This window comes from Streptomyces sp. NPDC055239, from assembly GCF_053606205.1.
In genome coordinates this window covers 1,290,315-1,345,670 of sequence record NZ_JBSGRD010000001.1, presented here as the reverse complement: position 1 = coordinate 1,345,670, position 55,356 = coordinate 1,290,315, and the positions used below count along the sequence as shown (strand labels likewise).

54 protein-coding genes and 1 pseudogene (2 of these 55 running past the window's edge) are annotated in these 55,356 nt (G+C 69.3%); 21 read left to right on the top strand and 34 right to left on the bottom strand.

Annotation, left to right across the window (positions count from 1 at the left end; genetic code table 11):
* The 3 genes from ACWFRJ_RS05620 to ACWFRJ_RS05610 form a co-directional block, all read right to left on the bottom strand.
* A protein-coding gene (locus ACWFRJ_RS05620; RefSeq protein WP_453524897.1) for a M20 family metallopeptidase crosses the window boundary here: on the bottom strand, positions 1-1,144 show its 5' portion. The gene continues 8 nt to the left of window position 1, outside the view; 1,144 of the gene's 1,152 nt are visible here — the first part of the coding sequence; the start codon lies at positions 1,142-1,144; its stop codon lies beyond the left edge, outside the window.
* The gene (locus ACWFRJ_RS05615) at positions 1,141-2,589 is read right to left on the bottom strand and encodes an aldehyde dehydrogenase family protein (protein ID WP_453524896.1); all 1,449 of its coding nucleotides are present in this window, start codon (positions 2,587-2,589) and stop codon (positions 1,141-1,143) included. The genes ACWFRJ_RS05620 and ACWFRJ_RS05615 overlap by 4 nt, the downstream gene beginning before the upstream one ends.
* Before the next feature lie 107 nt (positions 2,590-2,696).
* Complete coding sequence (locus tag ACWFRJ_RS05610; protein ID WP_453524895.1) at positions 2,697-4,262, bottom strand: GMC family oxidoreductase; 1,566 nt, start codon at positions 4,260-4,262, stop codon at positions 2,697-2,699.
* 196 nt (positions 4,263-4,458) lie between these two features.
* On the opposite strand from ACWFRJ_RS05610, the gene ACWFRJ_RS05605 reads away from it, so the two are divergent.
* The 4 genes from ACWFRJ_RS05605 (at position 4,459) to ACWFRJ_RS05590 (ending at position 8,161) form a co-directional block, all read left to right on the top strand.
* Positions 4,459-4,911 carry a GbsR/MarR family transcriptional regulator gene (locus tag ACWFRJ_RS05605; protein ID WP_453524894.1) on the top strand — a complete coding sequence of 151 codons (453 nt, stop codon included), beginning with the start codon at positions 4,459-4,461 and terminating at the stop codon, positions 4,909-4,911.
* 104 nt (positions 4,912-5,015) lie between these two features.
* Positions 5,016-5,669: a hypothetical protein gene (locus tag ACWFRJ_RS05600; protein ID WP_453524893.1), complete on the top strand. Its 654-nt coding sequence runs from the start codon at positions 5,016-5,018 to the stop codon at positions 5,667-5,669.
* 194 nt (positions 5,670-5,863) lie between these two features.
* Positions 5,864-6,499 (top strand): SUKH-4 family immunity protein, encoded by a 636-nt coding sequence (locus tag ACWFRJ_RS05595; protein WP_453524892.1) that lies wholly within the window; start codon positions 5,864-5,866, stop codon positions 6,497-6,499.
* A gap of 240 nt (positions 6,500-6,739) precedes the next feature.
* The gene (locus ACWFRJ_RS05590; RefSeq protein WP_453524891.1) at positions 6,740-8,161 is read left to right on the top strand and encodes an aldehyde dehydrogenase family protein; all 1,422 of its coding nucleotides are present in this window, start codon (positions 6,740-6,742) and stop codon (positions 8,159-8,161) included.
* 35 nt (positions 8,162-8,196) lie between these two features.
* Here ACWFRJ_RS05590 and ACWFRJ_RS05585 read toward each other — a convergent pair whose 3' ends face one another.
* Both ACWFRJ_RS05585 and ACWFRJ_RS05580 read right to left on the bottom strand, forming a co-directional pair.
* A complete protein-coding gene (locus ACWFRJ_RS05585; RefSeq protein ID WP_453524890.1) occupies positions 8,197-8,919 on the bottom strand; it encodes a DUF998 domain-containing protein in 723 nt (240 codons plus the stop codon).
* Positions 8,920-9,023: 104 nt separating this feature from the next.
* Positions 9,024-9,770: an IclR family transcriptional regulator gene (locus ACWFRJ_RS05580; RefSeq protein ID WP_453524889.1), complete on the bottom strand. Its 747-nt coding sequence runs from the start codon at positions 9,768-9,770 to the stop codon at positions 9,024-9,026.
* Between the two features lie 167 nt (positions 9,771-9,937).
* Between ACWFRJ_RS05580 and ACWFRJ_RS05575 the strand changes: the two genes are divergently transcribed.
* The 10 genes from ACWFRJ_RS05575 to ACWFRJ_RS05530 all read left to right on the top strand — a co-directional run bounded on the left by ACWFRJ_RS05575 (position 9,938) and on the right by ACWFRJ_RS05530 (position 17,081).
* Positions 9,938-11,098 carry an amidohydrolase/deacetylase family metallohydrolase gene (locus ACWFRJ_RS05575; RefSeq protein ID WP_453524888.1) on the top strand — a complete coding sequence of 387 codons (1,161 nt, stop codon included), beginning with the start codon at positions 9,938-9,940 and terminating at the stop codon, positions 11,096-11,098.
* Positions 11,099-11,181: 83 nt separating this feature from the next.
* Complete coding sequence (locus ACWFRJ_RS05570; protein WP_453524887.1) at positions 11,182-11,577, top strand: hypothetical protein; 396 nt, start codon at positions 11,182-11,184, stop codon at positions 11,575-11,577.
* Between the two features lie 38 nt (positions 11,578-11,615).
* Positions 11,616-11,981, top strand: coding sequence for an SFCGS family glycine-rich protein (locus tag ACWFRJ_RS05565; RefSeq protein WP_389906192.1), 366 nt, complete (start codon positions 11,616-11,618; stop codon positions 11,979-11,981).
* The gene (locus tag ACWFRJ_RS05560; RefSeq protein ID WP_453524886.1) at positions 11,978-12,313 is read left to right on the top strand and encodes a DUF4312 family protein; all 336 of its coding nucleotides are present in this window, start codon (positions 11,978-11,980) and stop codon (positions 12,311-12,313) included. Before ACWFRJ_RS05565 ends, ACWFRJ_RS05560 begins: the two co-directional genes overlap by 4 nt.
* Positions 12,314-12,317: 4 nt before the next feature.
* Positions 12,318-13,106 carry a DUF4311 domain-containing protein gene (locus ACWFRJ_RS05555; RefSeq protein WP_389906189.1) on the top strand — a complete coding sequence of 263 codons (789 nt, stop codon included), beginning with the start codon at positions 12,318-12,320 and terminating at the stop codon, positions 13,104-13,106.
* A gap of 13 nt (positions 13,107-13,119) precedes the next feature.
* Positions 13,120-13,866 (top strand): DUF4310 family protein, encoded by a 747-nt coding sequence (locus ACWFRJ_RS05550; RefSeq protein WP_453524885.1) that lies wholly within the window; start codon positions 13,120-13,122, stop codon positions 13,864-13,866.
* Between the two features lie 53 nt (positions 13,867-13,919).
* Entirely contained in the window at positions 13,920-15,047 is a 1,128-nt protein-coding gene (locus ACWFRJ_RS05545; RefSeq protein ID WP_453524884.1) for a DgaE family pyridoxal phosphate-dependent ammonia lyase, read from the top strand.
* Positions 15,044-15,307, top strand: a complete 264-nt coding sequence (locus ACWFRJ_RS05540) for an HPr family phosphocarrier protein (RefSeq protein ID WP_453524883.1) — start codon at positions 15,044-15,046, stop codon at positions 15,305-15,307. The genes ACWFRJ_RS05545 and ACWFRJ_RS05540 overlap by 4 nt, the downstream gene beginning before the upstream one ends.
* Complete coding sequence (locus tag ACWFRJ_RS05535; protein WP_453524882.1) at positions 15,304-15,939, top strand: bifunctional 4-hydroxy-2-oxoglutarate aldolase/2-dehydro-3-deoxy-phosphogluconate aldolase; 636 nt, start codon at positions 15,304-15,306, stop codon at positions 15,937-15,939. Before ACWFRJ_RS05540 ends, ACWFRJ_RS05535 begins: the two co-directional genes overlap by 4 nt.
* Before the next feature lie 131 nt (positions 15,940-16,070).
* Positions 16,071-17,081: a mechanosensitive ion channel family protein gene (locus ACWFRJ_RS05530; RefSeq protein WP_453524881.1), complete on the top strand. Its 1,011-nt coding sequence runs from the start codon at positions 16,071-16,073 to the stop codon at positions 17,079-17,081.
* A gap of 17 nt (positions 17,082-17,098) precedes the next feature.
* Here the strand turns inward: ACWFRJ_RS05530 and ACWFRJ_RS05525 are convergent, their stop codons facing one another.
* From ACWFRJ_RS05525 to ACWFRJ_RS05510, 4 genes are all read right to left on the bottom strand, one after another.
* Positions 17,099-17,653 (bottom strand): DUF4383 domain-containing protein, encoded by a 555-nt coding sequence (locus tag ACWFRJ_RS05525; protein WP_453524880.1) that lies wholly within the window; start codon positions 17,651-17,653, stop codon positions 17,099-17,101.
* 171 nt (positions 17,654-17,824) lie between these two features.
* Entirely contained in the window at positions 17,825-18,403 is a 579-nt protein-coding gene (gene sigK / locus ACWFRJ_RS05520) for an ECF RNA polymerase sigma factor SigK (protein WP_453524879.1), read from the bottom strand.
* A 101-nt stretch (positions 18,404-18,504) separates the two neighbouring features.
* A complete protein-coding gene (locus ACWFRJ_RS05515; protein WP_453524878.1) occupies positions 18,505-19,311 on the bottom strand; it encodes an AfsA-related hotdog domain-containing protein in 807 nt (268 codons plus the stop codon).
* 155 nt (positions 19,312-19,466) lie between these two features.
* Positions 19,467-20,090: a sigma-70 family RNA polymerase sigma factor gene (locus ACWFRJ_RS05510; RefSeq protein WP_453524877.1), complete on the bottom strand. Its 624-nt coding sequence runs from the start codon at positions 20,088-20,090 to the stop codon at positions 19,467-19,469.
* 159 nt (positions 20,091-20,249) lie between these two features.
* Here ACWFRJ_RS05510 and ACWFRJ_RS05505 point away from each other — a divergent pair, with 159 nt between their 5' ends.
* On the top strand, positions 20,250-21,257 hold the full coding sequence (locus tag ACWFRJ_RS05505) for a MerR family transcriptional regulator (protein WP_453524876.1): 1,008 nt from the start codon (positions 20,250-20,252) through the stop codon (positions 21,255-21,257).
* Between the two features lie 53 nt (positions 21,258-21,310).
* Positions 21,311-22,555: an NAD(P)/FAD-dependent oxidoreductase gene (locus ACWFRJ_RS05500; protein WP_453524875.1), complete on the top strand. Its 1,245-nt coding sequence runs from the start codon at positions 21,311-21,313 to the stop codon at positions 22,553-22,555.
* A gap of 2 nt (positions 22,556-22,557) precedes the next feature.
* Here the strand turns inward: ACWFRJ_RS05500 and ACWFRJ_RS05495 are convergent, their stop codons facing one another.
* On the bottom strand, positions 22,558-23,067 hold the full coding sequence (locus tag ACWFRJ_RS05495) for a hypothetical protein (protein WP_453524874.1): 510 nt from the start codon (positions 23,065-23,067) through the stop codon (positions 22,558-22,560).
* Positions 23,068-23,371: 304 nt separating this feature from the next.
* Between ACWFRJ_RS05495 and ACWFRJ_RS05490 the strand changes: the two genes are divergently transcribed.
* Positions 23,372-25,834 carry an NACHT domain-containing protein gene (locus ACWFRJ_RS05490; RefSeq protein WP_453524873.1) on the top strand — a complete coding sequence of 821 codons (2,463 nt, stop codon included), beginning with the start codon at positions 23,372-23,374 and terminating at the stop codon, positions 25,832-25,834.
* A gap of 186 nt (positions 25,835-26,020) precedes the next feature.
* On the opposite strand, the pseudogene ACWFRJ_RS05485 reads toward ACWFRJ_RS05490, so the two are convergent.
* The 12 genes and pseudogenes from ACWFRJ_RS05485 to ACWFRJ_RS05430 form a co-directional block, all read right to left on the bottom strand.
* A pseudogene (locus ACWFRJ_RS05485) lies at positions 26,021-26,116 on the bottom strand (IS5/IS1182 family transposase); the annotation flags it as partial.
* A 36-nt stretch (positions 26,117-26,152) separates the two neighbouring features.
* On the bottom strand, positions 26,153-27,760 hold the full coding sequence (locus ACWFRJ_RS05480) for an MDR family MFS transporter (protein ID WP_453524872.1): 1,608 nt from the start codon (positions 27,758-27,760) through the stop codon (positions 26,153-26,155).
* Between the two features lie 168 nt (positions 27,761-27,928).
* Positions 27,929-28,630, bottom strand: coding sequence for a TetR family transcriptional regulator (locus ACWFRJ_RS05475; RefSeq protein ID WP_453524871.1), 702 nt, complete (start codon positions 28,628-28,630; stop codon positions 27,929-27,931).
* 73 nt (positions 28,631-28,703) lie between these two features.
* Positions 28,704-29,873: an acyl-CoA dehydrogenase family protein gene (locus ACWFRJ_RS05470; protein ID WP_453524870.1), complete on the bottom strand. Its 1,170-nt coding sequence runs from the start codon at positions 29,871-29,873 to the stop codon at positions 28,704-28,706.
* Positions 29,874-29,883: 10 nt separating this feature from the next.
* Entirely contained in the window at positions 29,884-30,714 is an 831-nt protein-coding gene (locus tag ACWFRJ_RS05465) for an SDR family NAD(P)-dependent oxidoreductase (protein ID WP_453524869.1), read from the bottom strand.
* Between the two features lie 51 nt (positions 30,715-30,765).
* On the bottom strand, positions 30,766-31,170 hold the full coding sequence (locus tag ACWFRJ_RS05460; RefSeq protein WP_453524868.1) for a MaoC/PaaZ C-terminal domain-containing protein: 405 nt from the start codon (positions 31,168-31,170) through the stop codon (positions 30,766-30,768).
* Complete coding sequence (locus tag ACWFRJ_RS05455; protein ID WP_453524867.1) at positions 31,167-31,649, bottom strand: MaoC family dehydratase N-terminal domain-containing protein; 483 nt, start codon at positions 31,647-31,649, stop codon at positions 31,167-31,169. The genes ACWFRJ_RS05460 and ACWFRJ_RS05455 overlap by 4 nt, the downstream gene beginning before the upstream one ends.
* Positions 31,646-32,836 carry a lipid-transfer protein gene (locus ACWFRJ_RS05450; RefSeq protein WP_453524866.1) on the bottom strand — a complete coding sequence of 397 codons (1,191 nt, stop codon included), beginning with the start codon at positions 32,834-32,836 and terminating at the stop codon, positions 31,646-31,648. Before ACWFRJ_RS05450 ends, ACWFRJ_RS05455 begins: the two co-directional genes overlap by 4 nt.
* A gap of 97 nt (positions 32,837-32,933) precedes the next feature.
* Entirely contained in the window at positions 32,934-34,499 is a 1,566-nt protein-coding gene (locus tag ACWFRJ_RS05445) for an acyl-CoA synthetase (RefSeq protein ID WP_453524865.1), read from the bottom strand.
* Positions 34,496-35,773 (bottom strand): MFS transporter, encoded by a 1,278-nt coding sequence (locus ACWFRJ_RS05440; protein ID WP_453524864.1) that lies wholly within the window; start codon positions 35,771-35,773, stop codon positions 34,496-34,498. The genes ACWFRJ_RS05445 and ACWFRJ_RS05440 overlap by 4 nt, the downstream gene beginning before the upstream one ends.
* Positions 35,755-37,233 (bottom strand): carboxylesterase/lipase family protein, encoded by a 1,479-nt coding sequence (locus ACWFRJ_RS05435; RefSeq protein WP_453524863.1) that lies wholly within the window; start codon positions 37,231-37,233, stop codon positions 35,755-35,757. The genes ACWFRJ_RS05440 and ACWFRJ_RS05435 overlap by 19 nt, the downstream gene beginning before the upstream one ends.
* Positions 37,234-37,329: 96 nt before the next feature.
* Entirely contained in the window at positions 37,330-38,496 is a 1,167-nt protein-coding gene (locus ACWFRJ_RS05430; protein WP_453524862.1) for a TetR/AcrR family transcriptional regulator, read from the bottom strand.
* Positions 38,497-38,857: 361 nt separating this feature from the next.
* Between ACWFRJ_RS05430 and ACWFRJ_RS05425 the strand changes: the two genes are divergently transcribed.
* Entirely contained in the window at positions 38,858-40,954 is a 2,097-nt protein-coding gene (locus tag ACWFRJ_RS05425) for a DUF6351 family protein (RefSeq protein ID WP_453524861.1), read from the top strand.
* 55 nt (positions 40,955-41,009) lie between these two features.
* Here the strand turns inward: ACWFRJ_RS05425 and ACWFRJ_RS05420 are convergent, their stop codons facing one another.
* From ACWFRJ_RS05420 to ACWFRJ_RS05410, 3 genes are all read right to left on the bottom strand, one after another.
* The gene (locus ACWFRJ_RS05420) at positions 41,010-41,612 is read right to left on the bottom strand and encodes an HAAS signaling domain-containing protein (RefSeq protein WP_453524860.1); all 603 of its coding nucleotides are present in this window, start codon (positions 41,610-41,612) and stop codon (positions 41,010-41,012) included.
* Positions 41,609-41,983 carry a PadR family transcriptional regulator gene (locus tag ACWFRJ_RS05415; protein WP_453524859.1) on the bottom strand — a complete coding sequence of 125 codons (375 nt, stop codon included), beginning with the start codon at positions 41,981-41,983 and terminating at the stop codon, positions 41,609-41,611. The genes ACWFRJ_RS05420 and ACWFRJ_RS05415 overlap by 4 nt, the downstream gene beginning before the upstream one ends.
* 119 nt (positions 41,984-42,102) lie before the next feature.
* Complete coding sequence (locus tag ACWFRJ_RS05410; protein ID WP_453524858.1) at positions 42,103-42,879, bottom strand: alpha/beta fold hydrolase; 777 nt, start codon at positions 42,877-42,879, stop codon at positions 42,103-42,105.
* Positions 42,880-42,970: 91 nt separating this feature from the next.
* On the opposite strand from ACWFRJ_RS05410, the gene ACWFRJ_RS05405 reads away from it, so the two are divergent.
* A complete protein-coding gene (locus ACWFRJ_RS05405; protein WP_453524857.1) occupies positions 42,971-43,816 on the top strand; it encodes a helix-turn-helix domain-containing protein in 846 nt (281 codons plus the stop codon).
* 157 nt (positions 43,817-43,973) lie between these two features.
* On the opposite strand, the gene ACWFRJ_RS05400 is transcribed toward ACWFRJ_RS05405, so the two are convergent.
* A complete protein-coding gene (locus ACWFRJ_RS05400; protein WP_453524856.1) occupies positions 43,974-44,159 on the bottom strand; it encodes an antitoxin in 186 nt (61 codons plus the stop codon).
* Between the two features lie 212 nt (positions 44,160-44,371).
* Here ACWFRJ_RS05400 and ACWFRJ_RS05395 point away from each other — a divergent pair, with 212 nt between their 5' ends.
* Complete coding sequence (locus tag ACWFRJ_RS05395) at positions 44,372-45,937, top strand: oleate hydratase (RefSeq protein WP_453524855.1); 1,566 nt, start codon at positions 44,372-44,374, stop codon at positions 45,935-45,937.
* Positions 45,938-45,985: 48 nt separating this feature from the next.
* On the opposite strand, the gene ACWFRJ_RS05390 is transcribed toward ACWFRJ_RS05395, so the two are convergent.
* From ACWFRJ_RS05390 to ACWFRJ_RS05360, 7 genes are all read right to left on the bottom strand, one after another.
* On the bottom strand, positions 45,986-47,026 hold the full coding sequence (locus ACWFRJ_RS05390; RefSeq protein ID WP_453524854.1) for a LacI family DNA-binding transcriptional regulator: 1,041 nt from the start codon (positions 47,024-47,026) through the stop codon (positions 45,986-45,988).
* Positions 47,027-47,088: 62 nt separating this feature from the next.
* Positions 47,089-49,506, bottom strand: a complete 2,418-nt coding sequence (locus ACWFRJ_RS05385; RefSeq protein WP_453525073.1) for a glycoside hydrolase family 3 C-terminal domain-containing protein — start codon at positions 49,504-49,506, stop codon at positions 47,089-47,091.
* A 23-nt stretch (positions 49,507-49,529) separates the two neighbouring features.
* On the bottom strand, positions 49,530-51,284 hold the full coding sequence (locus tag ACWFRJ_RS05380) for a discoidin domain-containing protein (RefSeq protein ID WP_453524853.1): 1,755 nt from the start codon (positions 51,282-51,284) through the stop codon (positions 49,530-49,532).
* Between the two features lie 134 nt (positions 51,285-51,418).
* Positions 51,419-52,507: a DUF1996 domain-containing protein gene (locus ACWFRJ_RS05375; protein ID WP_453524852.1), complete on the bottom strand. Its 1,089-nt coding sequence runs from the start codon at positions 52,505-52,507 to the stop codon at positions 51,419-51,421.
* Between the two features lie 494 nt (positions 52,508-53,001).
* Entirely contained in the window at positions 53,002-53,355 is a 354-nt protein-coding gene (locus tag ACWFRJ_RS05370) for a hypothetical protein (RefSeq protein ID WP_453524851.1), read from the bottom strand.
* Positions 53,356-53,565: 210 nt separating this feature from the next.
* A complete protein-coding gene (locus ACWFRJ_RS05365) occupies positions 53,566-53,874 on the bottom strand; it encodes a hypothetical protein (protein ID WP_453524850.1) in 309 nt (102 codons plus the stop codon).
* A 56-nt stretch (positions 53,875-53,930) separates the two neighbouring features.
* A complete protein-coding gene (locus tag ACWFRJ_RS05360; protein ID WP_453524849.1) occupies positions 53,931-54,167 on the bottom strand; it encodes a hypothetical protein in 237 nt (78 codons plus the stop codon).
* A gap of 123 nt (positions 54,168-54,290) precedes the next feature.
* Here ACWFRJ_RS05360 and ACWFRJ_RS05355 point away from each other — a divergent pair, with 123 nt between their 5' ends.
* Entirely contained in the window at positions 54,291-55,310 is a 1,020-nt protein-coding gene (locus ACWFRJ_RS05355) for a YdcF family protein (RefSeq protein ID WP_453524848.1), read from the top strand.
* Positions 55,311-55,348: 38 nt separating this feature from the next.
* Here the strand turns inward: ACWFRJ_RS05355 and ACWFRJ_RS05350 are convergent, their stop codons facing one another.
* On the bottom strand, positions 55,349-55,356 hold the end of the coding sequence (locus ACWFRJ_RS05350; RefSeq protein ID WP_453524847.1) for a LysR family substrate-binding domain-containing protein. 820 nt of this gene lie beyond the right edge of the window; 8 of the gene's 828 nt are visible here — the last part of the coding sequence; its start codon lies beyond the right edge, outside the window; its stop codon occupies positions 55,349-55,351.

Here is a 55,356-nt window from a genome sequence, read left to right as displayed (position 1 = left end):
CCGGCTTGTCCGCGCCTCGTCCGGCCGCGAGGGCGACGTCGATGGCCGTCCAGGCCATGCCGGTCGCCCCGTCGAGTACGGCCCTGTCCGCTGTCTCTGTACGGCACGCGGCGGTGAATTCCGGTTGGTGGTTGACCGCAGGGAGGCAGTCAAGGCCGAGCATGGGGTGGATGGTGGGAACGACATGGGAGACGTTCCCCATGTCGGTGGCGGCGCCCGCGACGCTCTTCGGCAGTTCGGGGAAGCTGCGGCCGAGTGCCGTCGCGTTGGCGACCCACAGGTCGAGCAGGCCCTGGTCCGGCCTCAGGTCGGCGTAGTCGGGGCCGACCTTCGTGGTGGACAGGTCGCAGCCGGTGGCCAGCGCGCCCGCTTCGAAGCAGCGGTGCACCCGCCCGGCCAACGGCTCCAGGGCGTCCAGGGTGTCGCTGCGCACGATCCAGTGGCCGCGGCTGACGTCGGGGATGACATTGGCGGCGGAGCCTGCCTGGGTGACGATGCCGTGTATGCGATCCGAGGCCGTGGTCTGCTGGCGCAGCAGCCCGATGCCCACCTGGGCGAGGGTCATGGCGTCCGCCGCGTTGACGCCAAGATCGGGATAGGCACCGGCATGTGCCGCTTTGCCTTCGTAGGACACGTCGAACTGGGTGACGGCCAGGCCTGGCATGGCCGCCATCTCGACCGCCGCCGGGTGAACCATCATCGCCGCGTGTACGCCGTCGAAGGCACCCTGTTCCAACATGAGTACCTTGCCGCCGCCGCCTTCCTCGGCGGGAGTGCCGAGTATCCGCACCGTCAGGCCGAGTTCGTCCGCCAAGGGGGCCAGCGCGATACCGGCGCCGACGGCCGCGGCGGCGATGATGTTGTGGCCGCAGGCGTGCCCGATGTCGGGCAGCGCGTCGTACTCCGCGCAGATCGCGATGTGGGTCGGCCCGGTGCCGACCGTCGCTTCCACGGCGGTCGGCAGCCCGCAGTACCCGTGCTGGACCTCGAACCCCGCTTCGCTCAGGGCGTCGGCGACCCAGCGGCTCGCGAGATACTCCTCGAAGGCCAGTTCGGGATTGTCGTGGATCCGGTGGGACAGGGCGATCAGGTCGTCCGCCGCGGCTCGGACGTGCCGCGCCGCGGACTCCTTGGCGGCGGTCACAGGCCGGCCGCCGGAGCGGTGGCGGCGACGTGCACGGCGGCGGGCCGGGTCGCCGCGTCGTACGCGGCACGGGCTCCGGTGGCTCCCATGCCGCTGTCGCGGGCCGGTTCGTACAGCCGCTCGGGGCCGCCGCCCTGCCACTGGTTGACCCATACGACACCGACGGGCAGTCGCGCGGCTGCCGCGATGTGATCGGGGTCGTCGGTGTACACGGTGGCGGCGAGGCCGTAGCGGGAGGCAGCCGCGCGGGTGAGGCCCTCCTCGAAGCCGGCCACGACGGTGACGGGCGCTACGGGGCCGAACGTCTCCTCGGTCATCACGAGCATGGTGTCGTCGACTCCGGTGAGCACGGTCGCCGGGTAGAAGTAGCCGGGGCGTTCCGGTACGGCTCCGCCCGCGCGCACGGTGGCGCCCTTGTGGACGGCGTCCTCGACATGGCGTCGTACGGTGTCGCGTTGCCGCGCGTCCACGAGTGGCCCGATCACCGTGGCGGGGTCGAGACCGTCGCCGACGGTGAAGGTCAGCGCCGCGGCGACGAGCGCCTCGACGAACTCGTCCGCGATCCGCTCATGGACGTAGATCCGTTCCATGGAGGTGCAGATCTGGCCGGTGTTGATGAACGCGCCGAACGCGACGGCCTGCGCGGTGGCCACCGGATCGACTCCGGCGTCGATCACGACGGGGTCCTTTCCGCCGAGTTCGAGCACGGAGCGGCTCAGGCGGTGTCCGGTCGCCGCCCCCACGGCGCGGCCGGCCCCGACCGAGCCGGTGAAGTGGACAAGCCGTACGTCTTCGTGTTCCGTCAGCGCCGCGCCCGTGCGGCCGTCGCCGAGTACCAGGTTCAGTACGCCCGGGGGCAGTCCGACGGAGGCGGCAAGATCGCACAGCCGCACCGTCGAGACCGGGGATCGCTCCGAGGGCTTGACCACGACGGTGTTCCCGGCGGCGAGCAGCGGGCCGAGCGCGCCGAGGACCATGACGACGGGAAAGTTCCACGGAGTGATCACTGCGGTGACGCCGAGCGGGTGGCGCACGATGTCGGTCCGCTCTCCCGCCGGACCCGGACCGGTCACTGTTTCGCTGAACGGGTAGGTGAGCGCCTGGTCCGCGGCGGCCTTCAGCCCGGCCACGGCCCCCGCTATGAAAGAGACACCGATGCCGACCGGTTTACCCATCTCCCGGCATTCCAGTTCGGCCAGTTCGTCGGCGTGTGCGGCGATCGTGTCGGCCCAGGCGTGAATCACTTCCACGCGCCGCGCCACGGTGAGCGCGGCCCACTCGGGTTGCGCCGCGACCGCCACGGACACGGCGCGGTCGACGTCGTCGGCGCCGCCCGCGCGGAACTGCGCGAACGCTTCCTCCGTGGCGGGGTTGACCACGGCGAGGACATCGTCGCCGACCGGTTCTTCCCACCTGCCGCCGATGAAGTTCTGCAGGGTTTCCATGGTTGTCGCCGTTTCTGTTCGATACGGGGTCGGAGCAGGGGGCTCGGTACGAGGCGGGGGTTGGGGGCTCAGCACGAGCGGGATCAGAGGGCTCCGTACGAGCGGAGTCAGGCGTCGAGCCGGTCGGCCATGAGCTCGCCGGTCATGATGGCGGCGAGATTGGTGTTGGCCCGGGGGACGGAAGGGAAGATCGAGGCGTCCACGACCCGCAGACCCCGGACACCCTGGACCCGGCACGCCGGGTCGACGACCGTCTCGGCCGCCCCGGGAGCGCCCATCCGGCAGGTGCTCGTGCCGTGCTGGGCGTCGATGACCGTCGACAGCAGGTGGTCGTCGAGGTCGCTGTCGTTCGCCAGGGCCTCGAACAGCGGACGGTTCGCCTCTTCGATCGATCCGCCGAGGACGGCGGCCGTCTCGGGGCTGCCGCTCAACTCGACGAGGGCGCGCACGCCTTCCCTCATCGTGGCGAGATCACGCTCGTCGGAAAGCATCCGCTGGGCTACGTACGGGTGCGCCGAGGGGTCGGTGGAGACGAGGGCGAGTTCACCGCGCGAGTGGGCCCGGTTCAGCCAGACACCGAAGGCACCGGCGTGCGACTGCGTGTTGGCCGTGGCCATGGCAAGCACGTTCTGGTTGAGCGAGACGAACATGAGGTCGTCGGAGTGTGTGCACGTCCCGCTGGACCAGCGCACGCAGACGTTGGTGTGCCGGTCGTGCGGTGACTTGATGGCGGCTTCGGCCCGCAACGGCAGCGAGAGCACCGTCATCGCGTGGTCCTGCATACCGAGACCGACCGGCAGGTCCTGGCGGACCTCGATCCCCAGCGCCCGCAGCTGACCGGCGGGGCCGATGCCCGAGCGCAGCAGGATCGCCGGCGAGTGGATCACTCCCGCGCTGAGGATCACCTCGTCCGCGTACTCGGTGACGACGGATCCGTCGATCACCACACGGACACCGATCGCGCGGTCGTTCTCGAAGATGACGCTGTCCACCAGCGCGTCGCCGCGGATGGTGAGGCCGGCCAGTTCACGTGCGGGTTCGAGGTAGGCGTCGTTGACGCTGACGCGGCGGGCGTCACGGGAGTTGATCGGGTAGGGCGAGACTCCGGTGGCGCCGGGTGCGTTGACGTCGGGGGCCCAGCCGAACCCTGCCGCCAGGGCCGAGTCGGCCAGGGCCCGGTCGACGCCTCCCCAGGCTTCCTTCGGGGTCCGGTGGATCGGGGTCGGTCCGCCGCGACCGTGGTAGGTCTTGTCGCCGAACTCGTCGTCGTCCTCCAGCTTGGCGAAGTACGGCAGCACGTCCTCGGGCGCCCATCCGCTACAGCCGAGCCTGGCCCATTCCTCGAAGTCCTCCATCGGCGGCCGGATCGCGATCTGGCCGTTGACGGACGAACTGCCGCCCACTCCCCGGCCGCGCCAGTACGGGGCCTGCGGCTGCTTCTCGGTGCGCGAGGAGTTCAGGCCGGTCCACACGAGATGTTCCGAGGCTGCGGGGTCCATGAGGGCCACCACGGGATTGGGCGAGCGCCACGGCTCAGGCATCTGCGCCGAGCGGTAGTCGGGGCCCGCCTCCAGAAGGAGGACCCGTCGGCCGCGAGCGGCGGCGCGGGCGGCGATCGCCGCACCCGCGGAGCCCGCGCCGACAACGATCAGGTCGCGATCGTGCTTTGCCATCTCTACTCCTTGATACGGGAGCGTGCTCCGCGCCGGTGACTCCTGCACGGATGCTGGTAATCTGACGTACCAGGAATGTTCAGTCAAGAATGAATTTTCATTTTCTTCCGTACAGGGAGGATGAGTGTCGCCAGCCGCCGACAACAGGTCAGCCATGGGCGAAGGGAGTTCGGTCACGGGTGACGGAAGCTCGGCCATGACTGACGGGCCGCTGGTCGAGGACTTCGGTCAGCGGATCGGGCGCGCGATGGGCTGGCCGCCCATGGCCGGCCGTCTCGCGGGCGTCCTGATGCTCAGCCCGACCCCCATGACACTGTCGGAACTGCAGACGGCCCTGGGAGCCAGCAAGGGTTCGGCGTCGGAGATGACCCGCCTGCTCATCACGAACGGCACGGTCGAACGGGTCAAGGTACCCGGCGTGCGCCAGGCCGGTTACGTGTGGCGCGACGACGCATGGACCGGCTGCCTCCAGCACCAGCTCAACCAGACCGAGCAGTTGCTGGAACTCGCGCGGACCGCGCAGGAACGGGGACTTGGCCTGCCAGAGGCTCAGCAGGCGCGGTTGCGTGACATGCACGCCTACTACGACTTCATGGTGGGGCATCTGCGACGGCTGCTCGACGAGTACCAGCGACTGCACACCGGATAGCGGCACGACAACTCGTGCGCCGGTCACCGCGCCCGGTCCTTGACGCCGGCTCTCCTCGTGATGCCGGACGCGGGCCCGGCAGGTGGCCTGTCTATGCTGCCCTGATGACTGAGGTGGACACGAAGAAGTCGCAGGGTTCAACCGTGAGTCGGGGGAGATACTTCGTGTACACCCTCGTCGTGATGGGACTTGGCTGGGCCATCGCGGCGGCCAACACCGGGATCTCGTATCTCGCGGTGGGCACAGATGTGATTCCGATCATCACCGGCATCATCGGGTGCTTCGCCTTCGCGGCCCTCCTGGTCTTCCTCCACAACGCGGTGTGGCTCGCCCTCGTCTCCTTCCTTCCGGCGATATTCGTCCTCGTGGGCTCGGTGCAGATAGCCCCCGAGGCCGCTCTCGATGTCCGGGGGGTGCGTGAAAGCGTCCGCATCACAGCCGACAGCGCCGACGACGACGGCTCGAGCAGCCACCGCTTCACCCTCGTCGGACCGGACGGAAAACTCGACGAGCCGCTGACCTATGACGGGAACGACCCGGAGTGGGGGGTGGGCGATCGGCTCGACGTCATCAGCGACCCGGAGGGTGTCGTCCCGATGGAAGCCGCCACCGACGTCGACCCCGCGGGCCAGATCGGCACTCTGATCATGGGCCTCGTCGGATGGACGGGGATCACGCTGCTGGCAGGCCTCCGCGGTTTCATACGGCGCCGGGCAGGCCATCGCATCACGCTCGACGACCTCGGCAACGTCGCTTGAGGCCGGGTCCGTAGAAGTCGCACCGACACCGCACAGGACCGACTGGTTCGTTCAGGGGCCCGCAGGGCGGCGAGCGGACGGGACGGAATCGGAGTCGCCGGACGGGTCTCGATCCGCAACGCTGTTGTCTGACCGCCTCCGCCCACCAAGAGTCCCACGGCGTCCGTGCCGCAGCCGAGTTCGGAGTTCCGGCAGTGCTTTTCCACCTCACCCGCAGCGAACTCGCCGACATCTTCGGCGAGAACCGGCTCGCGACCCTGCCCGCCACCGCCTTCCCGCCCTCTACCGCGGCCGCCGACGGCGCCTGCCTCCTGCAGACAGTCGGCGTCCCCGACGGGACGCTCCATATGCGTGAGCCCGACGAGCGCTCCGGTCGGCTGCCGCTCGTCCAGGACGTCGTCGACGCCGAGGACTTCGAGGGTGCCCCGGCGGACGCGGGCGAATGGCCCGTCATCGGCTGGCTGCTCAACGCCCACCTCGCCCTCGAACCCAGTTCCGGCAAGGTGCACGCCTTCGACCCTGACGAGGAGACCGTGCGGGAACTCCACGCGGACGTCTCCTCCCTGGTCCAGGTCGCCCTCCGGTTCCAGCGTCTGCTCGAGGAGTTCACCTTCAGCGGTGACGACGGCGACGACGGCGACGACGGCGACGAAGAAGCCGACTTCGAGCGCCTGGAGCGCGAGGTCGAGCGCATCCGTCAGGAGACGAGCACCGTCGACCCGCTCCCTTTCCAGGACGACGAGACCGTCTGGTCGGTGGTCGGCGAGGAGATCGCCGCCGGCCAACGCTTCAGGGGCGACAGCCCGGGAGCCCGCTCGCTCTACGGGTGATCGCGGGCCGTCTTCTGGCCTGCCAGGCTCCTGCGCGAAGGGTGGCGACAAAGTCCGCAGCCGTGGCCGAGGTCGTCGGTGCCATCGCGGCAGAGGCGTTCCTAGCCGTGGCGTACCCAGGGAAATGTCTCCCTGGATGACTTCCCTGCTCCGCTCCACGATGGGAGCCGACCAGGGCTCGGAGCGGCGCAGGACGGCTTGCGGCGCGGCCCTCGGTCCTTTCACCGAGAGCTGATCATCATGCGTGAACACAACGAGCTGTACATCGACGGCGCCTGGCGTGCCCCGCTCAAGGCGTCGGCCCTGGAGCTGACCCACCCGGCGACCGGCGAGGTCACGGGCCGGGTGGTGCTGGGCGGCGAGGCCGATGTCGATGCCGCCGTCGCCGCGGCGGAGCGCGCGTTCGTCTCGTACTCGCAGACCACGCCCGAGGAGCGCATTGCGCTCCTGGAACGGGTACTCGTCGCATACGACAAGCGGGCCGAGGATCTGGCCCAGGCGGTCACCGCTGAACTCGGCGCCCCATTGACACTGGCCCGGGGCGCGCACGTGCCCACAGGACGGGTGCAGATCGCCACGGCCATCGAGGTTCTCAAGACGTACGCCTTCACCGAGATGCGCGGGGAGACGGTGATCCGTAAGGAGGCTCTGGGGGTGGCGGGGCTGATCACGCCGTGGAACTTCCCCGTCCTCCAGCCCACGGGCAAGACCGTCTCGGCGCTCGCCGCCGGATGCACCGTGGTTCTCAAACCGGCCCAGCTGACCCCGTACTCCGCGATCATCCTGGCGGAGATCATGGACGCGGCCGGTGTCCCGGCGGGCGTGTTCAACCTCGTCAACGGCCGCGGTTCGGTCGTCGGCCCCACCCTGAGCGCGCACCCGGGTGTCGGGATCGTCTCGTTCACCGGTTCCCTGACGGCCGCGACGCAGGTCGCGATCGCCGCCGCGCCGACCGTCAAGCGTGTCACCTCCGAGCTGGGCGGGAAGTCCCCGCACATCCTGCTGCCCGACGCCGACCTCGACATCGCGGTACAGACGGCCATGACGTGGCTGATGTCCATGACCGGCCAACTGTGCAGCGCGCCCAGCCGTACCTTGGTGCCCCGGGCGCGGCTTCAGGAGTTCCTGTCCGTCCTGGTGCCGGCGGTGGAGGCCCTCACCCTGGGCGACCCGCGCGCCCAGGACACCACCATGGGGCCGCTGATCTCCGCCGAGCAGTGGAACATCGTCCAGGGGTTCATCCAACAGGGCCTGGACCAGGGTGCGCGCCTGGTGACCGGCGGCCTTGGCAAGCCGGCCGGCCTTGAGGCGGGTCACTTCGCCAGGCCGACCGTGTTCGCCGACGTCGACAACTCCATGACGATCGCCAGGGAGGAGATTTTCGGCCCGGTGATGTCGGTGATCGCCTACGACACCGTGGAGGAGGCGATCGACATCGCCAACGACACTCCCTTCGGCCTGGCCGCGTACATCACCGGCGCCGATCTGACCGCGGCCCGCGCGGTCGCGGAGCGGATCAGGGCCGGCTGCGTCCTGATCAACGACGCGGAGTTCGACTGGTCCGCCCCCTGGGGCGGGTACAAGCAGTCCGGCAACGGCCGCGAGTTCGGGCCCGACGGCATGACGGAGTACCTGGAGACCAAGGTCGTCCGCGGCGGCTGAACACGCGACTGTCTTCAGGAACTGGACCGCAAGGCTCATCTGTTGGCTGTCTGCGGCGTGTTGCCCGAAGACATCACCTGTCGCCTCCGTGGTGTCGAGCGGATCAGACCGAGGATGCCGACACCCAGCGCCCACACCAGGAGAGGAAACGCGGCCACCCTTTCCATGCCTCCCATACCGAGCCCGAGGTAGTGGCGGGAGAGGAAGAGCCCCAGGGCCGCGATCGCGGTGACACCCATCAGCAGGGTCGCCCAGCGCATCGAACGGGGAGCATCGACCGAGGAGTCGAGTCCCGCCAGAACAAGGCCGATGTTGCCAAGGGCCATGATGAGCAGGGCGCCAAGGACGTGCTGGTTCTCGTTCACGTCCGCGGGGGCCAGCCCGGCCAGCACGAATCCCACGCCACCGGCGGCCAGCAGCAACCGGGCCGCGATCGCGGACCGACTTCTGCGCCATAGACCGGCACCGGTCAGGGCTACACCTACGACAAGCAGAGCTCCCAGAACGATGAACGCCCCGTTCATCAGGTCATGTTCGGGAGAGCATATGTATCGCGGCTCGGGATCCACCTGCTGGGCGCAGTGAGCGTTGCCCAAGTCGCTGATGTTGTACCGCGCCCAGCTGTACGGTTTCGCCCAGGCCGCCTCAGCGATGCCATGGATGACGAAGAACTGGACGACACCCACAATCCACGCCGCGTACCCGATCCGAGCCTTCAGCTTTGCGCCCGCTGAACCTTCTGTGCGCTCAATTTCCATGCGTACAGCGGATCATGAAGCGCTCTCCTCCAGCACTCCGAAGGGCCCCCGGACCGGGGGTGGGGGAAGCCCCCGTACGGTTCGGCGCTGCTCCCGACCGGCGTTCACAGTCTGCGTGAGACATCCAGTGCCGCTTGCTGCACGGCCGGCGCGAAACTGCTGAGCTGTTCCTCCGTCACGAGGAAGGTGAGGGCGGAGACAGAGACCGCCCCGACCGGGGTTCCATCGGCGTCGAGCACCGGGGCGGCGACCGAGCAGATGGAGTCGTCCGATTCCTCGTAGTCGGTGGCGTAGCCATCGGCTCGGATGCGGGCCAACTCCTCGGCCAGGGCCGCACGGTCGGTGTGGGTGCGGGGTGTGCGGGCGGGCAGTCCGGTGCGGTCGAGGATGTCGTCCGCCTCGCTCTGCGGCAGGTGAGCGAGCAGCGCCTTGCCCGCGGCCGTGGTGTGCAACGGCAGCGGAGTGCCGACGTCGCTGGCGATGCGGTAGGCGTGGCCCGGGTCGACCTTGTGCGTGTAGGTGGCGTAGTCGCCGCTCGGCACGGCCAGGTGGACGGTCTGGCCGAGGCGTTGCTGGAGTGCGCGCAGCACCGCGTCGATACCGACGGCGTCGTCGGCCAGCACCAGCGCGGACAGGGCCCGGAGTTGATTGCCGCTGCCGTAGCGGCCCTCGCCGTCGGCCGCCGCGTACCCCTCCTCGACCAGGATGGCCAGGACCCGGTGGGTGCTGGCCTTGGGCACGCCCGCATGCTCGGCGATCTCGCCGAGGCGGTGCGGTCCGTCCGGGCGGGCCAGTGCGTGCAGGACCCGTAGCGCCTTCGCGACGGAATTAACGGGCTTGCTGCCATCCATTGACCCTCCGAGAACGCGCGGGCTATGTTGCCAATCGGTCCGTACAGCGGAACGCAATTCTACTCTACGGAACGCTTGCCTGTCCTCCGGCCGTGACGCACCCCTGGGTCGCCTCTCGTGCCGGACGCTCCACGCACCTATCTCACGCTCGGGAAAGGCGGCCGTCCATGGCTGAACACGGGGCAACGGCCCCGCACCGACAACGATTCGATCTCGTGGTGTCGGGCGGACTCCTGGCCGACCCGCTGCGCGAGGCCCCCGAGCCGGGTGACATCGCCGTGCACGACGGTCGCATCGCGGCGATCGGCGCACCCGGCACTCTCGTCGGCGAGGAACGGCTCGACGCCTCCGGCCTGCTCGTCGCGCCGGGCCTGATCGACCTGCACACGCACGTCTACGCCTCCCGCACCTACCTCGGCGCCCCCGCCGACACGATCGGGGTGCGCCAGGGCGTCACCACCGTGGTGGACGCGGGCAGTTGCGGCAGCGACGACTTCTCCGACTTCACGGACAACGTTGTCCGCCCCGCCGCCACCCGGGTGCTGAGCTGGCTGAACATCTCCCGCCACGGTCTGGTCCACGGGCCCAGGGAGCTCTCGCACGGGCCCGGTGACGTGGACGAGGCGGCCACCGAGGAGGCGCTGCGCGACCACCCCGAGCAGATCCGCGGAATCAAGGTCCGGATGAGCGCGTCGGTCCTCGGCGACAGCGGGCTCGCCCCCCTGCGGTCCGCCAAGCGGGTCGCCGAGCGGGTGGGCCGACCGGTCATGGTCCATGTGGGCAACGAACCTCCGGTCCTTGCCGACGTGCTTGACCTGCTCGGCGCGGGTGATGTCGTCACGCACGCCTTCCACGGCAAGCCCGGCGGCCTCTTCGGCAGCGAGCGGCAGGCACGTGCGGCCGTCGCGCGCGGCGTCCGTCTCGACATCGGGCACGGCAGCGCGAGTCTGTGCTTCGCCACCGCGGAGCGGGCGCTGGCAGCCGGATTCACCCCGTACACGATCAGTACGGACCTGCACGCGCGCAGCATCGAGGGGCCGGTGCACTCGCTGGCCACGACCCTGGACAAACTCCTCGCCCTGGGCATGACGCCGCAGCAAGTGATTCGCTGCGCCACCCTGCACGCCGCTGAAGTACTGGGCCTGGAGCAGGACTTCGGCACCTTGCGTCCAGGTTCCGTGGCGGACCTTACCTTGCTGCGGCGGGAGCAGGGGCCGGTGACTCTGACCGACGCCGAGGGCGCCACGCGCACCGGCGACACCCGCCTGGAGCCGGTCGCGGTCGTCCGCGCGGGCCGCGTCCATCCGGTGGGGAGCGGATCCGCCTGAACCACCGGCACCAGCCACTCCCCCGGCCGAGCCCGCCTCCGCCCGCACCACCGACCGGAACGCACCACCGAGAGGCCCACGAATTGAGCACCCCCCTGATCGAGCGGCTGGCAGAGGCGGTACGGGACACCGACCATCCCGTCACCGAGACGGACCGTACCGACCTGCAAGCGTTCCTCCCGCTCACCCGCCTCTACGCGCGGTCCAGCGGCATCGTCTTCGACGACATCCGCGCGCTCGCCCTGGCCGTGCACGCGCTGGCGTTCGTCCGCAGGGTCCGCACCGCCGAGCATCTGGACGCACTCGACCCCCAGCTCGCCGCCGAAGTCGCCCCCGGACGCATGTCGGCCGTACGTCAGCTCATCGACAGCTACTGCACCCCGCGGGAGTTCACCGCGAGCGACACCGAAGTCCTGCTGCTCGCGCTGCACTTCGAGGCGGCGGCACAGCTACAGGACCACACCGACCAGCAGGCATGACCGACACAGGTATGACCGACACACCAGGGAGCACCGCCATGACAGTGAAGATCGTGATCGGACACCGGCTCGGCAAGGGCAACGCGGTCGCCGACGGAGTACGTGCCGCGGGCGGCGAACCCGTCGTCATCCCCGGGCCCGGGGCCGACATGAAGGTGGGTGACGTGATGGCCGCCGAGGGCGCCGACCTCGGCATCTCCTTCTGCGGCAGCGGTGGCGCGGGGGCCGTGACCGCCAAGGCCAAGTACGGGCACGACATCGAGTTCGGCATGCGATCGGCGCAGGCCGGCGTGACCGCCGTCGAACAGGGCCGCACCGTACTCGGCTTCGGCTTCCTCGACAGCGAGGAACTGGGATTCAAGGTCACCGAGGCCCTCCTGAAGAAGCTGGGGAGGACGGCATGAAGCAGTCCCGACACACACTCCGCCTCACCGGCTCGGGCCCTACCCGCGAGAAGGCCTTCGCCACCGCCATCGGGCAGGTCCAGTCGGCGGTCGGCAAGCGCACGGAAGGGGTCTGCTTCCGGGTGGAGCCGCTGGAGCTCGAAGTGCTCTCCGCCGCCCAACACCGTTGGACCGAAAGGTTCTTGGGCCTGATCTTCCCGCGCACCCGCCAACGCTTCGAGATCACCCTGCGCGTCGAGGTGCAGGTGGCCTCGCTCGACCTGGATGCCGTCGACTTCACGGTGCGCGAGGAGCGGCTCTCGCCGCTCCAGCACGCCCTGCACATGAGGTGACCCGATGAACGAGACCCTCACCGTCCTGCTGCAGTCCCTCGTCATCGGCGGCCTCATCGGCTTCGGCGCGAGCGCGGGCGTGGCCCGGATGTTCCACGCGCCCAAGGTCCAGGGCATGGGTGCCTTCCGCACCCTCGGCGAGCTGAACGCCTGCCAGAACGACCCCGTCGCGCACTTCTCCTTCGGCCTCGGCTTCCTCTTCAACGCCTGGTCAAGCGCCGTCGGCACCGGAGCGCTGACCGGCGACGTCGACCACCGCATCGTGCCGCACTGGACGGCCTCGGTCGCGATGGTCAAGAACCGCAACCTCGACCAGACCCTGCACAATCCCCGGCGGATGGCCCTCACCGGCACCGTCGTCGGCATGGTCCTCATCGCGCTGCTCAACACGACGGCGGCCTCGATCCCGCACTCCCTGCAGGACGTCGCCGCCAAGGTCCTGGGACCTGCGTCGGAATGGCTCATCAACCCCGTGATGCCCATCATCTTCTGGATGGCCGCCGTCGACGCGGGCCGCCGTACCGGAGCCTGGGGCACCGTCCTCGGCGGGCTCGGTCACCTGGTGATGGGCAACGCGGTCCCGGGCATCGTGCTCGGCATCGTCATCGGCAAGGGAGTCGACGACCTGGGCTGGACCAAGGTCACCAAGTCTCTCGCGGGGGCGGTCATCGTCCTGTTCGCCGCAAGCACCGTCCTGCGCGGCGCCGACATCACCCTGCTTCAGCAGCTGAAGGTCGACGTGCCGCACTGGCTCCTGCAGTTCCACGACGCGACCGGCACCAAGCCCCAGTGAGGCAGGCAGCGACATGACCGACACATCGACCGCCGCCGCGGGCGACATACCCGCGAACGGCTCCGACACGACCGACACGAAGCCGGAAAAGCCGGGCTTCCTCACCAAGGTGCCGGGAGAAGGCAGCTTCTGGCTCTCCGAGTGGGCCTTCCCCGTCTTCGTCGCCTGCCTGGCCGCCGGGATCTTCACCGGCACACACCTCTACTACGTCTACCACACGGGTATCTTCAACGAAGTCGCCGTCGTATCCATGCTCAAGGCCGGTATGGAGGGCGGGAGTTACGGAGCCGCCGCGGCCTTCGGCGCGGGCTTCCTGTTCGCCCGGATCATCGAGGGCCCCATGGTCGGCATCCTCGACATCGGGGGCTCGCTCCAGACCGGCGTCGGTATCGGAATCCCCGCGATGATGCTGTCCGCCGGATTCACCGCACCCCTCGAGCACTTCTGGCTCGCGATCCCCGTCGGCGCCGCGCTCGGCGCCCTGATCGGCGTCGCCATCCTCGCCATCCGCCGCGCCACCGTGAACTCCACGGGCGGCACCTCCACGTTCGGCGCCGACGTGATGATGGGCGCGGGCAACTCCGCTGGCCGCTATCTGGGCCCGCTCGTCATCATCTCCGCCGCCACCGCGTCCCTGCCCGTCGGTCTCGGCTCGACCATCGGCGCCGCGCTCTTCTACAAGTGGCGCAAGCCCCTCACGGGCGGCGCCATCATCGGCGCGATGGCCGCCGGGTACTTCTTCCCCATCCCCGGCAAGTGACCGCCCGCGCCCCGCGAACCGCCCCTCCCTCCCACACAGTTCAGGGAATCAATGTGCACACTCTCCACCAGGATCTAGAAGTCCCCCCGGCGATCAACGCCAGCGGCAAGATGACCGCGCTCGGCGGCAGCGTGCTCAGCGAAGCCGTCATCACCGCGATGAGCGAGGGCGCCCGTCACCACGTCGTGATGGCCGACCTCCTCACCGCCACCGGACAGGAGATCGCCCGGGCCACGGGCACCGAGGACGGCTGTCCCACCACCGGCGCCGCGTCCGGTGTCGCCATCGCCGTGGCGGCCCTCGTCGCGGGCACGGACCTGTCCCGTATCGAGGCCCTGCCCGACCCGGGCGACGCGCCGTGCGAGGTGATCCTGCCGCGCGGTCACTCCGTCCACTTCGGCGCCCCCATACGGCAGTTGATCGCGCTCGGCGGCGGCCGTCCCGTCGAGGTCGGCTCGGCGAACAAGGTCACCGCGGAACACCTCTCCGGCGCCATCGGCCCCCGTACGGCGGCCTTGTTGTACGTCCAGTCGCACCACGCCGTACAGAAGGGCATGGTCTCCCTCGCCCGGACCATCGAGGTCGGCAGGGAGCACGGCATCCCGGTGATCGTCGACGCGGCCGCCGAGGAGGATTTGCGGCACTGGCCCGCCACGGGAGCCGACCTCGTCGTCTACAGCGGCGGCAAGGCCGTCGGCGGTCCCACCTCCGGAATGATCTGCGGCAGCGCCCGCCACATGGAGGCCTGCCGCGCGCAGTACGCGGGCATCGCCCGCCCGATGAAGGTCGGCAAGGAGACCCTCTTCGGCCTCGTCCGCGCCCTGCGCGACTACGGTACGGACTCCCCCGGCGGCCACCGCGACCGCATGGAGAAGCTGGCCGCGCGCCTGGCCCCACTGCCCGGCATCACGACACGGGTCGTCAGCGACGAGGCAGGCCGGGACATCCACCGCACCGAGCTCACCGTCGACCCGGCGACCGCAGGGCGCGACGCAGCACACCTGGCCGACGAACTGGCCGCGGCCGGCGTGTACTTGCGCGACCACCAGGCCTCCACGGGCCGCCTGTACATCGACCCGCGCCCACTGAACCCCGACGAGGAGGAGCAACTGGTGCAGCATCTGACCACGTTGCTCGAGGGACACACGGCACACAACGGACTCGAGGGAGGAGACCTGTGACCGTCGCCGAACGCCGCCTGATCGTCACCGAGCAAGCCGGGCTGCACGCCCGCCCGGCCGCAGCCTTCGCCCAGGCCGCGGCCCGCAGCACCGCCGAGGTCACCGTCGCCCGCGAGGACGGCCACGAAGTGCCCGCCCGCAGCGTGCTCTCGCTCATGACCCTCAACATCCGTTGCGGCGACGCCATCGTGCTGCGCGCACGCGGCGCCGACGCCGAATCCACCCTCGACACCCTCGCACGCATAGCGGACCCCGCGTGAGCGCCGCCCCGTCGCCCCGGGCGACCCCCCTGAGCCAGGCCGTCACCAGCACCATCGACCGTCTACGCCTGGCCCGCATCACCCCGACCGTGCGCGCCGCGGACGCCGACACAGCGGACGAACTGGCGCACACACTCCTCGCGAGCGGCATCACCACGTTCGAGTTCACCGCCACCACACCCGGCTGGGAAGAGCTGGTGGAGACTTGGTCCCGGGAAACTCCGCAGGCGACCGTCGGACTCGGCACCGTCACCTCGCCCGACATCGCACAAAGGGCCCTGGAAGCAGGGGCCCACTTCCTCGTCAGCCCGTTCCAGGTGCCGGAGGTCCGCCCGGTCGCGGACGCGGCCGACCGGCTCCTGGTGGAGGGCGGCCTCACCCCCAGCGAGCTGCGCGTCGCCGCCCAGCGTGGCGTCGCCAAGCTCTTTCCCGCACACATCGGCGGCATCGCCTATCTGAAGTCGCTGCTGTCCGTCCTGCCGGGCGCCCACATCATGGCGACCGGCGGCGTCACGCTCGACAACGCGGGCGAGTGGCTCGCCGCTGGGGCCTTCACGGTGAGCATCGGCAGCGATCTGACCAAGGGGGACGTGGAGGCGAACGTACGACGCCTTCGGGCACAGCTCGACTGAGGGAGGGCACACCTCGCCCACGCCGGTGGCACACTCCTTCACACCCTCTGCACACCTTTTGACCTGATTCGGAATCCGTGACTACGGTCCCCGCTGCGAGTGCTCACTTCGACTGACTGGAGCGGAATCCCGTGTCACCCACCGGCGCGTCGGCGTCGTATGTCCTCAGCAGCGACGTCGCCGACCAGGCGATGTCAGCCCCGAGTTGGCTGCGGGACAACGTCGACACCTTGATAGGCGTCCCACTGCGCATCCTGCTCATCGTCGTGGGAATGATGATCGTCCGGGGACTGGCCAAGAAGGCCATCACTCGTGTCGTGCAGCGCATCCTCCAGCCTCCGGAGGAGCAGAGCGAGCCTCGCCGCACCAGCCGCGGCCCGGCCGTGCTGCAGCGTGACCGCAGTCGGGCGAACGAACGTCGCGAGCAGCGTGCCCGCACCATCGGTTCGGTGCTCAGCAGCATCGTCACCGTAGTGATCGGCGTCATGGCCATGGCCATGGTCCTCGACCAGATCGGCATCGCCCTCGGTCCTCTGCTGGCGAGCGCGGGTGTGGTGGGCCTTGCCATCGGCTTCGGCGCGCAGAACCTCGTCGCGGATTACCTCTCCGGCATGCTGATCATGCTCGAGGACCAGTACGGCGTCGGCGATTCCGTGGACCTCGGGGAAGCCATCGGCGAAGTGGAGCACGTCGGCCTCCGTCTCACCCAGATCCGTGATCTCAACGGCGGCCTGTGGCACATCCGTAACGGCGAGATCCTCCGGGTGCGCAACGACAGCCAGGAGTGGGCCCGCGCCGTTCTGGACGTCTCGGTGGCGTACGACGCCCCTCTCGACACTGTCTACAGCGTCTTGGAGGAGACCGGTCGCGACCTGCGTCAGGATCCGCAGTTCGACGGGGTTCTGCTGGAGGACCCGTCGGTCTGGGGAGTGCAGTCCCTGGACGTGGACGGCATGGTGATCCGCGTGGCCGTCAAGACCGTTCCCCTCAAGCAGTGGGCGGTCACTCGTGAGTTGCGCCGTCGAGTCAAGGAAGCACTGGATGCGGCGGGCATCGAAATCCCCCTCCCGCAGCGCACCGTGTGGATGCGTACGGACAAGGACTCCGCCACCACGGGGAGTAAGGCGGCAGCATCGAACTGACCGCCGCCCGGAGGCGATCAGTCGCCTCGAGTCGTGCTCTCCAGCGCCGTTCGCTCTCGGTTCGACAGCTCAGCTCGTACTGCTCCGTGCCGAGTGTCGTCCTCGCGGGCGGCCTGGTCCGGGTGTCGGCGGCGCCAGAAGGGGTTGTCGTGGGGCAGCTTGCTGGAGACGCGGCCGTACATGCCGAACGTGAGGATCATCAGGCCGGCAGCGAAGCTGAACAGCACGTTCGTCATTCCGAAGTCGAGGAAGTTGGCCGGTCGATCCAGCGTGAAGAGGTGGTAGAAGCCACTGAGCAGGAAGAGCGTGCCGACGGACATGTTCAGAGCGGATGCGAATGTCCCGCCGATGATGCCGCCGAGGACGAGCGCGGCTCCGACCACGAGCGAGATCACACTCAGCGCGACATTGGTGGACAGGCCCGCCACCTCGCCATTGGTGCTCAGGGGCGTCAGCGCGTCGGCCAGGCCGAGGCAGCCGAAGGCGATGAGCACCAGGCCGCAGAACGCGGCGCCATAGCGGTAGACGGCAGCGAGATGATGATCGACGGGCAGTTCGTCCCGCAGTTGCATGTCGGCTCCTTCCAGCAGGCCGCCGGGCGGGCGGCGATATCTCCTGCCACTGCCTGGTCGTACGTCGACCACAGTGACGCGGTGGCATTCAGCACGATCTATTCCGGTTTGCCGCCTTATTCGGATGCAGCGCGAAAGGCATTCACTGGACTGAGGCCGCCGCGGCACGCTCTATACGGGCACTTCCTCCAGGCTGTCGCGCAGCCTGATGAGTCCATCCCGCAGGCGCGTCTTGACGGTGCCCAACGGCAGTGAGAGCTGCTCGGCGACCTGCCGCGACGTCATTCCCTCGTAATAGGCGAGGGACAGGCACTGCTTCTGTACGTCGGTCAGCTCCAGGAGGCAACGACGCACCTGCTCGTACTCCAGCCGGGTCTCGACCTCTTCGCTGACCTCGTCGAACGGGGGTGTGCGGGCCAGCAGCGCCGCTCTGTGGTCTCGGGCGCTGCAGGCCACAGTGGAGCGGACCCGGTCCACCGCACGCCGGTGCGCCATGGTCAGGATCCAGTTCATGACGGTTCCGCGGTCGTTGCGATAGCGCTGGGCGGTACGCCAGACCTCGACGAGGACTTCCTGGGTGACTTCCTCCGCCTGTGCAGCGTCGCGCAGGACACCGCGTACGACATTGAAGACCGGAACGGCCACGGTGTCGTACAGGGATGAGAAGGCGTCCTCATCACCGTGCGCCACCCGTTGCATGAGCTCTGGAAGGCTCGTTCCCGGCTCTCTGATCGGCATGACGTCTTTCATGTTCGTCCTCCGGGGCGACGCGAAAGTGCGCCCGACGTGCGGACACGCCTTGTCTTCAGCTACTTCTTCTACTTCTTCTCGGCTTTTGTCTCCGGCTCCGTTCACGGTCCGAGCAGCACGACCGTCCCCAACGCGACGACTTGGCCGGATGCCCTGACGAGAACGCGGGTTCCAGCCGACTCCGCTGTCACTTCGACCAAGGCCCCGCTCGGCGGCACGGGTGCATGAAGTTCCACGTGCAGCCCGACCACAGCTGTAGCGGTCGTGCCGGAGGTCAGCAGCGCCGCTTGGCGCGCGGCCTCCAGTACGGCAAGCGCGGAAAGCCGGGCCGGGCCGCCGGGGGTCAGGACGGGATGGCCCGGGTCGCGCGGCACGATGACCAGGCGTCCCTGCGGCGCGCGCGCCAGCATGACGTCGGTGTCGGCGGCGGCGCCCACGACGGCCGCCGGGGGATGCAACAGGGCGGGTGGTGGCACCGTGGGCGGGCAGGAAGCGCCCGGGTAGGCGGGACGGGCCATGCGCATGGTGCACGATCCGAACGGCGTCCCCGCGTGCTGGTACTCGGCGGTGATGCGGTAGCAGGCGAGCTCGTCGGCTCGCGTCGCATGGTCGCTCACGGTGACTCGGACGGCTACGTCGGTGGCGCTGGCCCGCTCCGTCGGCCATACCCGGGGCTGCAGGCCAAGGCTCACGGATACGGGTTCGAGCGGGGCACGCCCCTGCGCCACAGCGTCCGCCGACAGATACCGGTGCTCCAGCGCGACGGCGATCTGGCGGGTGGACTCCACCATGATCAGCGGATGATGCGACACGGCGATCGCACGCTCGTTGAGCGGATGGAAACGGGGCCACTGGCACTGCGCGCTGAAACCGGTGCGGCCCAGGCGACGCAAGGACACGACGAGCATGGACGCCATCGCATCAAGACCGAGCGTGCGCCACGTCAGCGAACTGTCCGGATGCTCCGGGCCATGCTGCCGCCGGCCGGCCCGCGCTTCCTGCCAAAGGGACCGGACGGCGTCTGCCGTGTCCGGTCCGACGTGTCGCAGAGGCCCCGGTGCCATCAGCTCTGCTCGATCTTGCTGCGCAGCTGGAACAGGCCGCGGCGCGCGTGGCTCTTCACGGTGCCCAGGGGCAGACCGGTGCGCTCGGAGATCTGGACCTGGGTCAGGTCGTCGTAGAACACCATGCGCAGCACCTCTCGCTGGCTCTGCGGGAGTCGGGCGAGCGCGTCCGACAGCAGCACACGGTCCAGTGCCCGGTCCGTCGTCTCCGACCTCAGCACTCCTGTGGAAACGTCGGCGGCGCGGCCTGCCGCTTCGATCAGGCGGAGGCGTCGGGTGCGTGCTGCGAGCGTGTCGACGATCTTGCGTCGGGTGATGCCGACGAGCCAGGCACCCAGCGGCCCGCGTTCGGGGTGATATCCGGCCCGCCCCCGCCAGGCTGCGAGAAAGACCTGCTGGGCCACGTCCTCTGCTTCCCGCGCGTCGCCCAGTGTGCGGGCGGCAAGAGTGTGGACCAGCGGACTCCAGCGCCGGTAGATCGCAGCGAACGCCTGCTCGTCGATACCGACGAGTCCACGGGCCGGATCCTCCTCGCTCGACGCCTGTCCGCTGGGCACGGGCTCGACAGGCGCCTCATCGGCAGGCGGAATCAGACGCTCCGAGGCTTGCGTAGTCGCACTCATGGTGTCGTTCCTCCGGCGGAGCGGCGTGCGCGGGACGGGAGTTCATGGGCTGACGTGCATCGGCAGAGTGGCGGGGGCCCGGGCCCGTATCTGTCATGAGTCTTGGACGCACAAACGACGCAAGCAACACGCGTCGTTTGTGCGTCGTACGCTGAGTCGGTGAGCTCGAGCGAGCACGACCAGCCAGCAAGCCTGTCCACCGGTTCGGTGGCCAGGCGTCTTGGCGTGGCCCCCACCACGGTGCGCTCCTGGGACCAGCGCTACGGCCTGGGGCCCGATGCTCATACCAGCGGCAGGCACCGCCGCTGGACTGCCGCGGACATCTCGCGGCTGGAGCGGATGTGCGCGCTGACCATGACGGGGGTGCCGCCGTCCGAGGCCGCACGCATCGCGCGCGAAGGCGCGCCCCTGGCACCGGTGCCCCTGGAGCCCCCTGCCGTCCCGGCGCGCCCCAGGCCTGTTCGAAGCCGATCGCACACCGGTCTTCAGCTCGGCGACGTGCGCCGGGAGTGCAAGGGCCTTGCCCGCGCCTCGCTGCGGCTCGAAGCCGCCGCCGTGGACGATCTGCTGACCTCGGCGATCGCCGACTACGGCCTTGTCACGGCCTGGCAGGAGGTGATCATGCCGACGCTTCAGGCGGTGGGGCGCAAGTGGGAGAGCTCGGGAGAGAAGTACGTGGAGGTCGAGCACTTCTTGTCCTGGCACGTGGCAGGTGTTCTGCGCCGAAACGCCCCGCCGGTTCCAGCCGGTCCGGCGTCCGGTCACCCGGCCGCGGTGACGCTGCTCGCCTGCGTGCCCGGCGAGAACCACACGCTGCCGCTGGAGGCACTGGCAGCGGCCCTCACCGAGCGTGGTCTGCCCGTGCGCATGTTCGGCGCGGCCATGCCCGCCCAAGCGCTCGTGGCGGCCGTGCGCAGGACAGGACCCGCGGCCGTCGGTCTTTGGGCCCAGTCCCGGACCACGGCGAACCGCCCGCTCGCGCAGCACGTGGCGTCGATGGAATGGGGCGTGCGCGGCGCGCGCAGGCACCCCCTGGTCCTGACGCTCGGACCGGGTTGGACCGGTCAGGCCGTGCCCGGACTGCCACGGCCACCGGGGTTGGCCGAAGCCTTGGACGTCTTGAACACGGCGGCAACCGATACCGCCCGACGGCCTGTCACGCGGTGAGCCGGCCCGTGCCGGTGGCATCCTGACCCGCGAACGAGACGAGGAGACAGCTGATGACCTCTCAGCACCTGTCGGCCCCCGATACCGTCATCGTCGGTGCGGGTCTCGCCGGCCTTGCCTGCGCGAGGGACCTGTCTCGCGCAGGTCAGCGGGTCGCACTGTTGGAGGCATCCGACGCGGTAGGCGGCCGGATGCGGACGGACCGCAGAGACGGCTTCCAACTCGACCGGGGCTTCCAGGTGTTCAACACCTTCTACCCTCAGGTGAAGCGACGTCTGGACCTTCGCAGCTTGCGTCTGCGCCCCTTCACCCCAGGCATGCTGGCGCACACACCCACCGGACCCGTGCGACTGACCGACCCGACCCGGCGCCCGCGAGAGATCGCCGGCCTGCTGCCGGGGCGGACCCTGAGCTCCCGCGATCTGGCCGCTCTCACGGCCCTTGCCGCACGGGACACCCTCTTGCCGGTACGAGCCATCACTCGCGGACACGATCAGCCCACCGCCCGGGCACTCGCGCGCTCCGGCCTTTCCGACTACGCCGTCGAGAACTTGCTGCGGCCCTTCCTGTCGGGCGTTTTCCTCGAGAAGGAGCTGGAGACGTCGGCACGCTTCTTCCACCTGATCCTTCGCAGCATGGCACGCGGCAGTCTGTGCCTGCCGTCCGGCGGAATCGGCACGGTCCCGGCACAGCTCGCCGAAGGTCTGCCGGTCGACACTCTGCGACTCGAGACGCCGGTCGCGGCCGTCACCGACCACGGTGTCCTCCTGGCCGACGGCCGCGAAGAGCCCGCCACGACGGTCGTCGTCGCCACGGACGCCGAGACAGCCGCGCGCCTGCTTCCCGGGCTGACCGTGCCGGACGGAAGGACGGTCACCACGTACTACCACGCCACCGGCACAGCCCCGTTGGCCGAACCGATCCTGGTGACGGACAGCACGCTGGGCGTCCTCAATACCTGTGTCCTCAGCGAAGTCGCCCCCGAGTACGCCCCACCAGGCACCGCTCTCGTGTCCACCTCGGTGCTCGGTGGCGACCCGCCAGGAGCGGAGGCAGCCGTACGCCGTCGCCTCGCGGAGCTGTACACGGCGGACACCGAAGCGTGGCAGTTGGTCGGGACCTACACGGTCCCGGGGGCACTGCCCGCGATGCTGCCGCCGTGGCCGCTCAGCCGCACGACGCGCTTCGCACCTGGACGGTACGTGTGCGGGGATCACCGGGCCACCGGCTCGGTGCAAGGCGCACTCGCCTCCGGCACACGGGCCGCACGCGAGGTGCTGGCCGGTCTGGCCCAGTAGGGTCAGCAGCCGCCGCAGTTGTAGTAGAGGACGTCCCAGTGATTGCCCTCGTCGGCGTAGATGTTGCCGGAGCCCGACTTGTACTGCGGAGCGCCGTCACCCCGCGGCCCGATGTACGTGAAGGTGTTCTTGACGTAGCTCGTGACACAGGTGTTCTTGCCGAAGTCGAGCTTGTATCCGTTCCAGTGGGAGTACGTTCCACTCGCATGGCCGGTCTCCGTGCCACCCGTGACGTTGAGGGCGCACCCACTGGCGCGCTTGAGGGTCTGGGCCCCTTGCGCGGTGGCGAGATTGAGCTGCTCGAAGGACGTACACGTCGGGTTGTCGCGGTTCGAGCAGCCGCCGGAAGACGACCAGGTGACGCCGGCCTCGCGGAACATCGATGTCGCGGTGGCATGGCTGACCTTGGTGGCGGCGAAGGCATCGGTGGCCGTGGTGAGGACACCGAAACCGGGTGCGATCAGGGCGCCTGTGGTGAGCGCGAGGGCGGTGAGCGCGGAGCGGATGCGCATGGTGGTTCCTTCCTGCTGGTGACCGTGCTGACGGTGGGACAGCTGTGGTGCAGGTGGAGTAAGGAGATGGTGCCCGGTTCCACGCGTCAGAGCCAGAGGACAAAGCGGAAGGCGTGATCCAGCTCGTGGACGGGCTTCACCTCGGCCACCGTCTCCCCCGCGGCTTCGGGTACGGCGAAGCTGGTGTGCATTCCCCGTCCCGGAGGGCACGGACGGTGGGCCCTGCGCCGTATGTATCACCCACTCGGGTGGAGGCGTACCGAACCGCATCTGCACGAGGCCGTGATGCGCAACTCTTCGTCGGGTGAGTGGAGTTGTCCCCAGGTCGCGCGTACGGCGGGCCGGGATTGTGTACCTGGTCCTGTTCGGCGGGGGCGTCCTCGGGGCGCTCGTCGTCGCCCCGCGTCTCGACGACCCGGCCACGGTCATCGCGGCCCTGCTGCCGACCGGGGCCGGTGCCTACCTCGCCTGGTGCGCCTTCCGGGCAGATCGCGCCGAGGCGGCGGTGGACGACCCGGGCGGTGTCGCCGACCGGCTCGCGATCGCCGTACGCCGCCAGTGGGAAGGTGAGGCACGGGTGCGGCGGCTCTCGGAGCCGTATCCGCTGCCCGTCTCCTGGCGCTGCGCGGACCCGGACCTCGCCACCACCGAGGAGCCCGGCCGACTTGCCGGACGCGGTGGAGACCTCGGGGCTCTCTTCGCCGAACATCTCCCCCACCGGCGTCTGCTCGTCCTTGGCGGCCCCGGGGCGGGCAAGACGGTCCTGCTCGTGCGGCTCATCCTCTCGCTGACCGAGCGCCGCCGGGCGGGCGAGCCGGTGCCGGTGCTCTTTCCGCTCGCCTCCTGGGACCCGGCCGTCGAAGAGCTGCGGGCGTGGATGGAGCGCAGGCTCGTCCAGGACTACGCGGACCTGGGTGAGACAGCGCCCGGCGCGTACGGGGACACCACCCTGGCCGGGATGCTCCTGGAGCGGCGGCTCGTCCTGCCGGTGCTCGACGGGTTCGACGAACTCCCCGCCGCCGCAGGGGCGCTGGCACTGCACCGCATCGCCGCGGCACTGCCGTACAGCTGCGGGCTTGTGCTGTCCAGCCGTCCCCAGGAGTACCTGGCCGCGCTGCGGCCGTCCACGGGGGGCCCGGCACGACCGGCCGACCTGGCCGTCATCCATCTCGACCCGCTCGACGGGCGGAGCGTCGCGCACTACCTGCTGCACGACGCGGGCGGGGCCGGAACCCCTGCGGCGGCTCGTTGGACACCGGTGGTGACCGCGCTCGGCACCGATGCGCCGGTGGCACAAGCGCTCACCAGTCCGTTGATGGTGTCCCTGGCCCGGTCCGTGTACAACCCGCGCCCCGATGAGGAAGACGGACAACTACCCGACCCCGCCGAGGTGTTGCGGCGTCCGACGCGGTCCGCCGTCGAACACCATCTCCTCGACGCCTTCATCCCGGCCGCCTACCGGCCACATCCGCGCCGCCCCTGCCGATGGACGGCGGAACAGGCCCACAGCACGCTGAAGTTCCTGGCCCGGCACATGGAGCAGGGGCGCGACGGAGCGGCAGAGTTGGCCTGGTGGCGTCTGCACCATGCGGTCCCGGCCGTACTGCCCCGAGTGCTGGCCGGCGTCCTCCTTGGCGTACTCGGCTGGCTGGCCGAGGGCGCGGCCATGGAACTGATCCACCACTTCGCCCCGCAACTGCCCGCCTCGCCCCGCTGGGAGGAACGCGGCGGGCTCGGCGTCGTGGCGGCGGGGATGTGCGGCGGCCTTGCGGGCGGTCTCGTCGCGGGCCTCACGGTCACCCTGCTGTGCACGACGGCCGCCGCTGCGCACGCTTCCACCGAACTCGTGCTGCACCGACTGGCCGACGGCGGCGAGCTGGCGCTCGTCGGCGTCATCATCTCCGGGTTCGCCTTCGGCCGCCGGTTCGGAATCCGCCGCCCCTCCTCATGGAACCTGCGCGCCCTGGCGACCGGAATCGCGTCCGCGATCTGCTACAGCCTCGCCTTCGGCAACGCCTGCGGCACGGTCAGTGCCCTCCTTTACGGCATCACAGCGGCAGCCGCGGTCAGGGACGAACCGCGCATCTATCCCGCCCGTCCTGCGGCCCGGGTGCGCTGGCACTGGAGTGCGGGAGGTGTGTGCCGGGGGCTCCTGGGCGGGCTGCTCCTTGGCGGCGGCATCCTGCTGGAGGGCCTGTTCGCAGACGTGCTGTCGGGCGGGTCGGACCGGATGTACATCGCGCCCGCCGATCCGGTCGCGGCGGCGTGGGGCGCCGGGCAGGTGGGCGCGGTCTTCGCGGTGGCCTGCCTGCTCCTGCACGCGCTGCGCACGGTGCCGGTCGACCTGGGTGCCGCGGTCGACGGGCGGGCGTTGCTCGCCAACGACCGTCGCATCCTTGCCACTTGTGTGGCGACGGCAGTTGTCGTCGGCGTCGCCGTGATCGGCACACAGAGCTGGTGTGCCGCTCGGTGGGGCTCGACGGGCGTGTGGGGCTCGAATCCCCGCGACGGTCAGTTGTGGGTGTACGCGGTCGGCCTTGTCCCGGCTCTCCTGTCAGGCCTTGCGATCGGGATGCGGCAGGCGGCCTGGAGCCGGTACGCGGTCGCCCGCTGCTACCTGACGCTCCGGGTCCGCCTGCCCCTCGACCTGATGGCCTTCCTCGCCGACGCGCACGAGCAGCGCGGTGTGCTGCGCCGCGTGGGAGCCGTCTACCAGTTCCGGCACATCGAACTGCAGCACCGGCTGACCGAGGCGGACACCCGTTAAGCGCATGCTCAGAGTGAGTGCGCCTCGAAGTCAGGCCTGAACTGCCGCTTCTTGAAACGCCGTCCAGCACGGCGCCCTCCAGCGGTCCGCAGCAGCCCTGGAGACGCCGGGATGCCGTACAGCTCAGATTCACGTTCGGGCTTGCTCCGGCGGGATTCGCTCTGCAGGGTCAAGGCAGTCGACGCCATGTCCAGGCCCTAAGCGTCCACGGACCGGATCGGCCGACATCAGCGGCTCGATCCGGTCCCGTATCGCATCAGTGATCACTAACCGGGCAGACACACCCGATCGACCGATCAGCCCGTCAACGAGACGCGCCTAGGCAGGCGCCGAACCAGCACCGGCCTCCACACCGTCATCGACGTGCCGAAGGGAGCCACCCTGGGTTTCGACAGACGCGTCGTCCTCGGCCTCCTGGGCGAGCCGCTCCATGCCGCTGGTGTCCTTCAGCGGCTTCTCCTTGATGAACAGGACTGCGATCAGAGCGAGCAGGGCGAACGGCGTGGCGACGAGGAAGAGGTCACCGGTGGCAACGCCGTACGCGTGCTCCACGAGCTCCCGCATCGGGGCCGGCAGTGTGGTCATGTCCGGGACACCGTGACCGGCGGCCTGGCCGGAGCCGGCCGACACGCCCTGTTGTTCAAGCCCCTTGGTCATCTCGGACGCGACACGGTTGGCGAGGATCGCACCGAGGACGCTGGTGCCGATCGTGCCGCCCATGCTGCGGAAGAAGGACAACACCGAGGTGGCAGCGCCCAGTTCAGCAGCAGGGACATCATTCTGCGCGGCCAGGACCAGGTTCTGCATCAGCATGCCGACACCGACGCCCATCACCGCCATGTAGACGCTGAGCAGGCCGAAGTGCGTGTCGGCGCCGATCGTGGAGAGCAGGCCGAGGCCCGTGGTCATGGCGATGGCGCCGATGACGAGGTAGATCTTCCAGCGGCCGGTGGCACTGATGATCTGGCCGGCGACCGTGGAGGAGACGAGCAGACCCAGGATCATCGGCAGACTCATCAGGCCCGCGACCGTGGGGGACTTGCCCAGAGACACCTGGAAGTACTGCGAGAGAAAGACAGTGCCGCCGAACATGGCGACACCGACCAAGAGGCTGGCCAGCGTGGTGAGCGACACCGTGCGGTTGCGGAAGATGCGCAGCGGAATGATCGGCTCGGCGACTCGCGTCTCGACGAACACGGCGGCCACCAGCAGCGCCACTCCCCCGCCGGTCAGAGCGGCGGTCTGCCACGAGGCCCAGTCGAACTGGTTGCCCGCCAGCGAAACCCAGATCAACAGGGCGCAGACTCCTGCGACGATCAGGAAGGCACCCAGGAAGTCGATCTTCGCCTCGCGGCGCACGGTGGGCAGCTTCAGAGTGCGCTGCAGCAGCACGATGGCCAGCAGTGCGAACGGCACACCTATGAAGAAGCACCAGCGCCAGCCCAGCCAGGAGGTGTCCACCAGGACTCCACCGATGAGCGGCCCGGCCACGGTGCCGACGGCGAAGACCGCGCCGAAGATGCCCGCGTACTTGCCGAGCCTGCGCGGCGGGATGATGGCGGCCATCACGACCTGGGCAAGGGCGGTGAGTCCGCCCGCGCCGATGCCCTGGGCCACCCGACTGAAGATCAGCAGCCCCACGTCGTGGGAGAACCCCGCAAGGAGCGAACCGACCACGAACATACCGAGGGAGAGCTGCAGCAGCAGCTTCTGGTTGTAGAGGTCGGACAGCTTGCCCCACAACGGCACCGTTGCAGTCATGGCCAGCAGTTCGGCGGTGACGACCCACGTGTACGCGGACTGGCTGGCCCCGAGGTCGGCGATGATCCGGGGCAGCGCGTTGGAGACCACGGTCCCGGCCAGGATGGCGACGAACATGCCGGCCATGAGCCCGGACATGGCCTGGAGTATCTCGCGGTGGGACATAGGGGCCGGCGACGCCTTTTCCGGCGCGGCTGTTGAGTTCACTTCGTCTCTTTCGCAGTCAGTCGGCGGGTGGTTCGTCCACGCGCCGACAGAGGTCGTACGGCAGGGCACAGCAAGCACGTGAAAGGTGTGAAAGACGTTCGGAGGCCCGGCGGAAGCACTGCCCGGTCAGTGTCGGACCGGGCGCTCGGGCGGGGCGGGCAGCCCTGCGGCGAGCTGCTCGAACACGTTCCGGAAGACGTCCGCGAACGTGGTCTCGTCCTGTCGGACGCACCAGTGCTCGACAGCGACTCGTACGGCAGTGGCACCGACGGCGGCAAGCAGCCGGGGGTACAGCCCCAGAGCCCGCCGTCGCTGTTCGTCCTCGGTCGGGGAGGACGCCGTACGTGCTCCGGAGAACAGGGGCGAGCCCGCGCCGATGCGCTCGGCGAGCACTTCGGCCAGGCCGATCTCATCGGCCATGTGAGCGCCGAGGCTGCGCACCAGAAGGTGCGGCGACCTGCGCAGCACTTCGCCGTACAGGTGCCAGAGCTCCTGTTGCTGCTCGATCTCTTCCAGCTCCGCCGCCATGGCGTCACGCAATGCCGTGAGCGGCGAGAGCTCGGCCGGCGCTTCGAGCAGGGCGCGCCGGACCCGGGCGCTCGACTCCGCGCCGACCATGACGAAGACCTCGTCGCGGGACTCGAAGTAGTTGAAGAAGGTGCGCGCGGACACGCCCGCCGCCTCGCTGATCGCATCGACGGTGACGTGCTCCACACCGTGCTCCGCGGCCATACGCACTGCCGCTTCTACGAGAGCGGCACGCGTCGCCCGCTTCTTGCGCTCGCGCCAACTGTCTTCAGAGGCCACCTTGTCATCCACAGTTTGCATAGTACGCAAAAATGCAGACTCTGCAATTTCACTCCTCGGCCGTCCCGTCGCGCCCGACCGGCGTGATCGAGTGTCATCGCCCGGCTGCGGCGGTCGGGTCCAGGTCGAGGGAACGGCCGATGATCTCCTTCATGATCTCCGTGGTTCCACCGTAGATGCGGGACACCCTGCCGTCCGCCCAGGCCCTGGCGATCGGTTGATCGAGCATGTACCCGTAGCCGCCGTGCAGTTGGACGCACGCGTCCACGACGCTGCTCTGCAGTTCGGTGCACCACCACTTGGCCTTCGCCGCGTCCGGTGCGGTCAGTGCGCCGTCATTGAGGTCACTGACGCAGCGGTCGATGTACTGCTGTGCGACGTCGGTTGCGGTGACCAGTTCGGCCAGCTTGTGGCTGACCGTCTGCTGGGCTCCGATGGGCCGTCCGAAAGCATGGCGCTCCCGCACATAGGTGAGGGTCCACGAGAGCGCCGCGGTGGCTTGGGCCAGGCCCATGACGGCGATGGACAGACGTTCCTGGGCGAGGTTGCGGGTCAGTTCGGCGAAGCCCGTGCCCTCGGACCCCAGGAGGTTCGCCCGGGGCACTCGGGCTTCGGTGAAGGCGAGTTCGGCGGTGTCCTGGGCGTGCATGCCGACCTTGTGCAGTCGGCGTCCTCGGGTGAAGCCAACCGTGTCGCGTTCCACGGCCAGGAGACTGAGTCCCCGGTGCGGATGGGGTCCGGTGCGTACGGCGGTGATGACGATGTCCGCGTTGATTCCGTTGGTGATGAAGGTCTTCGCCCCGTCGAGGACGTAGTGGTCGCCGTCGCGCACGGCTCGGGTGCGGATCCCGGAGAGGTCCGATCCGGTGCCCGGTTCGGTCATCGCGATCGCGGCGATCAGTTCGCCGGAGGCGAGGCCGGGCAGCCAGCGGTTCTTCTGCTCGTCGTCGGCCAGGCTCAGCAGGTACGGCAGGCAGATGTCGGTGTGCAGGGCGGGCCCCAGAAGGGCCGGGGCGACTCCGGCCGCCGCTGCCTCTTCGTGGAGGACGACGCTGTAGCGGAAGTCGTGGATACCGGCGCCGCCGTACTCCTGCGGGACGGGTATGCCGAGTGCTCCGAGTGCGCCGAGCCGGGTGAACAGGGTTCGCGGCACGATGCCGTCCGCTTCCCAGTCCGGGTAGTGGGGAACCACTTCCTTGCTGAGGAAGGTGCGGATGCTGGTGCGGTAGTCGTCGTGTTCCGTGTCGAACAGGGTGCGCTTCATTGGGTGTTCCTCACATCGAGAAGCCGCCGCCACAGACCAGGGTCTGTCCGCTGACGTAGTCCGAGTCCGGTGTGCACAGGAGGTAGACGGCGCCTGCCGCCTCGGCGGGCGTTCCGGCGCGGCCGAGTGGGATGGTCTCCTCCATCGCCGCCAGGAGTTGCGGATTGACTCCGACCTTGATGGCGTTGCCCTGCACGTCGATCGTCGCCTCGTCGTGGGCCGCCGTCTCGGTCAGCCGGGTCTTGATCAGCCCGAATGCGACGGTGTTGACGGTGACGCCGTAGCGCCCCCACTCCTTGGCGAGTGTGCGGGTCAGGCCGGTGACGCCCGCCTTCGCGGCGGCGTAGTTCGCCTGTCCGGCGTTTCCGCCGAGGCCCGCGATCGACGAGATGTTGACGACCTTGCGGCGGGTGATGGTGCCGGTGGCGGCCGCCTCCTTCTTGGCGGCGGCGCTGATGATCGGCTGTGCTGCCCGCAGAATGCGGAAGGGCGCTTTGAGGTGGACGTCGATCATGGCGTCCCATTGCTCGTCGGAGAGCTTCTGAATGACCGCGTCCCAGGTGTATCCCGCGTTGTTGACGATGATGTCGAGGCCGCCGAAGCTGTCCACGGCCGTCTGCACGAACCGCTCGGCGAACCCGGCGTCGGTCACACTGCCCACGCAGGTGACCGCTGTGCCGCCCAGTGCCTCGATGGCGGCGACGGTGTCCTTGGCCGGCTCGGGATCCAGGTCGTTGACGACGATCCTGGCGCCCTCACGGGCCAGGCGCAGGGCGATCTCGCGGCCGATGCCGCGGCCTGAGCCGGAGATGAGAGCGGACTTGCCTTCGAGTGTTCCCATGTGTTTTGCCTTTCGCTTTCTCGTGGCGCCCTCACGGGGCGGTGACTGCTCCTACAGGGCGATGGTGGCTTCGCCGCGCAGCGTCGTGGTGCCGTCGGCGAGCGTGACGGTGACCGCGATCGTGGCGATGTGTTCGCCGTCGGTCTCCTGGACTGCGGTGATCAGTCCTCGGCAGGTCGGTCGGCTGCGGACCGGCGTCATCGCGGTGAATCGCACGCCGTAGCCGCGGATACGTGACTGTTCGGTCCAGCCGGTCAGCAGGCGGCCCAGGTAGGCCATCGACAGCATGCCGTGGGCGAAGACATCGTCGAATCCGGCGTCTCGCGCGGCGTCCAGGTCGATGTGGACGGGGTGGAGGTCGCCGGATGCCCCGGCGAACAGGGCGAGTGTGGTGCGGCTGATCTCCGGCAGCTCCAGAGGCGGCAGTTCGGTGCCGACGGTCACCTGACGGCTCATCGGGCGCTCACCTCGTTGCGGACGACGGGGGCCACGTCATTGCGGACGACGGTGACCGAGCGCAGCTCGGCGACCAGACTGCCGTCGGCACGGGTCACCGTGGTCTCTTTGACGAGCAGGTCGAGCGCTCCGCCCTTCTTGCTCTGTACGTCGATGATCTCGGGCCGAGCGGTCAACGTGTCCCCGGCGTGCGCGGTCGCGTGGTAAGTGAAGCTCTGTTCGCCGTGCAGGACTTGGCGCAGATCCACGCCGAGTTCGGTCAGGTAGGCGAAGGGGTCGGGCTGTTCGAGCTCGACGCCGAAGAGGAAGGTCGGCGGGACGGGCAGATCGGGGTGGCCGACCGCGCGGGCGGCCGACAGGTCGGTGTATACGAGGTCGCTCTCTCCGATCGCTCGGGCGAAGCTCCGCAGCCGTCCGCGCTCCACGAGCAGCGTCACCGGCTGCGGCCTGGTGCCGATGGCGGTGGCCGGGATGCTCATGCCTTGTCCACCTTGGCGTAGAGGGTGACGACGGCCGCGCCGCCGAGTCCGATGTTGTGCTGGAGGGCGAGGCGGGCGTCCTCGACCTGACGGGCCCCCGCTCTGCCGCGCAACTGGCGTACGAGTTCGGTGCATTGGGCGAGTCCGGTGGCGCCGAGCGGATGCCCCTTGGAGAGCAGTCCGCCGGAGGGGTTGGTGACGACGCGGCCGCCGTAGGTGTTGTCGCCGTCGACGATGAACTTCTCCGCGGTGCCCTCGGGGGTCAGTCCCAGTGCTTCGTAGGTGATCAGTTCGTTGGTGGTGAAGCAGTCGTGGAGTTCGACGACCTTCAGGTCGTAGGGATCGACGCCGGAGCGTTCGTAGACCTGGGCGGCGGCGGCCTTGGTCATGCCGTATCCGACCAGCTTCATCAGGTCGCCGTCGGCGAAGCTGTCCGGGGTGTCGCTGGTCATGGCCTGGGCGGCGATGGACACGGATGCGTCCAGGCCGTGCGCCCGGGCGAAGTCCGCGCTGGTGATCACCGCCGCGGCGGCCCCGCAGGTGGGCGGGCAGCACTGAAGTCGGGTCAGGGGCCCGTGGATGTGCGGTGCGGCAAGCACCTCCTCGACGGTGACCGGCGTGCGGAAGACGGCGTCCGGGTTGTGGGCGGCGTGGGCGCGCGCCTTGACCGCGATACGGGCGAAAGTGTCGGACGCCAGACCGTACCGCTCGGCGTAGGCCGCGCCGGCCCCGCCGAACAGGCGTGCCGCGGTGGGCGCGTCACCGGGCCCTTGGACCGCGGTCGCCACGTCATCGAACCGGGCCAGTGGGTCGGGGCGGTCCGGCCATACGCTGGCAAGGGCGCCGCGCCGCATCTGCTCGAAGCCGAGCGCCAGGACACAGTCGGCGGCGCCGCTCTCGACTGCCTGGCGTGCCAGCCACAGTGCGGTGGAGCCGGTGGCGCAGTTGTTGTTGACGTTGATGACGGGGATGCCTGTCTCGCCGACGCGGTAGAGCGCCCGCTGGCCCGCCGTCGAGTCGCCGTACACGTAGCCCGTGTAGGCCTGTTGGACCTGGTCGTAGGCGATGCCCGCGTCGGCGAGCGCCGCACGGGCGGCGCGCTCTGCCATCACGTCGTAGGGCTCGGCTCTGCTGGGAGTGGTGAAGGGGATCATTCCCACGCCGGTCACACGTGCTGTTCCAGTCATGCGCTCACATCCAGTGGTGTCGTACGGAAAAGGGGCCCGACGAGGCGAGGGCGTTCGGGCATATGTGTCCCTGCCGGGGGTCTCGGTGGTGCGGGAGTCACTGGACCTCGCGGTCGCTCTGCTCCCAGTGGGGCGCGCGCAGTTCGCGCTTGAGGATCTTTCCCGCGGGTGAGAGAGGCAGGGCGTCGGTGAATGCGACGCTGCGGGGGGCCTTGTAACCGGCGATCAGGGTTTTGGTGTGCTGCCGGATCTGCTCAGCGGTGGTGGTGTGTCCCGCTCTGAGGACGATGACCGCGTGGACCCGCTCGCCCCAGTCGCCGTCCGGTACGCCGATGACGGCGCAGGCGGCGACAGCCGGGTGCTGGGCGATCGCGTTCTCCACCTCGGCCGAGTAGACGTTCTCGCCACCCGAGATGATCATGTCTTTCAGCCGGTCGACGACGAAGACGTAACCCTCGTCATCCATGTAGGCGCCGTCGCCGGTGTGCAGCCAACCCTCGCGCAGGACAGCGGCGCTCTCCTCGGGCCTGCCCCAGTAGCCCCGCATGATGTGCCCGCCCCGCAGGGCGATCTCACCGACGGTTCCGCGTGCCACTTCACGGCCGGCAGGGTCGGCGATCTTCACCTCGCTGTGTGCGGCCGCGCGCCCTGCCGAGCGCAGCCGCCGTCCCGCCGCGTGATCCGCCCCGGTGAGCAGGGTGGCGACGGGTGCGGCCTCCGTCATGCCGTAGGCCTGGACGAAGGCGACGCCGGGGAACGCGTCCATGGCGCGCTTCAGAACCGGTTCGGGCATCGGGGACGCCCCGTAGACGATGGACCGCATGCTCGACAGATCGTGCTCGGGCAGGCTCGGGTGATCGACGAGAGCCTGGATCATCGTGGGGACGAGCAGCGCCGATGTGGTGCGGTGCGTCTGGATCGCCGCCAGTACGGACCCGGGTTCGAAGCCCGGCAGGATGACATGGGTGCCGCCGACGAGGTTCTGCGCGTTCCACATGGCGAGGTCGGCGAGGTGGAACATGGGGGCGGAGTGCAGCGTGCGCCCGCCCGGGGCGGCGAGTCCGCCGCTGACCTGGCTGCCGAGGGCTGACAGCGCCATGTTCGTGTGGCTGAGCATGACGCCTTTGGGCGTGCCGGAGGTGCCACCGGTGTAGAAGATGCCGGCCAGGTCCTCTCCCCGGTCGCCCGTGTCGCAGGCCGCCGAGGCGTTCTCGATCAGGTCCTCGTAGGCGAGCATCCCGGCAGGAGTCGGGGCGTCACCGCAGTGCACGACCGTGGCGGGAGGAGCCTCCAGGCAGGTGGCATGGTCGGCGAACGCGTCGTCGACGAACAGGACGTCGGCGCCGCAGTCGCGCAGCGAGTAACCGATCTCCTGGCTGCTCCAGCGAATGTTCAGGGGGACTACCGCGGCGCCAATCCACCAGGTGGCGAACAGGTACTCGTGGTAGCGGTCGGAGTTGTGGGCAAGGATCGCGACCCTGTCCCCCGGTCCGGTGCCGAGGCCCCGCAGGGCACCGGCCAGGCGGGCAATCCGGTCGGCCGACGCCCGCACGGTGCGGACACGATCGCCGCACACGGTCAGCGGGGCCTCGGGGGACTGCTGGAGCATGCGGTGCAGGGATTGGGTGAGGAGCATCGCGCCTGCCTTCTCGAGTTCGGTCATCTCACACTCCTGATCGGCAGGATGGCGAGGGCGGAGATCACGGCGAGCACGCCGGCGAGCCCGTAGAGCCCGGTGTAGCCGCCGAGCCCGATGACGAGTGCGGCGACGGCCGGGGCCAGCGCCTGGGCGCCGGAGTTGGCGATGTTGAGGATCCCCAGGTCCTTCGCGTTGTCCTCCGCACGAGGCAGGACGAGGGTCATCAGTGCCTGGTCGACGGCCAGATAGCAGCCGCAGCCGAGACCGGCCAGGGCCATGGCGACGAAATTCGTCGGCAGGGTCGGCGAGACCATCGGCAGGAGCGCACTGACCGCGATGATCACCGAGGAGAGGATCACGAGAGGCTTGCGGCGGCCCATGCGGTCGGAGACGAGACCTGCGGGCACGAGGCCGATGACGGTGCCCACCATCATGACCGCGACGACCGCCGGGAAGATGTGGTTCGCCTCCTGCCGGGTCAGTCCGATGTGGTCCTGGAGGATGTAGAGCTGGAAGGAGAGGATCGACTGGTAGCCGAGCACCATTCCGAACCGGGCGGCGAACGCCCAGGCGAAGTCGGGGTGCCGGCGGGGGCTGATCCACAGCTCGCGCAGAGCCAGGGCAGGCGAGACCTCCCGCTGTCCCGGCTCTCCGTCCTGCCAATCGCGAACCGGCCCCTCCCGGACCGGCCCCTCGCGAGCCAGCAACGGGAACAGCGCGCAGCCCAGCAGGACCAGACCGGCCAGCAGTGCACACCCCGCAGCCATGCGCTGAGGGAAGGCCGAGGCGACGGCGACGCCCACCAGGCCCCCGCCGAGCAGGGCCAGACCCCCCAACGCGGAGTAGACGCCCCGTCGTTCGACGGGTGTACGGTCCGGGACCACTGCGGTCAGAGGGGCGAGCGCGGCATTGAAGCAGCCGTGCGCCAGACACCACAGCACGGCGATCCACAGAAGTGAGTCGGCCAGGCCGAGAACCAGGAGCGCCGCAGCCCCGCCGCACATGCCGCCCACCACCCACGGGGTGCGCCGTCCGTACCGGCTCCGCGTGCGGTCGGAGAGGGCTCCGGCCAGCGGCTGTGCGATCAGGCCTGCCACCGCGCCCAGTGCCACCGTAAGACCCAGAGCCCCGATTTTGGCGTCCTCGCCGACCAGCTCGGCGATCCGGTTGGGGATGAGCACGCTGGCGACGCCGGAGATGGCCATGCCCATCGTCAGTTGTGTGCCGAAGTACGCGCCCATCAGCGGTCCGTGCCGGACCACGGGTGGGGACAGGGCGCTCACCTGATGCCTTGCCACAGCAGCCGCTCCGCACCGGCCAGGTCGTCGACCGGGCCGCTGTCGGTGTCGAAGCGCATCGTCACCCGGCGCTCCGGGGTGTAGGGCTCCCAGCCGGGGCCTCGGCCATGTGCGAAGGCGACCCACGCGTCGTGCATGCCGGTGGCCAGGTGCTGGGGCGGTTCCTTGCCGAGCCGCCCGGTTCCGGCCGGGAAGGCGGCCAGGTTGTCGTGGACGAAGGGCAGGTCCAGGGAGTGGTCGGAGCCGCAGCCGGGCGGCAGCGCCGGGCTCGGCCAGGTGAACTCGTAGGCGTGGTGCGTGCCTTGGTGGGCTTCCAGGAGGCGCAGGGTCGGGATGCGGAAGGCCCAGTCGGTCCAGGCCGCCTGGATCAGTTCGGACAGCTCCGCGCCGGGGCGTGAGGCCTTGCGGTAGACCGCCAGGTCGCCCTCGGTGAGTCCGAAGGTGCCCAGGGCCAGGCGTGCGAAGTGCTCGTCGGTGTGCCCGAGGAGACCACGTATCGCCATGAAGCCCACGGTCTCGTCACGCGTGGTCCCGGCGAGCACCTCGACGTCGGCGGACGCGCCTGCCGCCAGGGCCGTCGGCACGTCCTGCGGAAGCGAATCCTCGTCGATCACCGTCCGGAAGGGGCTGATGAGGAAGGACTGCGCGCCCCAGCGGTCCGCCTCGTTGAACTCCAGGAGGAACCGCAGCACCGCGTCCTGTGTCGCGTCGGGGGCCGCGCCCTCGAATCCTTCCACCGTGGCGGGTACGCCGAGGAGTTGAGCCATGCGTTCGGTCGCTTCCTGGGCCTGTGCCCGGGACACCGCCGACATCGAGCAGCCGCTCTGGGAGATGGCCCGGCGGAACAAACCTCGCGCGGAGGGCATCGCGAGCAGGTTCATGACGCTGACCGCGCCGGCAGACTGCCCGAAGATCGTGACGTTGTCGGGGTCCCCGCCGAACGAGGCGATGTTCTCGCGTACCCACGTCAGGGCGGCCACTTGGTCGCGCAGCCCCAGATTGGCGGGGCGATCGGCGACGGGGAGGAATCCGTCGACGTTCAGCCGGTAGTTGATCGCGACGTAGACCACCCCGTCACGGGCGAACGCGGATCCCTCGTGGGCAGGAGCGGATCCGGCGCCGGTCGCGTAGCCACCGCCGTGGATCCACACCATGACCGGCAGGCCCGTGGTCGAGCGGCTCGGGTCCGGGGTCCAGACGTCGAGCGTCAGGCAGTCGTCGCCCGTGGTGGCCGGACCGTGGTAGTCGCCCAGGGGGTCGGCGGGGACGCTGGGCTGGGGACAGCCGGGGCCGGGGGCGGTGGCGTCCCTCACCCCCTCCCACGAGGACGCGGGCCGGGGAGGTGCGAAGCGCAGGGATCCGCGGGGTGGCTGTGCGTACGGGACGCTCCGGAAGACCGCGCATCCATCGTTCACCCGCCCTCGGATACGGCCCGCCGCGAGGCATACCTCGACTTCCATGGGTTGTGTCCCTTCACCGAACCGCTTGGCTAATGGTGATTAACTTATGACGTCATACGGCAGGACTGTCAAGGGCGGCACAGAAGGTGAACCCGATCAGTGGGCGGGCAGCAGGATCCGCTCCCCCAGCACGATGACGTCGTCGGCGAGCCGCGGCCGACCCTTCAGATGCCCCGTCCGCAGCACGTCGTTGACCATGCCGAGCACCGCGTGGACAAGCACCTGAGCATCGGCCTGAGCGAGCTCGGGCCGACCGGCGCGCAACAGCCGCACCCACTCCATGACGTGGTCGTGCTGGGTGCGCCGCACGTCGTGCCGCTGCTCGTCCGGGAGGTGGATCACCTCGGTCACCAGCGCCATGAACAGGTCGTTGTGCGTCTCCACGAGACTCACGTAGGCGCGCAGCAGGGCGGCGAGTGCCTCCAGCGGCGTACTCGAGGACGCTCTGGCCTCGGCCAGGGCGAGTTGCAATGCCTGGGCGCCCCGGTTGAGGGCGGCGTACAGCAGGTCACCCTTGCTGGCGAAGTGCTTGTACACGCTCGGGCCCGCGATGCCCGCCGCTGCGCCGATCTCCACAAGGCCCACCTCGTGGAAACCCTGCTGTCCGAAGAATCTGGTCGCCGCGGCCACCAGGGACTCGCGCCGCGAGGCGGAGGCGAGTCCCACCGGCACCACGTCGCGCCGCCCGGCCTCGACGACACCCTCGGGCAGCCGCGTCGTGAGCACCGTCTGCGCGATCTCGTACAGCAGCTCGACGAGCCGCCCCTCGGACACGCCGATCCGCGAGTGCGACGGGCTCCCGAGTTCCGCGAGCATCGCCCAGGTCAGCAGGCCGGCGTCGCCCGGCCGGAGGTCGGCTCGCCGGTCCTGGACCAGTCCCTCCAGGCGGGCTCCGAGCCCCCGGAACTGCAGACGCACCTCCTCGCGCACCGGCTCCGGAAGGTGCCGTACCTCTCGCTGCCAGAGCACGCCGAGCTCGCGCCTTTCGACGGAGAGCTCGGCCATCGCCCATACCGCGGCATCGAGCGTGTCGGCCTCCCGCACCGCTGCATCCATCGCGGCGAAACCGTCGGCCACCACGGCGGCCAGGAGATCGTGCTTGCCCCTGAAGTGCCGGTAGAGGGCGGGCGCCGAGATTCCGACCGCGCCCGCGATGTCACCGAGACCCACCGCATGGAAGCCGCGCTCATGGAATTGCTCGGCGGCGGCACGCAGGATCTGGGCTCTACGGTTGGCAGGACGCTTGACCGGCTGTGTACTCACGCACTGAGGCTACTCCGAATTAACCTACCGTGAGATGTACTGGTCGCAAACGGCCCTGCGCCGCCCCCTTGAGCTTCCCGCCGCACACCTCTTGCCCCTCCTGACCCACACCGTTAAGTTAAGCGCGGTTAGCCAGCGAGAAGGATCAGAAGAGGCCCTGCCGGGGCGAACCGGACCAGTCCGCGGCGACGCTGCAGGACGGCCGATTTCGGCGGCTCGGCACGTCAGCTGAAAGGCCCCCGCGCACGCCGGAGGCCAACCAGTTCCCGCTCTCGCCTGCGAGCGAGGCCCTCACACGTGAGCCGCACGGGCCCCGCCCTCGACGAACCTAAATGTCATGTCCTAATCAAGGAGGATACGTATGCACGGCACACTCCGCCGCGTCGCGCTCTTCGCTTGCGCCGTCGTGGCGGCCACCGCGCTGACGCCGGAGCAGATGGCGGTGGGCGCGGATCGGCCCCCGCCCCGTATAGCGATCGCATCGACCCCGGACCGAGGCTGGACCAGCGGCGGGGACGCGCTCTTGCGGATCACGACGGCCGGCCGCCAAGGCCCGGTACGAGTGAAGGTGAACGGGCACGCGGTCAACGGATTTCAACGGCAGCCCGACGGGACCTTGCTAGGCCTGGTCACCCACCTCGACAACGGCCGCAATCGCGTCACCGCCGAGGCGGGCGGCCTCACATCGACTCGCACCGTCACCAACCACCGCTCCACCGGCCCCGTCTTCTCCGGCCAACAGGCCATGCCCTTCTACTGCGAGACGACCGCGTTCGGCCTCGCCCCTGCCCAACAGCCGCTCTGTTCGGCGCCCGCCAAGGTCAGTTACAAGTACCGCAGCAAACTCGGCACGTTCGTTCCTCTCACCGACCCCGACCAGCGCCCGGCCGACCTCGCCACCGCGACCGTGGGCGGCCGGAAGGTGCCCTACATCGTCCGCGTCGAGACCGGCACCATCAACCGCGCCGTCTACGAGACCGCCGCGCTCTTCGACGGCACCGACCCCACGCCTCTCAGGCACACGAAGAGTTGGAACGGCAGGCTGGTCTACAGTTTCGGCGGTGGTTGTTCGGGCGGACACCACCAGGGTGCGCAGACCGGCGGGGTGCTCAATGACACCTTCCTGTCCCAGGGCTACGCGGTTGCCTCCTCCACCCTCAACGTGCTGGAGACCAACTGCAGCATCCCCGTCTCGGCGGAGGCGGCGATGATGGTGAAGGAGCACTTCGTCGAGACCTACGGGCCGGTGAAACACACGATCGGCTGGGGCGGGTCCGGCGGCGGCATCCAGCAGTTCACCATCGCCGACTCCTACCCGGGAATCCTGGACGGGATCATTCCCATGGCCGGCTTCCCGGACGCCTTCACGGCAGAGAAGAGCGTCGCCAGCGACTGCAAGCTGCTCGTACGCTACTTCGCCGGGGCAGGAAGCTCATTCACTCCCCAGCAGCGAGACGCGGTGACCGGGCTCCTCGATTACAGCAGCTGCATCGGTGCGGACCAGACCCTCGACATACGCTCCCCGGCCAAACGCTGCGACAAGTCGATCCCCGTCACGGCTCTGTGGAACGCAACGACCAACCCCAGCGGTGTGAAATGCACGCTGCTGGAGGCGTACGCCAACCAGTTCGGCCGCGACCCGAAGACCGGATTCGTTCGCAGCACCCTGGACAACATCGGGGTCCAGTACGGCCTCAAAGCACTCAACAGCAAACAGATCAGCCGGGCCCAGTTCATCGCGCTCAACTCCGCCGTCGGCGGATTCGACGACAAGGGTGAACCGGTGGCCCAGCGCTCCCTGGCGGACCCGCGGGCACTGAAGACCGCCTACCGCGACGACTTGCTCAACAGCATGCGCCAGGGACTGCGCGGTACGCCGATCATCGACCACCGCATTCACACGGACAAGGAGGTGCCCCTCGACGTCCACACCGCCCACTGGTCCTACATCACGCGGGCGCGACTGCGGGCGGCCAACGGAACCTCGGCCAACCATGTGATCATCGAAAGCAAGCTGGCACTGGGTGAACAACAGACCGCGGACGCCTACGTGCTGAAGTCGATGGACCGATGGCTGACCAACATCGCAGCCGACGGGTCCTCCCGCAGCAAGCAGGCGAAGGTCTTGGCGAACAAGCCCACCGGCCTCTCGGACGCCTGCTACCTGACCCCCGCCAAGCGGGTCCACGCTCCCCTGACCTACCCGGCCAGCGGGCCGTGCGCGGACAAGTACCCCATCGGCGCGGACCCGCGGCTGCAGGCCGGCGAGCCGCTGGCCGAGTCCACTCTCAAGTGCGCACTACAGCCCTTGGACTTCGACGACTACCGCGTACGTTTCACCAAAACGGAAAGGGCCCAGCTGCACAAGGCTTTCCCCAAGGGCGTATGCGACTACACCCGCCCGGGCCCGGGCCAGAACGAACAGCCGCGCACCTGGATCGACTACAGCCGCCGCTGACAGGGCCTGCCGGCCAGGCCTGGCTTCGACGGCGGAGTCATCCACAGCCTCGCGTTCAGGCGCGGCGGATCCGCCAGAGCCATGTTGCCGCACCGGCCAGCAGGGCGAGCATCGCCAGGTTGAGCAGGAGGGCCGTGGTGTCGTCCGTCTGGGTGCCGCGGGACAGGTTCCAAGTGGCGATGACGACACTCGGCAGAACGGCGGTACCCAAAACGCCGGTGGTCTTCTGGACCGAGGTCCAGTGCACCGAGGTACAGAGAAGTACCGCGCCGGTGACGCGGAACAGGAAGGCGAACAGCGGGCCGGGCTGATCGGGGAAGACCACCATGAAGGGGAGCGAGAGGGTGAGCATCAGGAGCGGGACCAGGGGGTGCACCTTGCCGCGCCGGACAGGCGCAGGCGCACCGGCACCGCCCCGGGGCGGTGTACCGGCGGCTCCGTTCTGCGCCTCGGCCAGCGCCGTCGCCGCGATCGTGCGGGGGTCTCCCAGCTCCGTCAGAATCTCGCCGATCGCGGCGTCGGGGCGTTCGGCACGCGTCACCTCGATGTGTTCGGCGAGGTCGGCGACGAGTTCCTGGCGGCGGTCGGCGGTGAGTGCGGAGGCCTCGCGCTCGACTGCGGAGAGGTAGTCGCGTATGGGGTCGGTCGAGGTCTTCATGCGAGGTCTCCGGTGGTGGGGGGTGGGGTGGTCAGGAAGGCGTCGACGGCGTCGCGGAAGCCGGGCCAGACGCGGGTGAACTCATCGAGTGCGGCCCGGCCGCTGTCGGTGAGCGCGTAGTAGCGGCGGGGTGGCCCGGTGGCGGACTCCTGCCAGGTGGTGGTGACCAGGTCGTCGCGGCGGAGCCGGGAGAGCAGCGGGTAGACCGTGCCCTGACTGGTGGCCAGGGCGCCTGAGTCCTCCAGGGCGTGGAGGAGTTCAACGCCGTAGCGGGGGCGGTCCCGCATCAGGGCGAGCACGCAGTACTCCAGGACGCCCTTGCGCAGCTGGGCGGCAGCCCGGGCCTGCTTGGTCGAATCACCTGGTTCCATGCGATGCAAGATACCTGGTGGAGCAAGTGGATGGGAAGGAGGGGGTGTGAATCCCCTCCTTCCCATCGGTCCGGTGATGCCGCCCCGCCCGCACCAGCCCACGTGCGGTGCCGCCCTGGTCAGGAAACCGGCGCGAAGCCGACGATCGCATCGACGAGGTCTGCCGGGGCTTCCAGCGGGATCAGGTGACCCGTGTGCGGGAGCACCGTGAAGTCGGCTCCGGAGAGGTAGGGCACCAGGTTGTCGCGGAGCACACCGGCGGGCTCGACGTGGTCGTTCTCTCCGGCGACGACGAGTGCGGGGACGCTGATCATGCGGGTGTGCTCGGTGATGTCCTCCGCGATGCCGCGCAGCGGCCACTCCGTGCGGGCGGCATCCGCGCCGGCACGTGAGTCGGTCACGATCTGCGACTTGATCGATTCGGGCAGCTCGGTCGCGGTGAGGACGTTGTCCCGTGCGCCGGTGACGGAGCCGTCGGAGTCGTAGGCGTGGGACAGCCCTTCCCTGTACTCGGCGGTGATCTCTGCGGCGGGCTTCGCCGGACCGCAACCGACGAGGACGATTCCGCGGAGGCCTGCGGGGCGGGTCGCTGCGATCAGTTGCGCGACTTTGCCGCCCATGGAGTGACCGACGAGGACGTAGTCGGTGACGCCCGCGTCGGCGATCACGGCGAGCGTGTCGTCCGCGAGCCGGCCGAGCGTGTAGGGGCCCGGCATGCCGCTCGAGCGGCTCCACCCGCGGAAGTCGACAGTGAGTACGTCGCGACCCGCGAGGCGGTCGACGACGAGATCCCAGGTCCGGGCGGAACCACCCCAGTAGTGCAGGAACACCAAGGTCGGTCCGCTCCCCGGGCGGTGGTCGTAAGCGGGCAGCGGTGACTTCTGTGCCGTGTTCATCGCGATCCTCGATCAGTGTTCTGAGGTGCATCTTCCGAGATCAATTCAATCTCCGCGGCTCCTGCGGGGCATCGGCGCGACTGGTCGACCCATGGTGGAAACTGGACACGTGACCGTGATCCGGCAGATGACCTACCACCCCGTAGGCGGCAGTGGCGGCGCTGTCGAGACGATGACGTTCGACCACCTTCGCGAGCTGAACGACGGCGGCACACAACGTGCCGACTTCCATGTCCTCGCTCTCATCGATGCCGGGCAGGGATCCGTCACCGTGGATTTCCTGCGGCATCCGCTCGAGGAGCGGTCCGCGGTGTGGGTCGCTCCTGGCGCGGTGCATCGCTGGGACGACATCGCAGACGTGGCGGGGCACGTCGTACTGTTCCTGCCGACCGCGCCGGTCACCCACGCCACCCGAGAGCTCGTCGCGTCGCCGGACCTGGTCGCGCGGTGGCGCGTTCCCGACGCCGACTGGCCGTTCGTCGACGTCGCGCGGAGTCATCTCCTCCTCGAGGCGTCCGCCCCGCCCGAGGACACGGCAACGGAACTGCCCGCGATTCTGCTCTCCGCGCTCATCGCCCGGCTACGGCCACCGCACGGCGACGCGGGGGCGATGAATCCGACGTTCCGGCTGTTCCGCTCCAGCGTCGAAGCGCACTTCCGGGAACAGCACGGCGCCGCCTACTACGCCCGTGCGCTGGGATACGCGCCCCGCACCCTTTCAAGAGCGGTCCAGCAGGTCACCGGCCGCACCGCGAAGGCGTACATCGTCGACCGCATCATCCTGGAAGCCAAAAGGCTCCTCGCGCACGACCGGCTCACCGCGGCCAGTTGCGCCGCCGCGCTCGGCTTCCCCGACGCGTCCAACTTCTCGGTGTTCTTCCAGAACGCCGCGGGTGTGCGCCCGGGCGCGTGGCAGGCCGCGGCCACCGTCGACTGACGTCACGAACGCCGGGCACGACGCGACGCCATCAGGAAAGCCGAGTGCCCCGCCCCTGCATCACGGGGGCGGGGCGGCAGCGCTGCAGCCACAGCGCGGATAGAAGAGTCCAGGCTAGCGGCCGGGACTGACAACGCGGGCCGGAAGCGGACCGGCGCTACTGCTGGGGCTTGTCCTGGTCCCCGCCGAACTGGTCCTTCAGCTTGTCCTGGGCGGTGTCGACCTGGCCGGAGTACTTGCCCTGCGTCTTGTCGTCGACGAAGTCGCCCGCCTTGTCGATTCCCTGCCCGGCCTTGTCCTCGTGGCCCTTGAGCATCTGCTTGAGCTTGTCCATGACTGACATGGGCCAACCGCCTCTCTGTGTCGCCCCCTCCACCAGGCTCACATCGCGAGCCGCGATACGCATCCGCTGGCTCGGCCTCGCCCGTCCGGCCCGCCCCTGGAGTAACCCGTTCGGGCGCCCCCTGCTGCACCGGACCAGGCGTCGGCCGAAGCTGAGGGCGCAGGTCATACGGCGTACGCAAACCCAGGTCGACAGCTCGGAAGAAGGCGTTCATGGCGAAGGCGTATCTGGTGGGCAGCGGGATCGCTTCCCTGTCGGCGGCGGCGTTCCTGATCCGCGAGGGCGGGTTCGTGGGATCCGACATCGTCGTCCTTGAGGAGCAGGACCGTGAGGGCGGCAGTCTGGACGCCTCCGGGTCGCCCGAGACCGGATACACGATGCGCGGCGGCCGGATGTTCGAGATCCACTTCGACTGCACCTACGACCTGCTCGGTTCGATTCCCTCCCTCGACGATCCGTCGAAGTCGGTCACCGAGGACACCTTCGCCTTCCATGAGGACTTCGCCTGGGACGACCATGCCCGGCTCGTCGACGCCAAGGGCAAGGTGGTCGACTCGCACTCGATGGGCTTCACGGAGCGTGACCGTATCGAACTGGTCAAGTGTGTGGGCACCCCCGAGAAACTGCTCGACGGCAAGCGCATCACCGACTGCTTCAGCCCGGAGTTCTTCCGTACGGACTTCTGGTGGATGTGGTGCACCACCTTCGCCTTCGAGCCGTGGCACAGCGCGATCGAGTTCCGCCGCTACCTCAACCGGTTCGTCCATCTCTTCAAGACCTTCGACTCCATGTCGGGCATCTACCGCACCCGCTTCAACCAGTTCGACTCGATCGTGCGTCCGCTGCTGAAGTGGCTCACCGATCAGGGGGTGACCGTGCAACTCGGTACCAGGGTCACCGACTTGGCCCTGGCCGACGGTGACGCCCTCACCGTCGAGGCGCTCAGCTGCACGCGTGGCGACCGGAGCGAGGAGATCACGCTCTCCCCCGGCGACCTCGTCATGGTCACCAACGGCTCGATGACGGCCGGTTCGACCCTCGGGTCGACCAACACGGTGCCCGCCCTCGACACCTCGGGAGCCGATGGCGCCTGGCAGTTGTGGGAGACGCTCGCGGCCAAACGGCAGGGGCTCGGCAGGCCCGCCGTCTTCAACTCGTCCATCACCGACTCGACGTGGGAATCCTTCACGGTGACGACCAAGGACCCCACCTTCTTCGAGCTGATGGAGAAGTTCAGCGGCAGCGAGGCCGGCAAGGGCGGCCTGATCACCTTCAAGGACTCCAAGTGGCTCCTCACCATCGTCCTCAACCACCAGCCGCACTTCCATGACCAGCCCGAGGACACCTACGTCTGGTGGGGCTACGCCCTGTTCCCGGACAAGGAGGGTGACTTCGTCGGCAAGCCGATGCGCCAGTGCACCGGCCGGGAGATCCTCGACGAGGTCCTGCACCACCTGCGCTTCGAGGAGGGTCCGCAGATCCTCGACCACTCGATCGTGCTCCCGGCCCTGATGCCGTACATCACCAGCCAGTTCCTGGTCCGCGGCGCGGGTGACCGGCCTCAGGTCGTGCCGGAGGGGTCCACCAACCTCGCCTTCATCGGGCAGTACGCCGAGGTCCCCGACGATGTGGTGTTCACGGTCGAGTACTCGGTGCGCACCGCCTGGACGGCCGTCGCGCAGTTGCTGGGGCTCGAGAAGCAGCCTCCGCCCGTCTACAAGGGAGGGCACGACCCGAAGGTCCTTGTCGAGGCGCTGCAGACCATGCACCGGCGCTGACCACTGGCGGATGGCGCTGCGGACCGCTGCCCGGCCACCCGCCACCCGCTAGGCCGACTCGCGCACCACGAGTTCCGGTTCGAAGATCACCGAGGTGGGCTCTGTCCGTACGCCCTCCATCTGCTCCTGCAGCAGGCGCGCCATCTCGGCACCCATCTCCTCGACCGGCTGCCGCACCGTCGTCAACGGCGGTACGCAGGTGACCGCCACGCTCGAGTCGTCGAATCCGACCACCGCCACGTCCCCGGGGGCCTGCCTGCCCTGTTCCCGCAGGACCTGGCACACCCCTTGGGCCATCAGGTCGTTGGCCGCGAACACCCCGTCGATGTCCGGGTGCTCGGCCAGCAGCCGGCGCATCGCCCTCGCGCCGCTCTCCAGGGTGAAGCCGCCCTCGGCGACAGGGACGTAGGGCTGGCCGCCCCGCTCCATGCCGTCCTGGAAACCGGCGAGGCGTTCCCGGCCCGCGGGGATGTCCAACGGGCCCGAGATGGTGGCCACGCGTCGACAGCCACGCGTCAGCAGATGGTCCGCGGCCAGCCTCGCCCCGTCCCGGTGTGCGAAGTCGACGAACGTGACGCGGGCGAGGAGTGAGGGACGCGCGAAGAACACCGCGGGCACCTCCGCTTCGGCGAGCAGCGTCGGCAGCGGGTCCTCGGCGTGTGTCGAGACGACCAGGGCGCCGTCCGCGTTGCCCTGGCGCAGGTAGGTCAGGACCTGTTGGCGCGATTCCTCCGTCTCCGCGAACATCAGCACCGGATGCATGGCACGCGGACGGAGGAATCCCACCACGCCGCTGACGGCCCGGCCGAAGAACGGGTCCGCGAACACCCGCGCGGCGAACGCGTTCTGTGCCGTGTCGGAGTTGTCCCCGGCGCCCGAGACGACCAGGGCGATGGTGCCCGCACGCTGGGTCACCAGGGAGCGGGCCGCCCGGTTGGGTGCGTAGCCCGTCCGCTCGATGGCCTCTCGGACCACGTCCTGGATGGCGGGGGCGACATTGCGCACGCCGTTGACCACCCGGGAGACGGTGGCGCGCGAGACCCCCGCTTCGCGCGCCACGTCCTCCAGCGTCGGCATCTGTCTGTCCATCCGGGAACCCTAACGCCCCACCTCCAGGCGTCATAGAGCGCTCTCCCGTGCCTGCGCGCCTGCTATGAGCGGCTGTCTGACCTGCGTACCGTCGCCGTCAGGGGTAGACATCCCGCGCTGCGCCCGGCAAGAACCCGCCAGACGCCCGGTTCGGTGCGCCATGCGCCCTCGTCCGTATCCCAGTGGCGCAGCATCCTGGCCGGTATCTCCACCCACGCAGTCACCGTCTCCCCCGGCTCCGCCCGGACCGCCGTGAAGCCCGCGAGCCAGCGGACCGGGCGGTCCACGGCGGAGTCGGGCCGTGCGAGGTAGACCTGCACCACCTCACGTCCCGGGCGCGTGCCCGTGTTGCGCACTTGGACCTCCACGGCCAAGGCTCCTCCCCCGCCCTGCGCACTGACACTCGCTGCCCGAAGGCGTTCGTAGCTCCACGTGGTGTAACCCAGGCCATGTCCGAACCAGTACGCCGGTTCGCGGCCCGCCCGCAGCCAGGCCCGGTAGCCGATGTGCAGGCCCTCCTCGTATACGAGTTCACCGTCCCGCGGACGCGTCTTCGTGACCGGCGCGTCCGCAAGGGCGGCTCCCCATGTGGTGGGCAGTCGGCCGCCCGGTTCGGCCTTTCCGAAGAGGACGTCGGCGAGCCCGGCCCCCGCCTCCTGTCCGGGGAACCACGAGAGCAGCACCGCCCCGGCCTCTTCTCTCCAGGGCAGTTCCACGGGGCCGCCCGAGTTGACGACGACCACGGTGCGCGGGTTGGCGGCGGCGACCGCCGAGACCAGTTCGTCCTGGCGGCCCGGCAGGGTGAGCGAGGTGCGATCGTGCCCCTCGGCCTCGCCGCCCTCCGTGGTGCCCACCACGACCACGGCGACGTCCGCGTGCCGTGCGGCCTCGACCGCTTCGGCCAGTGCCTGCTCGGGGTCCGGCTCGGGCGCCGCGGCCGTCACGACGACGGCGCGGCCGGTGCCGGGTGCAAGCTCGCGGCGTGCCACGACGTGTGCGGCGTGCCCGCCCGCCAGCCATACCGAAGCGTGACGGCGCGGCGGATCGAGATGGATGACCGCGGGGTCGTCGGTGTCGCGCGCGAACTCCCCCTCCACCAGCGGCTGTCCGTCCACCACTAGACTCATCCGGCCGTAGCCGCCCACCCCGAACGTCCACTTTCCGTCGCTTGCCGGGCGCACCAGTGCGCTGATCTCGACGGTGTGGGCTTCCGGCGCGACGGGAGGCTCCAACTGCCTTCCGGACAGGCGGTGTTCCGAGTGGAGCTCATGACCGGCCGCTGTCAGTACGCGCAACAGCACGCCGGGCTCCCCGGTGAGAGGGTTCTCGCACCGTGCGGGATCCAGCGGCAGCGGCTGCCCTCCCAGGTCCGGGCCCGGAGCGTGCCGCACCTCGGCCCGCCCTTGCAGCCGGGCCCTGATCCCGTCCAGAGGTGTGACGACGTCCGGCGGGAAGACTCCGGCGCTGCCTTCTCCCTGGAGACGCGGGGCCGACGCGTGCCGTCCGATGACCGCCACGCTGCTCAGCGCGGCGGGGTCCAGGGGCAGTACGTCGCCGTTGCGAAGCAGGACGGTGCTCGCTGCCACGGCGCGGCGCAGCAGTCGGCGTGCCGTGCCGCCGGGCCACGCGCGCGGCGGGATGCTCCGTACGCTCCCCAGCGCACCGACCCGGTCGGCCAGAGTGAGCAGGCGCAGCACTTTGTCGTCGATCGCCTCCTCCTCGACGCTGCCGCTGCGGACCGCCGCCACCAGAGCCGCGCCCCACGGGCCCTCAGGGCCGGGCATCGCGAGGTCCTGGGCCGCAGCCGCGCTCTCGGCCGTCAGCCGCACGGCGCCCCAGTCGGAGACGACGGCCCCGTCGAATCCCCACTCTCCTTTCAGGGGTTCGGCCAGCAGTTCGTTGGCGGTCATGGTCGTGCCGTTGACGCCGTTGTACGCGCTCATGACGAGCCACACGCCCGCTCTGACGGCAGCCTCGAACGGGGCCAGATACACCTCGCGCAGCGTCCGCTCGTCCACCCGTACGTCCATGGTGAGCCGTTCGGTCTCCGAGTCGTTCGCCACGTAATGCTTGGCGGTCGCGGCGACGCCGTGGGCCTGGATGCCACGGATCAGGGCGGTTCCGGTACGCACGGCCAGCTCCGGGTCTTCGGCCAGGCACTCGAAGTGGCGCCCTCCCAGCGGGGTGCGGTGGAGGTTCAGGTTGGGCGCGAGGACCGCGTGCACCCCCTTGCGCAGGGCTTCGAGGGCGAGCAGCTCGCCGAGTTCACCGGCCAGTTGCTCGTCCCAGAGTGAACCGAGGGCGGAGGCGGAGGGCAGGAGCAGCGAGGTCCTGCGTTCGTCCCACTCCTCCCCCCGCACACCGGCGGGACCATCCGAGAAGACCATCTCCCTTAGTCCTACGGCTGGTTCGGCCCGGGTACGCCACACCGTGGCTCCGGTCAGCAGACCCACCTTCTGCGCCAGGCCCAGCGTGCCCATCAGTTGCAGCAGTTCCTCGTGCGTCACTTGTAGATGCCGAATTCGTAGAGCGAGTAGCCGTATCCGGTGCCTCGCTGGGTGCCGTTGACCCGTACGTACCGACCGGAGCCGTTCACGTCGAAGTCGTCGACGCCGCCGTTGCCTCCGCTCACCTCGCGCACGGTCTTCCAGTTCTGTCCGTCGTCCGAGGTCTGGATCGTGTAAGCCTTCGCGTACGAGGTCTCCCAGTTGAGCTGGACGTGCTTGAAGGAGGTGGTGGAGCCCAGGTCGACCTGGAGCCACTGCGGATCGCTCCAGTCGCTGGCCCAGCGTGTGTCGTTCTTGCCGTCGACGGCCTTGGTTGCGGGGCACGGGCAGTCGCCGCTGCCGGGCTGGAAGGAGGAGGCGGTGGCGGGCTTGCCCAGGGCGACGTTCGTGCCGTCGACCGGCGGCACGACCACGCGCACGGACCGTGTCTCGATGCCGACGTTGCCCTTGCCGTCGCTGACCTTGACGTAGATCTTCCAGACGCCGGGCTTGTCCGGAGCGGTGACCTTCAGGCGGCCCGATCCCTGGTTCGTGACGGCAAGGGGGGTGAGGTCCTTGTTCTTGTCGATGTAGATGCTGCTGGCGAGCACCTCGTAGGAGAGCGCGTCGCCGTCAGGGTCGCTGACCTTGGTGGTGAGTGTGAGCGGAGCACCCGCGGGGACCTTGCCCGCGTCGCCGTCGACTGCCAGATCGGTGATGACCGGCGGGGTGTTGTCTCCGGTGGTGCTGCCCTTGTATGCCTTCTTCACGGCGTGGTACGAGAGTCTCTTCTGTCCCGCGGGAAGCAGATTGAACCAGACGCCGCCGAAGTCGTACTCCGTCCCGTAGTGGAACAGGGTGGCGCCGAGCGCGACACCACGATGACCGGTCACGCAGTCCCAAGCCTTGGTATATCCAGCCGCCTTGGCCCGGTCGGTGGGCTCTTCGGGAACTCCGTTGGCGTCGTCGGGGACCTCCCACTCGCCCGCGGGCCCGGACTCGGTGACGATGTAGGGCTTGGTGTACCCGCCCTTCTCCCAGTCGGACTTGATGTCGCACGCGGCGTTGTAGGAGTTGACGGCGTAGAGGTCGAGGTCCGGGGCGTTCTTCTTGTAGTAGGGCCAGGCGCCGGTCCAGGCGTCGGTGGAGGTCACGGGGTGGTTGGGGTCCACCGCGTGGATCTTCTTGGCTATGTCGTTGACGAAGGTGGTGTACGCGTTGCGCTGCTTCTCCAGCTCGTCACCGGCATAGCAGTTCTGCAGGCCGAGCACCGATTCGTTGCCCACGTTCCACATCAGGACACCGGGGTTGTCCTTGTACGCGTCCACCCACTTCGGGAACTCCGCGAGCATCTGGTTCTTGTACGCGGTGTCCGTCAGGTAGTTGACACAGCCGCCGCTCCCCGGGCCGCCGCCGGGCTGGAGCCAGAAGCCCGCGACGACCTTGATGCCGTGGGCTGCGGCGGAGTCGAAGAGCGGTTTGCTGGAGGCGTCGGTGCCCCAGGTCCGGATGGTGTTGACGCCCATGGACTTCACGTCGGGCATGTACTTGTCGGCGTCGGCGACCGAAGGTCCCCAGGTCAAGCCCTTGACCTGGTAGGGCGAGCCGTCGACGGTGAGCTGCCAGTTGCCTTGCGAACCGGTCACCTTCACGACGCTGCCTGCCGCGTGTGCCTGCTGCGCGGGGAGCACGAGTGCAGCGGCCACGAGCAGGCCCGCAGCCGCGGGAACCACGACGCTGCGGAGGGAGAGAGCGGTACCAGGTCTGAGCATGGCGATCTCCTGGTGGATGAGGGGGGGGATGGGAGGGGGGTGGGGAAGGTGCGGAGTGGAGGGGGCGCGGGGGCTGTGAAGGGCGGGGGGAGCCCGCCCTTCACAGATCGAGCACTGCCCCTCACAGGTCGCGGTCAGGGCAGTTCGTAGTTCTCGTCGAGCGCCGCGCCCGCCTCGGGGTGTGTCTGGTCATAGCCGCGCGGGTCGCATTGCAGGCCGCCGACGATGCAGTGGTCCACCAGTGCCTTCTGCGTCGCGTCGTCCCACGCGTTGAAGAAGTCGTAGTGGAAGGAGTGGCTCGCGCCGCTCGCCAATCGCGCCTTCGACAGATCCCCGTTGACGGGGAACGCCATCTTGAACTCGATCATCGGCAGGGCGACGGGGTGACTCGTCGGGCAGATGTTGTCGTTGGTGCCGTTCTTGACCACGGGGTACGACATGTGGCTCTGGTGGTTGGGCGAGTCCAGTGTCTTGCCGTCCCAGCAACTGGGCGCCTGGAAACGGATGTTGAGCTGCGTGTCGGGCGTCGTGGGGCAGTCCTTGGGGAACTCGACGTTGAAATAGCTGGTCCCGCACTCCCACCCTTCGACGAAACCGGGGTGGTTGCGGAACTCCTGCGCGCTCTGCATCGGGCTGCCGACGACGAACCTGAGCCCCTTCGGGAACGGCCGCACGCTCGTGTAGTCGGTGACCCCGGCCTTGTAGTAGATCGTCTGGTCCCCTACGGGACGTATCTCCTTGTCGCCGTTGTACAGCGTGGGCATCCAGTACGCCGACCTGTCACCGGGGGCGAGGCACTTGGTGGAGCCCGCGTCCAGCGACGCCGTGGTGCTGTTGGCGTTCGTCGTGGTGTTGCCCATGAACGTGTGGTCGTGCGACTTTCCGGGCTGCCCGGGGTAGACGATGGGGTCGTCTGGGGCGGTGTGCGTGACCGAACAGTGCGCCTGGAACTCGTGGAAGTAGCGGTGCGGCGGCTGGTCGGCGGACGGCTCGGCGCCGGTGACGGGCGACTTCGCGGGGATGTACCCGTCCCCGTCGGTGTCGTCCGCCGACGCTCGGGTGGATGCGGCCATGGCGTGCCCCGCGTGAGATGCCATGGCTTTCTGCGTCCGGGGCTGTGAGGCGTTGTCGGCGCTCATCGCGATGCCGCCGATGCCCAGTGAGCTCAGTATCAGGGCGCCCGCGATCAGCGCTCCTGAGATCGTTCTCGATCTCCGTGCCATGGAGACCTCCTGCCACGTGGAGAGGGATGTGGGGACCGGCCAGGGAGCCGTGGCCGTGCGCTCCCGGATGCCGGGTGGGGACAGGGACGACCGAGGGCGCCAACCGGCCACCCGCAGCCACCTGTTGCAGAGCGCCCGCCGGAGTCAGAGTTGGGAGAGCGCTCTCCCGGAGTGTTCCCACCGTGACACGAGCGTGTCAAGAGACGGTGAACTACTGGGTGTCGGCAACTGCGGATCGGCGGCGCGCAGATGGCGTACGAGACTGGCCACTCACCCGGACTCGCGGGTCACTGAACGCAACTTCGCTGAGGTCAGCGGTAGTTGAGAGCTGGGCGTCGCGATATCGGCCGCCCCGACCGCTGCTCGGCGCGATGTGACGGCGGCTTGGAGAGTCGACTCTGGGGCCGTTGACGTCTCTGTCGGAGGCATGCAGAATGCAGCCCGGGAGAGCGCTCTCCTACGGTTCACAGGCCCGTCCCGGGGCCTGCGGCCTCTTACCGGAACGTGTGGACCAGCTGAATCTCGCCCACGATGTGGGCGTTGAAATCGTCGAGGTCCTCGGCCGGAACCCACAGTTCGAGGATCGTCCGGCCACCCGCCTGCTGGACGGGGTAACGGCGCAGGAACTCGGAGTCGACCTCGAAGCGTGTGACGTGACCGGTGCCGTCGTGCTTCACGTTCCAGTCTCTGGCGATCCTGATCGCGTAGTCCTCGTTGAGGACCGGGTAGAAGATCGGCTGCTCGGGCAGCCGGGGCGGCCAGGCGCGCCAGTTCAACTCCCGGACCAGATCAAGCTCCTTGGGCCCAGTCGGTCGCCACAAGGTCGTCGTCGCGAACCGGCCGGTCATGAGAAATCCACCTCAGGGTCGAAGGCCGCCGAAGCGGCTGGTCAGGAGGTGGACGATACCGGCACGGCAAGCGTGCGGGCCACGGCGTTCAGTTGGGGGGTGCGGGTGCGAGCGCGGCTGCGGTTCGTGGCGGGTCCGGAGTGCGGCGGGCCCGGAGTGCGGCGGGTCCGCCACGAACCGTCGTGATCAGCTGTCAGCTGTCAGCTGCCGTCAGCCGGCTTCGCAGCGGAGGTCGGCCGCCCGCATGTAGCCGAGCTGCTGGCCGTTGTCGGTGCGCGAGACCCGCCACAGGGCGTCCTCACCCTGGCGGGTGCCGTTCACCGGCGTGCCCGGATCGAGATACCCGACGATCTCGGTCCACGGGTTGTCCCCGGCGTAGATCGGGGAATCGGCGTGGGTGGCGAAGCACGTGCCGCCCGCCGAGGCAGTGCCGCCGAGCATCGGAAGAGTCAGCAGGCTCAGCGTCAGCACGACCGCGAGTCGCGCCGCGCTCTTGCGTGCCTGTCGGGTACGGGACATGTGGGTCCTCCAAGTATGGGCCAAATCGCGTACGTCCCGGCCCTGGGTCCGTCGCCTCAGAGCGTCTGAGTACTGGAGATGTCAGGAGCGACCACACCTTGCTCGGCGGCAGGCTTCGACGAGGTGCCGTCGGTCCAGGTCCACTGCTCGACGTCGCCGAGCTCGTCCACCGCCCCCGTCGAGTGAACGGGCCCCGCCGTGTCCGCCGTGTCCGCTCCCGGGGGCGGGCTGATCGCGGCGATGACAGCCCCGGCGGCGAAAGTGACAACGGCCAGTACGCTTCGCTTCTTCATACCGGGGTCAACTCCCCGCCCCCGGAAAAGGCACGGCCTGGCACCGGAGATCACTACAGCGGACCCCTCCGGATCCGGGTCAATGGGGGCGTGACGGGGGCGCACGGCGCCTACGCTGTGCGGATGTTGGTCTACGCCCCCGCGGTACTCCTCTTTCTCGTCTTCTGTGTGCGCGTGGCGCGCGAGCGCAGGAAGTTCAGCAATGCCGTGATCCTGGGGCTCGCCGTGCTCTGCGGACTCGCGGCCTGGGCGTTCCAACTGATCAGGTCCGGCTCGGCATCAGGTCAGGCGGTCGCGTGGTCGCTGCTGGTGTTGGGGTCGCTCGGCATCCTCGTACTGACGATTCTGCTGATCCTCAACGGCCTGCAGATGGTGCGCAAGGAGGGCAGGAGTCCCACCAACCTGCTCTCGCTCGTGGCCGCGTTGTGCATCCTGAGCGTCGTGGCGCTGCTGGTCACGGCCGTGGTCGTGCGGACGCCGGTGTGGGTCGGGGTGGGAACGGCGGCCGGTGGCCTCGCCGGCTATCTCTCGTTCCTGTTCCTGAGCTTCGTCTGTTACGCGTTCCTGTACGGGCGGCTGCGGGTGCGCCGCAAGGCCGACTACGTGGTGGTACTCGGCTCAGGGCTCGTCGGCGGCTCCACCGTGCCGCCTCTCCTGGCCAGCCGCCTCAAGCGGGCGCAAGCGGTGCACGCGCGGCTCGCCGAGCGGGGCGATCCCCCGGTGCTCATCACCTCGGGAGGCCAAGGGCCGGACGAGGACCTGCCGGAGTCCCACGCCATGGCCGACTACCTGATCGCCCGCGGGTTCCCCGCCGACCGGATCGAGCGGGAGGACCGCTCGACGACGACCGACGAGAATCTGAGATTCAGCAAGGCGATCATGGAGAAGACGACACCGGACTACCGGTGCGTCATCGTCACGAACAACTACCACGCCTTCCGCGCCGCACTCACCGCACGGCGGACCGGGATCACCGGTCATGTGGTGGGCTCGCCCACCGCCGCGTACTTCTGGCCCACCGCGACGATCCGCGAGTTCACCGCGGTCCTCGTCTCCTACAGGCGGACCAACGTGGCCATCTGCCTGCTGCTCGTGCTCGGCGGAGTGCTCGCCTGGTGGGCGCAGCGGAACGGCTTCGGGTGAGGCTGCCGGTGGGCCGTCCCGCAGACGGCAACGGCGGGCTAGGACC

Excerpts from the sequence above, each read along its gene's own strand:
- ACWFRJ_RS05615 (WP_453524896.1), bottom strand. The coding sequence starts at position 2,589 with ATGGAAACCCTGCAGAACTTCATCGGCGGCAGGTGGGAAGAACCGGTC.
- ACWFRJ_RS05610 (WP_453524895.1), bottom strand. The coding sequence starts at position 4,262 with ATGGCAAAGCACGATCGCGACCTGATCGTTGTCGGCGCGGGCTCCGCG.
- ACWFRJ_RS05605 (WP_453524894.1), top strand. The coding sequence starts at position 4,459 with ATGACTGACGGGCCGCTGGTCGAGGACTTCGGTCAGCGGATCGGGCGC.
- ACWFRJ_RS05600 (WP_453524893.1), top strand. The coding sequence starts at position 5,016 with ATGACTGAGGTGGACACGAAGAAGTCGCAGGGTTCAACCGTGAGTCGG.
- ACWFRJ_RS05590 (WP_453524891.1), top strand. The coding sequence starts at position 6,740 with ATGCGTGAACACAACGAGCTGTACATCGACGGCGCCTGGCGTGCCCCG.
- ACWFRJ_RS05585 (WP_453524890.1), bottom strand. The coding sequence starts at position 8,919 with ATGGAAATTGAGCGCACAGAAGGTTCAGCGGGCGCAAAGCTGAAGGCT.
- ACWFRJ_RS05580 (WP_453524889.1), bottom strand. The coding sequence starts at position 9,770 with ATGGATGGCAGCAAGCCCGTTAATTCCGTCGCGAAGGCGCTACGGGTC.
- ACWFRJ_RS05575 (WP_453524888.1), top strand. The coding sequence starts at position 9,938 with ATGGCTGAACACGGGGCAACGGCCCCGCACCGACAACGATTCGATCTC.
- ACWFRJ_RS05565 (WP_389906192.1), top strand. The coding sequence starts at position 11,616 with ATGACAGTGAAGATCGTGATCGGACACCGGCTCGGCAAGGGCAACGCG.
- ACWFRJ_RS05560 (WP_453524886.1), top strand. The coding sequence starts at position 11,978 with ATGAAGCAGTCCCGACACACACTCCGCCTCACCGGCTCGGGCCCTACC.
- ACWFRJ_RS05555 (WP_389906189.1), top strand. The coding sequence starts at position 12,318 with ATGAACGAGACCCTCACCGTCCTGCTGCAGTCCCTCGTCATCGGCGGC.
- ACWFRJ_RS05550 (WP_453524885.1), top strand. The coding sequence starts at position 13,120 with ATGACCGACACATCGACCGCCGCCGCGGGCGACATACCCGCGAACGGC.
- ACWFRJ_RS05525 (WP_453524880.1), bottom strand. The coding sequence starts at position 17,653 with ATGCAACTGCGGGACGAACTGCCCGTCGATCATCATCTCGCTGCCGTC.
- sigK (WP_453524879.1), bottom strand. The coding sequence starts at position 18,403 with ATGAAAGACGTCATGCCGATCAGAGAGCCGGGAACGAGCCTTCCAGAG.
- ACWFRJ_RS05515 (WP_453524878.1), bottom strand. The coding sequence starts at position 19,311 with ATGCTCGTCGTGTCCTTGCGTCGCCTGGGCCGCACCGGTTTCAGCGCG.
- ACWFRJ_RS05510 (WP_453524877.1), bottom strand. The coding sequence starts at position 20,090 with ATGAGTGCGACTACGCAAGCCTCGGAGCGTCTGATTCCGCCTGCCGAT.
- ACWFRJ_RS05500 (WP_453524875.1), top strand. The coding sequence starts at position 21,311 with ATGACCTCTCAGCACCTGTCGGCCCCCGATACCGTCATCGTCGGTGCG.
- ACWFRJ_RS05495 (WP_453524874.1), bottom strand. The coding sequence starts at position 23,067 with ATGCGCATCCGCTCCGCGCTCACCGCCCTCGCGCTCACCACAGGCGCC.
- ACWFRJ_RS05480 (WP_453524872.1), bottom strand. The coding sequence starts at position 27,760 with ATGTCCCACCGCGAGATACTCCAGGCCATGTCCGGGCTCATGGCCGGC.
- ACWFRJ_RS05475 (WP_453524871.1), bottom strand. The coding sequence starts at position 28,630 with ATGCAAACTGTGGATGACAAGGTGGCCTCTGAAGACAGTTGGCGCGAG.
- ACWFRJ_RS05470 (WP_453524870.1), bottom strand. The coding sequence starts at position 29,873 with ATGAAGCGCACCCTGTTCGACACGGAACACGACGACTACCGCACCAGC.
- ACWFRJ_RS05465 (WP_453524869.1), bottom strand. The coding sequence starts at position 30,714 with ATGGGAACACTCGAAGGCAAGTCCGCTCTCATCTCCGGCTCAGGCCGC.
- ACWFRJ_RS05460 (WP_453524868.1), bottom strand. The coding sequence starts at position 31,170 with ATGAGCCGTCAGGTGACCGTCGGCACCGAACTGCCGCCTCTGGAGCTG.
- ACWFRJ_RS05455 (WP_453524867.1), bottom strand. The coding sequence starts at position 31,649 with ATGAGCATCCCGGCCACCGCCATCGGCACCAGGCCGCAGCCGGTGACG.
- ACWFRJ_RS05450 (WP_453524866.1), bottom strand. The coding sequence starts at position 32,836 with ATGACTGGAACAGCACGTGTGACCGGCGTGGGAATGATCCCCTTCACC.
- ACWFRJ_RS05445 (WP_453524865.1), bottom strand. The coding sequence starts at position 34,499 with ATGACCGAACTCGAGAAGGCAGGCGCGATGCTCCTCACCCAATCCCTG.
- ACWFRJ_RS05435 (WP_453524863.1), bottom strand. The coding sequence starts at position 37,233 with ATGGAAGTCGAGGTATGCCTCGCGGCGGGCCGTATCCGAGGGCGGGTG.
- ACWFRJ_RS05425 (WP_453524861.1), top strand. The coding sequence starts at position 38,858 with ATGCACGGCACACTCCGCCGCGTCGCGCTCTTCGCTTGCGCCGTCGTG.
- ACWFRJ_RS05420 (WP_453524860.1), bottom strand. The coding sequence starts at position 41,612 with ATGAAGACCTCGACCGACCCCATACGCGACTACCTCTCCGCAGTCGAG.
- ACWFRJ_RS05415 (WP_453524859.1), bottom strand. The coding sequence starts at position 41,983 with ATGGAACCAGGTGATTCGACCAAGCAGGCCCGGGCTGCCGCCCAGCTG.
- ACWFRJ_RS05410 (WP_453524858.1), bottom strand. The coding sequence starts at position 42,879 with ATGAACACGGCACAGAAGTCACCGCTGCCCGCTTACGACCACCGCCCG.
- ACWFRJ_RS05405 (WP_453524857.1), top strand. The coding sequence starts at position 42,971 with ATGGTGGAAACTGGACACGTGACCGTGATCCGGCAGATGACCTACCAC.
- ACWFRJ_RS05400 (WP_453524856.1), bottom strand. The coding sequence starts at position 44,159 with ATGTCAGTCATGGACAAGCTCAAGCAGATGCTCAAGGGCCACGAGGAC.
- ACWFRJ_RS05395 (WP_453524855.1), top strand. The coding sequence starts at position 44,372 with ATGGCGAAGGCGTATCTGGTGGGCAGCGGGATCGCTTCCCTGTCGGCG.
- ACWFRJ_RS05390 (WP_453524854.1), bottom strand. The coding sequence starts at position 47,026 with ATGGACAGACAGATGCCGACGCTGGAGGACGTGGCGCGCGAAGCGGGG.
- ACWFRJ_RS05385 (WP_453525073.1), bottom strand. The coding sequence starts at position 49,506 with ATGGGCACGCTGGGCCTGGCGCAGAAGGTGGGTCTGCTGACCGGAGCC.
- ACWFRJ_RS05380 (WP_453524853.1), bottom strand. The coding sequence starts at position 51,284 with ATGCTCAGACCTGGTACCGCTCTCTCCCTCCGCAGCGTCGTGGTTCCC.
- ACWFRJ_RS05375 (WP_453524852.1), bottom strand. The coding sequence starts at position 52,507 with ATGGCACGGAGATCGAGAACGATCTCAGGAGCGCTGATCGCGGGCGCC.
- ACWFRJ_RS05370 (WP_453524851.1), bottom strand. The coding sequence starts at position 53,355 with ATGACCGGCCGGTTCGCGACGACGACCTTGTGGCGACCGACTGGGCCC.
- ACWFRJ_RS05365 (WP_453524850.1), bottom strand. The coding sequence starts at position 53,874 with ATGTCCCGTACCCGACAGGCACGCAAGAGCGCGGCGCGACTCGCGGTC.
- ACWFRJ_RS05360 (WP_453524849.1), bottom strand. The coding sequence starts at position 54,167 with ATGAAGAAGCGAAGCGTACTGGCCGTTGTCACTTTCGCCGCCGGGGCT.
- ACWFRJ_RS05355 (WP_453524848.1), top strand. The coding sequence starts at position 54,291 with ATGTTGGTCTACGCCCCCGCGGTACTCCTCTTTCTCGTCTTCTGTGTG.